Below are 52969 nucleotides of genomic sequence, written 5' to 3'. Positions count from 1 at the left end.
TTTCCGCTTACCATCCACACGGCCCGCCTCAAAATAATAGTACCAGGCATCTCCACGCTTTCTTACGCCACCTTGCATATCAACAAATCCCTTCATCTTCATTCATTAAAATAATTGTCTTAGTGTCGTCAGGCTCAAGTATTATCATATTAACAATATAAGACAATACACATTGTTTTCTTTCATTCGTCAACGCTGCGGAACAAGTTAGTATTCTAGTATGATTATCTATGCATGTAAGTATTGCATCGATTTCTTTATTAAGATTGAAATCGATAATCTGCATATTCAAGTTGCGAGATATTTCTATAATATCTGCTGAGCCAAACTCGCGAATCAAATCAACTAACTGTTTCATAATTTCCCACCGTTCCCGTTTATTTCTGTTTCTGATTGTTTAAAAAAGTGTATTTACGTGAATATCACCCCCAAAAAAAGCGTACGTATGTTCTATTTTAGGTACAAAGAAAAGCCCGGTTTGGGCGATTCTCCTTTATTTATTTAAGTTTATTTTAACTTTTTCAGTTCCCCATATTCCTGTTTGCGCTTCTAAACTCAAATCCGTAGCATTTGCTGTATCTTCAGTTACATCAAATACTACCTTGCCACTCAGTTCGACATCAGGATTAAGTTCTGACATGAAAAAAGAATCGGTTATTGTGCCGCTTTCATCTTGATTAGCAGAAAGAGAGGCACCGCTATCAGCTTCATATTTCTTATCGCCACGAAGTAGTGTGAAGAAAGAACTGTCTATAGTCACTTTTTCATTGCCATTATTCTTAACTTTCAAATTAATAATAAGAAAAGTATCTTTAGCTTCCGTTGGCAAAATAGACGGACCAACTTGCTTTGTCGTTTCTTTTGACTCTACAATATATTCCATATCTCCAACTTTAACAACATCACCAATTTTATATTCTTTCTCTTCGGTTTCTTTTTTTACATCTTGTTTAGCGGGTGTTTTTTTAGCAGTAGTGGCAGTGGTATTTTTTTCACTTGTTTTATCACTTTTAGCTTCATCTTCATTCCCCATATTCGCAGCTACCATCACGATGATAACGACAAGAACCCAAAACCACCATTTCTTAAAAATAGATTTTTTCTTTTTCCCAGTTTCCATTCCTTCTACCCCTTTTGTGTTTTATTATATGAACGCATAGCGTTTATACCTATCATCTTTGTTGCATTGTTATTTTCTATTCACACCATCGACAAAGGAGAGAATTTTATTCTTTTCTAAGTCGTTTAAACCGTTGTTAAAACGTAGCAGCATAACATCAACGTCAGTTTTGTTAGCGCGTCCGAACAGTTCTTCTATTGAAACGTTTAACGCATCTGCTACTTTTTCTATTTCAAAATGACGTAAAGCACGAGCGCCATTTTCTATTTTGCTCATTGTGCTGTCATCAACACCGATCATATCAGCTAATTCTTTTTGCGAAATTTCTTGACGCTTTCGAAACAATACAATGCGTTCGTGAATGTCCATGATTACCACCGTCCCTTTTGAAAGTACTAACATGAATCATTCTAATATAAAGAATCATAACTTCAAAATAGAAAGTAAGTAAAATTCTAAAAAAGAGAGCGTGGGGGATATTTAATTCTAAAACAGAGAATATTAAGTTACCTAGAATTTTTCACTTAGTATTTCTATTTATTAGTTTAGCAGTTCTAACAGCATTTTCAAAAGCTCCTCTTAAGCTTTCCTTAGCGTCCTCTGAAAGTTCTTCACCTTCAAGAATATAATTGCCGTTTTTTATGTCGGACATGAGTCTTTCAACTTCTTTTTGTATGTCTGTTTCTTCTTGTTCGGAAAATAAATCTGTAATCTTAGCATTGTACAAATCATCTATTGTAATGTTAAAGAAATCGGCAATCAATTTTATTGATGAAAGACGAGGCTCCTCCTTGCCATTTTCCCATTTAGACAATTTTCCTTTATTAAAATTGATAACTCCAGGGAATTTTTCGTTAAGAGCATCAGCTAGTTCTTCTAGTGTCATATTACTTTGCAGACGCCTTGCTTTTATACCTTCTCCAATACTCATTTGAACAACCTCCTGATTATATAATTATACATTTAAAGTTGTGTAATCGCAACATATATACGTCATTACGAAACATAAATTTAATAAAAACACACTAAAGTTGTTGACTTCGAAACTTTTTTAGGTTATTATGAATTTACATTAGTTGTTGTTTTCGAAACTAAAGAAAGGAGGAGGAGCGATGTTAGTTAAAAATGAATATGATGTACCATATTTCAAATTGAAAGGATTAATCGTTTCTAGCGGGCTTAAACAGTCAGAGGTAGCCGAAATGATAGATATGGATAGATCATTATTCAATTTGAAAGTGAATAGAAAAAAAGGAAGAGACTTCTATTTTGAAGAAGCTATAAAGATTGCAGAAGTATTAAATGTTAAAGTAGACGATTTTTTTTAAGAATCAGTTTCGAATTCGACAACTTATTAAGGAGGAAACAAAATGAACAATCTAAAAGTAATCGGTAAACAAAATCTAGGGCGTTTTACTTTCACCGGCATTGAAGGTGGATTTGGAGAAGGCAAGCGAGCGATGACGGTAAAGGATATTGCAATGATTCATAGCACAGATGTTAGAACCATTAACCAATCCATAAACAGGAACATTGAACGATTTAAAAATGATGTGGATATTATCGATTTAAAATCCGTTATCACACTGAGTGACCCAGAAAAAGTGGGCTATACACAAAATGCTTGGAACAGGAGTAAAAACGTTTATCTTCTATCTGAACGTGGCTATTCCAAACTACTAAAAATATTAGAAGATGAAACCGCTTGGGAAATCTACGATCAGTTAGTAGATAATTATTTCGATATGCGCGAACAGATACGAAATCCGCAAACAAATGAAAATCAAAAGATGGCATTCTACATCCCGCAAACACTAGCGGAAGCATTGCGGTTAGCGGCAGACCTAGAAGAAGATAACCAAAAATTGGAAATAGAGAATCAAACGCAAGCGAAACAAATTGCAGAATATGAGCCGAAAGCTACTTATTATGATGAAATACTAAAATCAAAAGGCTTGATGGCTGTAACGCAGATTGCAGCAGATTATGATTTAACCGCTCAGAAGCTAAACCTCATCTTAAAAGAAGAAGGCGTGCAACATAAAGTTGGAGGGCAATGGATTTTGTACAAGGATCACATGAACAATGGTTATACGGAATCTAAAACAATACCAATCACGCATAGCGATGGCAGACCAGGAACAATACTTCATACAAAATGGACGCAAAAAGGAAGATTTTTTATCCATGAAATACTGGTGCGACGTAACATTGAAGCCGCGGTTGATAAAGTGATAATGGAGGCGCAAAAATGACTGATACTGATTTGTTAAAAGAATTAGATAGTTTAAGTGATTTAATTCATGATGTTTTAGCAGGTAAACCACCCTATAAAGTTGTGGAAACATCGGGCGGAAAGAACGGAACTATAGTGTCTATAGAACGTAATATAAGTCGCGAAGAATACTTGCACCATAATTTGGAGGCATTGACAGGTGATTTATTAAGAATCCAAGAAAATATAATGGGATGTTAGCGAAAATTCTAAATGAATCACAAATATCGGAGGTTTTTAAAATGTATTTAGTCAAACAGACCAATGATTTTGAAATTGAAATTGAAGAACTTGTAGTAAGTGCTTTAGAAATTGGTGATTTAAAAGAAATTCTAAATACAACATTAAAACTATATATCAACAAAAAGAGAATTGATTCAGCGCTGTATTTAGAATTGACAACCAGTTCTTATGAAAAAATATTGAATTTCGCTTATAACGAGTTGGAACTAGTTGGAAAAGGAATACTCTTTATACCGGTGATAATGGCACTTTCGTTTCAATCGTTAAAACAAAGTGGAGAAACGCCATTCAACGAAGTGGAACTAGAAAATATGATCGATATCTTATCTGGAGGAGCGAAATAAAAATGGAACTGAAATATCTTTTGTTATACGGATTCGTTTATTTAATCTTTATAGTATGCTTGGCACAAGAAATATTCTTTGGACAGAAGTATATATTTAAAGAACATTATTTCAAGTTTGCTTGGTACGTTTTTTACGCAACTCTGGTATACGTAAGTTTAATATTTCTTCCAATTTAGATTGAGCAATATCTATACATTCAGAAAAAAGAACATGCTCTTTCTTGATTCCAAGCTGAGAGAAATCCAAAGTTTTTAAAGCATCATTTAATTGGTCTATTGTTGTTTGTTCAGGGTTAGAAAATCCAAAACTCTTTTTCATTTCATATCTGAATTTTTGGAATTTCTGACGCTCTCCTTTTGATAGGAACAAGAAGCAATTTAAACAAACAACATCGAATTTTATGATTTTTTCTTTTGTTATCTTATGCCCAATATCTGTGTTAATCATGATTTCTCCGCTTAATAAAACGAATTCTTGGAAACACTCTAGCATTATTTTGTAGTTAACTTCGGTTGCTTCGTGAAGCAAATCAAGTTTCTTTAGTCTCAATTCCATTTTTCGGCTGAAATAAGTAGTTAGTAAGGGGGAAAGTATTCCTGCAAAAGCTAATGCAAAAGAAAGAACATTAAACAGATCAATTTCCATACAATCACCTCGCTTTCTACCCAAATCATACCAAACAGGCGAGGCGAACATAAAGAGAACATGAAAACTGAATAATATACAAGGAGGAAATACATGATTGAATATAACGAATATCAATTTAATTATTCGGAATCAATGGACGGCGAACTTGTACGCGGATTAGCTCAAGTTATACGCAATGCGCTTGCAGAGCAACAACTAACAGTAGAACAAGCTGAATGCGTTTTACAGGTAGCCAAAGAAATGATTAACAGTAACGCTATTGTTACAAAGGTTTAAAATAACACTGACCGCCCGCCTACCACAACGGACGATCTATATAAAAGGGCTTGAAACAATCATAACAAAAAGGTGTGTTATGCGCCTATAAATTAAATAACAGAACGGAGAAAATAATGACAAACGCAATCAAAGAGTCAGCATACGCGGCGAAAGCTGTAAAGACTTTAACAGGAGAATATCAGCAAAAGGAAATAGCGCTAGACAATCATATAACACAAGCGCTAGTAAGCCAGCAAGCGAACGGCAAACGGAAAGTATCGAAGCAAGTGGCTAAATCATACATGGATAATTACAACAATGCCGAAGTGAGCTTTAGACTTTTGCGAGAATTTTCAGGCGGGTTATTGCCTTGCATACTAGAAAAAGTAGATAAACATCAAATGTCGTTGCTTCATCACTTCTCAAGAGAAGCTACAGAGGCGGTAGAGAGTGTTAAACAGTCATTAGATACGTTTGCTTCGCCTACCGCTAAAATCAGCACGGAGCAACGGCAAACCGTTGTAAATGTAATGCGAGAAATGTTAGACGCATCAGCGATTATCAACACAACATTAGCGATAATGAGCGAGGGTTACAATATCGATTTAAAAAGCCAAGTGTTGGAACGTGAAAAGTTTTGGGAGAAATCTGGCTGGATTTAATAAATAGAGAGGTGAGAATAATGCCTAAATTATTCAAAATGAACGAAGTTGCAAAAGAGCTTAAAACTAGTCGTGAATACGCATATAAATTAGTGAATAAAGGATTATTACCATCGTTGAAATTGCCACGTTTAAAAGTGCGAGAAGAAGCGTTAACGGAGTTTAAAGCAAAATACGAAGGTTACGATTTATCTGATATAGAAGCAATCAAAGAGATAGAATTAGACAGCATTGGAGTTGATGAAGATGCTTAACGGGATACTAGGCTTTATCGGAGGTTTCGCACTAGCAATGATGTATTTTAACCTTTTCTTAAGTGACAAAGCTAAGAGAAAGGCGGATGGATATGCGTATGACGAAGTGGAAAATGAGGACGTTTAGGCGCAAACGCAAGACAGGTGACAGCACCATTATTCTGAATTATGTAACTGGAACGGTTAAATTCAACGAGATATCAAGCGAAGTTCCGCTTATGGCAACCGGTTATCACACATTTCAAAAATACGTAGAGTACCTAGAATCGCAAGAATACGAGGAGGTAGAGCAATGTTTTCAGCACTAGTAAACTTTTTCTTTTGCGGACATGAGGACGAGAATGGGGACATTAAACTGGCGAAAGATACGAAAATATGGTTGCTAGTGATTGCGGCCATCGTGCTATCCGCCTTCGTTCTGATGGTAGGTGTAACGGTGATAAATAAATTGTGAGGTGAAACAGATGTACGCAGGATCAGTTGAGAATTTAATGGCAAATGAAGAGTACTGGGAGTTACGCAACCGCAACAGCCAAGCGTGGCATGACGAGTATATGGAAGATTTGAGAGGACGTGAAGAGAATGGACGAATTGAGAGTGAAACGGACGGACAAAGTGCATCGTAAAATAGCGGATATTTTAATAGAAAGATACGACGTTTCAGAAGATAAAGTAGCTATACAGCCATTTAAACGACACGATAAGCCATTTGAGGAGGTTATAAACATGGGTGAAATAACAGATATGCATTTAGATGGTACTTTGTGCGAGAGTTGCGGAGCAATGTTCGATGACATTTTAGAAGGGCAAGAACCACCTGGGCACACGAGAATTTGCTGGCATTGTGCTAAAGATAAACTATGTTGTCCAAGATGCAGGAATGAGGAAATAAAGTCGGACCATGCGTTTTGCACGATATGCGGATTAAAGTTTAACAACCATGGTTTTCTACGAGCAATAAAAAAAGCTCACTTTACAGAGTGAGCGAAACACATACAGGGAGTGCATGTATAAGAATAGATAACTTTATTATACATACTCCCGCATAAAAAAGCAATGGAGGCGATAGCAATGTGGTTCGAAGTGGAACATCACGGATTTAAGACGACGATTCACGAATACGAGGAAATCAGCACGGTTTACAACTGGCTTAAGCGACATCAGGAAGCGTTAGAAGGTTCATCGGTGTACAACGAAATGATCGATATATATTTTCAGCTTGATAAAAAATTCCAAGAAATGAGTGTGTCTAAATGAATGAATTAACGAATCAATTTAATAATCAAGGTAATAACGCGGCTACGGTAGTGGCAGCTAGTAGAGAAATGGAAGAGGTAAAAGGTCAGATATTTATGGCGCAGAACATGCCTCGCAATGTGTTCCAGTCAGAACAACGCATTATGGATGCTTGCAAACGGCTAACATTAGCAGAAACGGCTGTTTACTCTTATCCCCGTGGCGGTCAAAAAGTAGTTGGCCCATCGATTCGGTTAGCGGAGGTTTTGGCGCAAAACTGGGGAAATATCAGCTTTGGTGTGAAAGAGTTGGAACGTCGCGATGGTGAATCCACAGCGGTTGCATATGCCTGGGATATGGAAACGAATACGAGAACTCAAAAAGAATTTACGGTTCCGCACGTTAGATCAACTAAAAAAGGCATTCAAAAACTCACAGACGAGCGAGACATATACGAATTAGTTGCGAATATGGGGGCTAGAAGATTGCGTTCATGCCTGTTAGGTATTATACCAGGCGATATTGTAGATAAGGCAGTGGCGCAGTGTAATGAAACTGTACGAAGCGGTGGGGGCGATATCCCGCTGAAAGATAGGATTGGCAAGATGTTAGCTATGTTCAAAGAGAGCTATGGCGTCACACAAGAACAGATTGAAAATCGATTCGGTTATGGGACATCAACATTTACGGAATTCGATATGGTTCAAGCACGGAATATTTTTAACAGCATCAAAGACGGCCTAGCGAAAGTAGAGGATTATTTTGATAAATCAACCAAGAAAGATGCGCCTAGCAAGCTCAAAGAGGAGTTAGCGGCTAAGGAAGATGTTAAGGCAGATGTAGAAGAAGGTGCGGTAAATGAGCCAGAGAAAACTAACGAAGGATAACTATTACTCACCAGAAATGAACAAGGAATATATGTCGGTCTCACAATTCAAGTCTTTTATGAGTTGTGAGGCGCGGACATTAGCAGAAATCAACGGTTCGTGGACGCAGGAGGCGAAACAAGCGTTTTTAGTTGGCAATTACGTTCATAGTGCCTTTGAGTCAGAAGAGGTTCACAGCGAGTTTGTAGAAGCCAATAACGTCGTGATATTTAAAAAGAACGGTTCGAAATACTCGGATTTTGAAACAGCGGATCGGATGATTGAAACGGTTAAAAACGACCAGCTTTCCATGTTTGCGATGGATGGCGAGAAAGAGGTCATTATTGAAGCGGATTTATACGGCGCTAAATGGAAAGCCAAGATTGATGTGTTGAATAAAGACTATTCCAGATTCACGGACCTTAAGACGACGGCCGAGCTTTATAAACGGTTCTGGAGCGATAAATATAATGGTTGGGTTTCATTTATTCAGGCTTACGATTATGTGCTACAAATGGCTATCTACAAGCAGATGATAGAGAAACAATTCGGCGGTAACTTTTCCCCCTATATCGTTGCTGTCACGAAGCAGACGCCGTGCGATAAAGCGGTCATCGACTTTGACCCAACGAGGTTCGATTTTGAGTATTTGTATGTTGCGGAAGAGATGCCGCGAATCCTGAAATTAAAGGCTGGAGAGGTCGCCCCAACAAGGTGTAATAAGTGCGATTATTGCCGATTTTCAAAAGTATTGAATGATACAATAGAAGTTGGAGAACTACTAAAATAGGAGGCTGAAAAATGGCAGATGTAAATACAATTGTAGCTAGTGGGAATTTGACCGCTGATCCAGAATTAAGATATACGCAAAACGGGTTGGCTGTAGCTAATGCAACAATAGCATGTAACGGCATTCCAAGGGATGGAGTAACGCCAGTCATATTTTTAAAGATTGTCGCGTGGAAAGGTACCGCAGAATCTTTAGCGAACTTCGCAAGAAAAGGGCAAAACATTACGGTTACAGGTTCTCTAGTTGATGCAAGTTATACCGGGCAGGATGGCAACAAGGTGAATAAGGTAGAAGTGAATGTAATGTTTTTGAAACTGCCGCCTAAGAACTCACAGGAAGCCCCGCAACAGCAATCAAACGTGAATCAAAGCAATCATCAACCTAACCCGCAAAACAGCCGTCAGCAAGGCAATAGCGATCCATTCAGCACGGGAACGCCGATAGATATTAGTGACGATGACTTACCATTTTAACCGATTTTAAAAAGTAAGAGGTGTAACAAATGAAGGGCGCATTCCAGATGAGTCGAGAAGTATTTGAAAGTGATATATGGACAGACGTAGCAAAATTTCGATTATTCTTCTACATCGTCGGGAATGCTGTCTTTTCAGAAAAAGGAGTGCAAAAAGGCAGCGTTCACGTCGGGCGCGGACAATATTTGAGATCGTATCGAAATTTGAGAGAAGACTTAACATATTACGATAAAAACGCAGAGAAAAAATATGGATTAGCGACAATAACGCGCAAAGTTGACGAGTTAGTCAGCGAAGGAAGGCTCGAAATAAAACAGACGGAACACGGAACACTATTCACGGTGTGTAACTACACACTGTATCAGGATTTGAACAATTACAAGGGCGAAGGTCGGAACAGCAACGGAACAGCATCGGAACAGCATCGGAACAATAAGAAGAATGTTAATAATGCTAAGAATGATTTAAACAACATCATCAACAGCGAATCAGCACAGCAATTTTTCCAAGTCGAATTCCAAAGACCAATTCCAAGTCCGACAGAAGCAGATGCGATTGCTTACATGGTTCGCGATATGGGGGAGAACGGTCAAGACTTGGTAATTGCGGCTATGAAATTAGCTGTCATGAAAAATCAAAAACGATTGAGCTTTGTGGAAGGCGTATTGCGAAACTGGCGGAACGCAGGTGTTACGACGATAGAGCAGGCTAGAGCGCATGAACAAAACTTTAGGGATCAGCAACAAGGCAAACAACAATACGGACAGCGCAGAAATAACAACGGACGAAAAGAAGTATTGCCAGACTGGATAGACAAACCAGAGGTGCTACCACCGCAACAGGCAGAGCCGAAACAGAAGGAAACGCCAGAGGAAACGGCGCGGAAAGTAGCGGAAATGAAGCAGAAATTGAAGGAGGCGCGGGCATGAGTCAAACGATTAGCGAAACCACGATGGAAATCAATGAACTTGTAAAGCCAATGTTGAAAGGGCGAAAGATACCGCTAGGAGAATTGCAAGGATTGCTGAAAAAAATTGTAGACGAGATCAAGGATAAAACTAAGGTCAGCACTAAATGGGTGCGGGAAGAACAGTCGTTTTATAACGGCGAAGTCACTTTGCGAGCAAAAGGACGCGACATTTGCACTTACTGCATCAAATACGACCTAGAACAAAATCTATTCATCGCCACAGAAGTTTTATAGCGTAAATATCGACGGAGGCGGTCGAATTTCGAACGAAAACATATTTTATGAGTATTTACATGTCGGGAGAAAATAATCGCTTAAAAGGGCTTATAGGAGGTTTTTAAATGAAGTACGAACTTGGAGATAGAGTGAAGATTAAAAAACACTGGAAAAGAGAACCATTGCCTTATAACTTGGATGAAATGCTAGAAGAACAACATGATGAAATCGCAGGTTGTGGAATAAAATTCGATAAATACTTGAAAACTCAGTGCAATGAAGAAGGGTTTATATGCGGTGCTAGAAGTCTTAAAACATCTACCACGTTATCTTACGAATACCACGATGCAATTGATGTAGGTGTGGGAATGATTCCTGAAAAAGAAGGTGTCGAACAACTGGATTCCGAGCATGTAAATATTTATCTAGTAGCAACTAGAATGAATTGTCTCCGAAAAGTTAGTAAAGAGGATTTAGAATTCATTTCAGAGTGGGGAAAATAAAATTAACGAATAGTCAGAATAAGTTATAAATGGAATTAAAATAATTTAGCCGAAATTGGAGGAAATAGCAATGAAAACAATAACTATAAGAAGCGCAACAGTTTACTTGCCAACCCATGATTGCCAAACAAAAACATTCGCAGTCGGTCAGAATACGTATGACATTAGCGATTCGAAAAAACGCATTGCGTATAGAGTAAAGGCTATTTACGTTTATGAAGAAAGTAATTGTATCAGAATCGTAGCCGAAAACGGCATGTATATTGAATTTACAAACGTTCCATATTCTTTAAAAGGTGATTGTTAGGAGGAAATAGCAATGAAAACAAAATTTGATGATTTATATCATAGCATTGGTGAAGAGTTTGATGATATGGAAAGTGAACTAAGTTGGCTTGGAAGAGTAGTGAGCGCGGATGTTGAAATATTTGATGGGGATGAAATATCTGATAACGAGTCAACAAGTAGATTTGTTTATTTAGAGGACTATGAAGCATTGAAAGATAGTGTTAACGATGTTCTAGAGTATTTTGATATGCGAGGTGATGAATTATGAAAACAAGCGAGTTTAAGAAGGCTGTAGAGTCGTTAGGGTTGGTTACTGACGATGCATATAATGGATTTTGGATATGTGAGAATGAAACTAGGGATACAGTGGCGTTCACATCTGATAGAAGAATGTACAACATAAAAATATCAGAGACTGCCCATAAGTCGATTGGCTTCGGGGATTTGAAAGAGTTATTCGAACTACTAACAGCATACGCATCAACACCGCTAGACGAACGCGAACCGGAACGTAAGTGGTATTTGCGCGATCCCGTGATTAGTGATGAATCGTTTAATTACTTGAAAATTAATAGAAAAACTGGAACCCGAACATATGGTGAGAAATACGATTATGGCGACAATTGGCAAACATCTTACACCCGCGCAGAAATCGAAGCCTTTACGTTTCCGACGGAGCATTTGATTGAGGATGAGGTGAGCGAGTGATGGAATACGCTTTATACAAAGGCGACACACTGCTACAAATCGGCACAGTAGACGAATTAGCTGCGTTCAAGAACGTAAAGCGAGAAACGATATTATTCTACACTTCACGAGCTTACAGGCGACGGACGAGCGAGAAGAACGGGCTTAGGGTTATTAAAATTGATTAAGAAAGAGGTGGAAATCTGATGCCAATATTTAAGTTGAAATGGACGGAAAAAGTACTGATGACCGTCGAAATACAAGCCGAGTCAACCGAGGAAGCAGAAGCGAAATTTTACGCTGGTGACCGTGGAGAGCCTGATTGGCTGGACTCGAACATGTTGGACGACGATTTGGAAATTAAAGAATTGAAGGAGGAAGAATAATGCCTGAAAAAATGGAAAAAAGGGAGTATGAAGAGTATAAAAAACGTATAAGAGCCGCATATAACGCGATTGTAACACTGATTGATGTTGATGCAGGCGATAAAGATTACGGAGATAAACAGCTCGATTACATGGAAATGCATGACGAACTTTCAAATGCGTTAGACGGGCTATCAAATGCATCACTAAATCTAGCTGTTTTGAAGGAGGAACAAGCATGACACAAAAATTCCAAGTTGGTGATCGCGTGCAGGTGATTGCTGAAAGCAGGTTGTTAACAAAAAAGATTCTTGAAATAGATAAAGACGGCGAAATGTATCGCATAGGTACGAGCAGTGATAACCGTTGGATTCATATCTATGACCTAGCCCCAGCACCAGCGTTAGTTGTGGTGCCACAGTGGTTTGATACAATTTATAGGGATACGAAGCGCGTTTATCTTGAAGGGAAATATGACGCTTGCAACGTGGATATGATTCGTATGATATGTGCAGCCGAGTTTGGTTCTTCACATAACCAATTAATAGCTTTCACGGACAAACTTTCTACTGCGGCAACTGAATACGTTATAAAGCATAAACTAGACCTTATACGCGCAGTACTTGACGGCTACACAGTCGAAAAGGGGCCATTATATGAAATTGTAATTGTTGATGATGGTACGGACAGGCAACTATTTTTCGATTTGGGCGATGGCGATATCATTGTTCAATATGAAAGTAATAATGATGGATACTATAAGCAGTATTTTACAAAAGCTGAAATTTCAGCGATTGAAACGAGATACAATAAAAAATATAGCGATTTTGCCGTGCCGGTTGAGGAGGGCGAAGGATGATTGTAACTGTACTTGCTGTTGAAGGCGACCAAAAAACAATACGATTAAAGAACAGATTAGAGGCAGAAAAATATTTAAAGAGTGCAGGATTCGAATTAGATTACCCTGACGAAAATAATGGCGTAACTATGTATGACGAGGGAATGAATCGGCAAGGAATTGCATTCATAATAAGCGAAAGAAATGTGAAGTGGGTGGACGTAGAATGAACGAGCAAAAAGCGCCAATAAGTGAGTGTCCACATTGTCATTCAGACGAGGGTTATTACATTAAAAATCGATTTTCAGGTAGCGGGGAATGGCATCATAATTTTAACGGTCAGGAAAAAGATAATTCCTATTTTCACGATACATTGTTTACAAAGGAAAGTAAATACACGTACTGCATCAACTGTGACAAACGACTGTTCAAAGTTGAAGAAATTGGAGGGTGAAGCGCTTGAGGACTGAAACAATCACTACTCATGTAGAGTGCGATACTTGCAGAAGGAGCGAGGAAAACGGATTCCCAATAGCAAAGATGACTGTGGCAGTTTTAAATATCGGACATCTTGACGAGTACGGTAATTTCCATCGAAAATATGGCGGAAACATTGGGGTTAAACGCTTAGATTTATGCTCAACATGCGCAACTAAGGCGCTTGATAGAGTCGTAAAATCAAAATCACAAATGTTCACGGCAAATGTGTATTACTCATTTCAAGATATAGGAGAGGGTGAGGCGTGATGACAAATATTGATGAATTATATGAAGAAGCCGTGCAATTAGTAAGGAAGCATGGAGAAGTATCACAACATTTAATTCGAGTAAAATTCCGACTAGGCGAGAACAGTAGTCAAAAACTGTTAGATAAATTAGAAAGTGGCGAGGTAATTAAAAAAACGGGCGACGGAACTTGGGACGTAGTGAACGTTTTTAAAATCGAAGAACAAACGCAGCAAGTCGCAGTAAGAGACGGTGACGGGCATATCATCACAATTATTCCGCGATGGTCAGAGTATTCCGCGTTTATCTCATTTTTCACTAAAGCGTATGAAGGCGATCATTGGTCGATGATGAATACAGAAATCAATGAGCGTGTAAATAGCGGTGAGTGGGCGCTATTAGGAGAGGGTGAGGCGTGATGGAGTGCAAGTATTGCAAGAGTAATAAAGGCTATTTCGAAAAAGTGAAATTAGAGGAGCCTATTCGACATTACTATCACTTTGACGGGGAGGACATGACCGAAGACGAGGCGGAATATGTAGAACCTGATAACATCGTTCTTAAGCCAGCAAGCAAATTTATTTACTGTGCAGAATGTGAGCGGAAAATAGGCGAGATAAAGGATGCGCCACATAGAGGAGAGGAGCGCGAACATGAAACTAGTTGTGAATAGGTGTTATGGAGGGTATGGGCTATCTTCAAAAGCAATATTAAGAGTACTAGAGTTAAAAGGAGAAACAGTATTTGCGTATGTGCAAATGGATAAAAATCTTGAGCGTGAGGCAGAAAATTTAAAAGCCATAGACAAAGATTATAAAGAAGGTTTTTGGGATAATATTTACTATTTTAGAGAACCGCTTGATTTATGTGAAAATGGTGACATTAGTTTTGATGAACTACGATATAAGAATGAAATTGACGTAGATTTCGATAGAGAAGATAAAGACCTGGTTCAAATCGTTGAAGAGTTAGACGCAGAAGCTAGCACTAACTTGTCAGAGTTAGAAGTACTTGAAATACCTGATAATCACGAGTATTACATTGATGATTACGATGGAGTTGAACGAATTGTTTCAGGGCTGGAATTACATGTGGATGGCAAAAGAATTGTAGGAGGTGCCGAATGAGACCGATTGAGTTTAGAGCATATGACAAAACGAAAAAAAGATGGCTTAACGTTGACGATTTTGTGGTACGCAACGATGGCGCTGTGTTACTTGTAACGCACACCGAAGATGATTGTATCGTATTAAACAAAGCTGATGAAGAAATAGAACTGACGGAGTACACAGGACTACGTGACAAAAACGGCAACAAGATTTTTGAAGGGGATATCGGCTGGGACGATCATACCGAGTGTTGGGGCGTTGTTGTGTTCGACGAAGGGAAATTCTTATATCAGTGGGAAACGGTGTCAGATGATTTGTGGGAAGTCACGGATGATATTGGGATTAGAGGTAATATCCATAATAGTCCGGAATTGCTGGAAGGGTGTGCGGAGGAATGACGGATTTAGAAGTGATGAAGAATTTCTATACCGACGACTACAATTTCGAATCAGAGCATCGACCTAAAATAGCAAGTAAGGAGCGGTCAGCAAAAAATACGATAGATTTTTACTTATATACAATTGATTTGCACTTGATTATTGCGTTCACAAACTGGGCGCTTGAACAGGAGGTGGCGGAATGAATTTCGACAAAAAGCTAGAAAAGGCGATATTGGAAGATTTGGAAGCACGCAAAGCACGAGCGAGGTTTTACGATACGCCAGAGGAACATGCAAGCGTTGCGGAGTTAGAGAAAGAATTGACATTTTTCAAGGCTGGTTTTGTTAAACGTGTGCCGGCGGAGTGGATTGCACGATATTGCGAGGAGGATGCGGAATGAACGGATTGGAAAAGCTGGAACAAATCGATGAAAAACGAGAACTCAATTTTGTAGAGTTGACATCTTATCTTGAACAATACAACAATCTAGGCTATTGGTGTTTGGTAGATGTGGAACATGACGCTGAAAAAAGTTATGGGAGCGTTCGGGACTATTACAGCTACACCTTAAAGGTACTTAAAGAGAAAGAATAAAGGAGGCACAAGACGATGACGCAGAATGAGAAGGATAGGGAATTTTTAGATGAAGTATTTTATCAAATGCGAGACGGCGGAACGCAAATTATTAATGAAATAGGCACGGCTCAACTCGCAAAGCTATTTGACCTTGCACACAGACTCCTCACAGAGCGGGAGAACGCGGAGGTTGTTTACTATGATACCGATCCAGAGTTGCCAGCAAACATTGAATTCTGGTCGGAAGGTAGAATGCAAGGGTATGGGATGAGGCCGACATCTGATTTCAAAAAAGGCGTATGGATTTCTGATGGGGAGGCGGAGTAGGTGAAAAACGAATCGGATCGCAACTTTATGATTCAAGCGTTGAGTAAATCGGAAAATAAGCCAGTTACATTTTATGAGGACATGGGGGATGAAGAAATTGAGACAAAGTATGAAGCGATCGTCATCAACGAAGCGACCAGCTACGCGAAGTAAATACGGTAATAAGAAAACTACTGTAGACGGATTTACATTCGATAGCAAGGCGGAAGCGACGTATTACGGTCACCTGAAACTACTTAAGAAGGCGGGCGAGGTTGAGAGTTTTAAACTCCAACCTCGGTACCTGCTGCAAGAAGGATTCAGGAAAAACGGCAAGACTCATCAAAAAATAGAGTACGTCGCCGATTTCGAAGTTCTATACGCAGATGGACACACCGAAATTATCGACATCAAAGGCGTGAAAACCGAGGCGTTTAAGCTCAAACAAAAGCTTTTTGAACGGAAGTATATGGATTCGATAATTTGCCTTAAACACGAGGGCAGAGGGTTTGTGGAGGTGTGAATATATATAAAGACAATAAAAAGACAATCTCAATAATTGTAATGTTACTTCTTTTAATAGTCATAGCGTTTATATCAGCAATATCGTATAAAGCAAAGAAAGACGGCGGAAACTATGTATCAGTCTTAGATGTAGAAAAAGCAACTATACAAAGAGACGATAGGAATACTGTATATGTTTACAGGGAAAAGTTACTCGAAGTACACCCTACGGATTCTCAACCTGTTGTTACTTATAGGTACTACCGAGAAATTAAATACAAGGGAACGGACAGTATAAGCGTTGGAGAATATGACGAGTTTATTTCTGGTGGTATTCAAGACAAAGGAATACTTAAAACCACTATTAACTACTTCGGCGCTGGTCTTTTACAAAGACACCACGTTATAGATACGGAAACTGTAGATGGAGACGTCAGTCCAAACGAAGTTAATTATGAATAGGAGGAAAAAGAATGAAGAAAATAGAAGAAAAAATCGTGAATGTATTTGTTTTAATTCTGGTAACAATAGCTTTTATCGGAATAGCTGGTTTACTTGTAAAAGGCGTACTTTGGGCTTGGGGGTGGTGAATGTGGTAAAAAGATATCGAACAAATAATTTTTTAATGCAATACGTGATATATGACGGTGAAAGTTACCCAGCCGCTACGGTTGTAAGTCTTAAAAAGTCGATTATAGGAAAGTGCGACATTGAATATGTGCAAGAAACAATTAAAGAATTATACGCCGCAAAAACAAACACTAAACCCAACGAAGTAAGTGCAACAATAGTTAGCATTGCATCATTACGAGTAGGAGGAAAATAAAAAAACGAGGCTCGCGCCCCGCTAATTAATCCGCAAATTAATTATACCATAGGGGGCGCTTTTATTGAGTTTATTTGACCTACCACAAGCGAGCGATATTGATTATATCGGTACCGTTCGCGCTTTGAAAAAGTTTTTCGAGGATTACAAAATTCTTCGTTTGAAAGCAGGCGCGCTTATACTACCATCCGTGACAACAACGTACACTATTGCGCCTCCTTCGTTTTCAAACCAGTTCAACAGCAAGGTAGAAGATGCTGTTATACACAACATAGATAACATTCAAACCGCGCAAGATGCAGTAAAAAAATACGATGTGATTATAAACCAACTGGATCATATTCAGCGCAAAATCATCATCGAGTGCTTCATACATGATTCGCGGGATATCGATGTCATGATTGACATACCTTATGAAGAAGCGCAGTACAAACGCGAAAAGCGTAAGGGTGTCATACAGTTAGCCACGACACTCGGAATTGAAGTGCTAAAACAAAAATGATACTTTCTTGATACTTTTAGAGCGAAAAAGCGTTGTATAATTGTAGTATGAGAGAAGTGGGATAAACCAAAAATCGATAACTTCTTTTCCCGCTTCTCTCTTTTTTATCAAAGCGATCAATTCCAGAATCCGTCTGACGGGCTGGAATAATACATAGTCATCAAACGTGAAGGCTCTTATTAAATTAGTTTCCAGCGCTATGTATAGTATAGTGTATCCTCGCCTACGGGTAGAACGAATGGAAAGAGGAGAACAAAAAACAAGTCGTTGACGAACGGCACCGCAGAAGTTACCTGGTTTTATAACTGCGGATTTACATAACTGTCCTACGCTTACTGGACATTAAACACGCCGAGCAGGCACTACAACGCGTAGTGCTTTTTATTTTGGGTGAGGAGTTGATAATATGAAACAGTTTATTGTCATTTGTCATGATTCGAAAGATGTTAAAGATGAGATGGAGAGCTTTATTAAAGGCAAGGGAACGGTTATTACCAGCTACTTCGATCAATCAACCGTATTACTTGGTAATGAACGGTATTCTTTTTTGCGGGCCAATAGCGTCCTAAGTGGTTATCCAGTGAATGGATGGAAAATATCGCAGAAAGCAAGATTTTTCTTAGACAACCTTTCCAAACAAAGAATTGCAGAAGAGCTTAGAGCTAAGTTTGCCAGAGCGGTAGCGGCGAAATGAATCAATTCCTACACGATATGGTCCATATGACAGAAGGCGAGAAGCTTATACATTATTGGTGGTTATGGCTAGTTATTGGTTGTTTATGCGCGGTAGTAATCTATATAAGGAGTGGGAAGAATGGAAAATAACCAAGAATTCGAGGATAAAGTTCGTAAAGCGTTCGAGGAAATAGTTAAGTTTATCAAGAAAATTGCTGTAGCAATCGATGATTTTATCAAAAGCGCTAAAAAGTTTATTAATCGTGTATTGTCCAATCATCCTGAAACTAAAAAATACATGCAAATAGCAAACAACACGAACAACTCGCGGATTAAACGCAAAAATATCAAGAAATTGCGTTTATTTTTTAATGATAGGCGCAGTGCTTTTAAAAATGTGAATGGAGTTGGGAAGTATGTTTAAAAATAAGTTAGATAGAGTCACCGAGGAAGAAATACAACTGAAATTTGAACTTAATGGTCTTGGAGATGATTATGTCGGGCCTGTATATTTAAACGGACATCGCTACATCCGCGAAGATTTGATTGAGGATAAAACGGAAGAATCGCCTATGGCATATGACGGAAGCTACGTCCAAGTTATGCAAAACGAAGATACTACAACAATCATAACTAAAGATTTCACGCTTATTCGAGGAAAAGAAGGCCATATGTGGATTGTTGATAAAGAAGGCATTAGATTTTCTAAAAATGGCAGTTTAATAAATACCGAGTGTGCTGTTGACGAAAACGGAAGGCTGTTAAAATAATCAAAAACCTATTCTAATAAAGGGAGGCGTGGTGATATGTAGTGGGACTGACAGAGAAACAACAGCGTTTTGCAGATGAGTATATACGATGCGGTAACGCTGCGGAAGCGGCGCGTCTCGCTGGATATAGCAAAAAAACAGCTAGACAGATAGGGACAGAAAACCTTGCAAAACCTGACATTGAGGCGTATATAGAGGAAACGCTAGCTAAAATAGAATCAGAAAGAATTATGAATGCAACGGAAGCGTTAGAACTACTTACAAAAATAGCCAGAGGAGAGATTAAAGAAAAGGTTATCATTTCTTTTGCTGATAGTTACGAAATAGTGGAAAAAGAGCCAGATATAAATCATCGAAAAGATGCAGCTAAGGAGATACTTAAGCGCTACCCTTCGAGTTTGGCTATTCAAAGAAGATTAATAACGGCTCAAGCTGAAAAAATGGAAGCAGAGGCATCTATCCTTAAAAATAGAGCCAATAAAATCACGCAAAATCAAACAGCACGTATCCGCATTGACGATCTAATCGACTTAGGGACTGGTTTAGGAGTGGAAGAAGAAAAGGACCCGGAAAGCGAGGGTGATCCAGATGATGTTGTCTGAAAAGCAGAAAGAGAACGTATATGCAAACATCAAGGGCATCCGCTTAGAACTGAATGAAGGCACTATTCGTTCAGGTAAAACGATGTCAGACGCTTTAAAGATGGCTATCATCTACGCAGCTAGTCCAGACCCTCTACATCTAGTGTTAGCGTACAATCAGGAACAGGCTTACCGTATGTTTATGGATTGCGAGGGATTTGGTTTAGAACACATTTTCGCCGATTTCGGAGAGATACGACACGATGAACACGGGGACCACCTGTGGTTGAACCTGCCTACGGGAGAGAAACGCATCTATTACAAAGGTGGCGGTAAGGTTAATGCTGTTGGTTCGATAACGGGTATGTCATTCGGTACGGTCACATTCCTAGAGTTTAACCTGCTTAACAAAGCCGTGATTGAAGAAGCGTTTAGGCGTACAAAGGCATCTAAGTGTCGTTTTCACCTGGTAGAACAGAATCCGCCAGCGCCTAATCATCCTAACTTAGAAGCGCTAGAACCGTTTGTAAAGACTGGAACATATCGATTTAGACACTGGCGACCTCAAGATAACCCGATTTTAACAGGTTCGCGGTTGAAAGAATGGGAAGATGAATGTAAGACATCCGACTACCTCTATAAGCGTGATTGGTTAGGCGAAAGAGTTATGCCAGAGGGCGTAATATACAATAATTTCGACCCAGATAAGCACGAAAAGAGCGTCCTGCAAGGAAAAGTTGTAGAGGCGTTTTTTAGCGCGGATGGAGGGCAGTCAGACGCTACGACGTGCAGTTTTAATGTTGTAACTCAATTTCAAAGCGATAGCGGTAAGTATAGCTATCGCCTCTACCGCATGGCTAACTACTATCACAGCGGTAAGGAAACAGGCAGCATTAAAGCGATGTCCACATATGCAAAAGAAATCGTTAAATTCAAGGATTGGTGTTTCTCGAAATGGGGATACCATCATGATTACTTCTTTGTTGATCCGGCCTGTAAATCATTGCGAGAAGAATTGCATTTACTTGGTGTCGATACCGATAAAGCCGACAACAACAGTCGCGACACCATCGATGCAAACGGCCTGAAAATAGAAGTCGGCATTGAACGAGCTAAAAGTTGCATAGACAAAGGGCTTTTTTACCTCTACGAAGATAACAAACCTTATGATCACTATCATTTCATCAAAGAGGTTGGTCTATACGCGCGTAATGAACACGGAAAACCTGCGGACAAAGACAATCACGCGATGGATGAATTCAGATATAGCATAAATCATTTTTTCAAGGAATATATCAAGAGTTTCTAACCTACGTTTCTCCTGTTAGGCAGTCGAGGGTCAAAGGGGACGGTAAAAATGGCATTTGATAATGAGATTATGAACAATGGCGGATTTGGAGGCGGAGGCTTAGGTGGCTTAGGCGGAGGAGGTCTTTTAGGAGGTCTGTTGCTAGGAGCTTTGTTCGGCGGAAATGTACTTGGCAATAAGAATGCAGACGTTGCAACAAAAGATTTTGTACTAGATCAAGCGACTAATACATCTATTCAAAACCTAGCATCTAATCAAACTAACGGCTTCCAAGAAGTTACAGAAGCGATTACATCCGGTAATTACGCTACTAATTCAACATTAACACAAGGTTTCAACAGTATTGCTATGCAAGCAAATCAAAATACGCAGGCTATACTTGATTCAATCAAAGATGGTCAAATCAGTAACTTACAAACACAACTAGCTGAAGCTAACAGCAAAGCAACTGCCGCTGAATCTGCTGGATATATCACGAATCAAATCAACAACACGAATGCACAGTATCGTGAACAAGATACGCTAAGCGCTATCTTAGGAGCTGTTAAATGTGATAACGGATATGGTCGGGGTTATGGCGGTTATTGCGGTCCTCAATCTTATCCGCAACCTTATCCAGTTCCTTATCCTGTTGATTTCCACCACGGGCATCATGGACACCACGGTCATCAAGGGCAACAAAATGGTAGCAACGACTAATTAAAGCTTCAAGTTGTAATGATTAAAAAATAATACTCTCGACTGCCTAACAAGGGGAACGTAGGAGGTAAAGCAGATGATTAAAAAGCTAATCAATAAAATCAAAGGGGTGTTGTACAGAATGAGAATTATCAAAGGGATTGAATTGCAACAAAAAGTCGACATCCCTATAGATCAATCGTTTTACGATAATATCGCGAAGTGGCGGTGCTGGTATCAAGGTTTTTACAGTGAATATCATACGATTTGGTACTTTGTTCAAGGCGTCAAGAAACAGCGTAATATGATGACGATGGGCATGGGAAAACAGGTATCGCAAGAAATGGCTAACATGATATGCAATGAAAAAATGGAAGTTAGCTTTGATAATGAGGCGGTAGGAAACTTTGTTTCTCCTATTCTGGAAGCGAACGGATTCATCAAGAACACGCAGGATAATGCCGAGTTTATGATGGCGCTTGGCGGAATGGCTGCCGAAATTTATAAGAGCGATGGTGACATTAAAGTATCGTATGTTCCAGCAGAAAGTTTCATTCCTCTATCGTGGGATGTTAACAAAGAGATAGATCAGGCTATTATTGTTGTTGAGCAGAAAAAGGTCAAGGATTTCAATTATACGCTAATCAGATGGCACGAGAAACAAGACACTGGGTATGTCGTCAGAAACGAATTGTACAAGGCATCTATTAATGATACCTCGCTGGGAACACCTGTTGATTTAGCATTTCTTTATCCTGATTTAGAGGAAATAGTTGAGTTCCCAAAGGCGACACGACCGTTTTTCGCGTATTGCAAGCCGGCAGTAGCTAATAATGTTGATACAAATGTGCCGCTCGGGATTTCTATATTCGCAAATGCTATAGACACTTTGAAATCGATTGACAGGGTTTTCGACTCTTTAGAAAGAGAATTCAGAATAGGCGGCAAGAGGGCGATTGTTCCAGACGCGTGGATTAAAGGTAAAACAGATGTTGCGACTGGAACTGTAACAAAATATTTCGATACGGATGATGAAATATTTCAGGGGATGCGACAAGATGAAAATAATCAAAAATACTACGATGTGTCGCCGGAGCTACGTGTTAGTGAGCATATATCAGCATTAGATGCATATTTGAAAACACTATCTACGCAAACTGGTTTCTCTGCTGCAACGTTCGGTTTTGATGTAACTGGACTGAAAACAGCGACAGAGGTTGTTAGTGAGAACAGTAAGACGTTTAGGAGCAAGCAATCGCATGAGAATAATATCGAGGTTTTCGTTGCTAATGTCGTAGAGAGTATATTACTTATCGCGGATCACTTTGGAATAAATGGATATCCAACAGAGGAATACGAAGTTACTACTACCTTTGATGATTCTATTATAAATGACAAAGACGCGCGTATAAATCAACAAATAGCGTTAACTGGTTCAGGCTTACAGTCTAAAAAGCGGGCGATTATGGCCGCGCAGGATGTTGACGAGACGACAGCCGAGGAAATACTTGCAGAAATCGAAGCGGACGAACAAAGAGTGACGGCAGAAGTAGTTGACATGTTCGGAGTTGAATAATCATGCTATCACAGCAAATAATCGATATTTATTTGAAATTAGAGGGGCTTTTATTAGATTCGATTGGTAAGGCGGTAGGCAATGGCGCAGGAATCACGTTGGAAACTCTGGCACAATGGCGCGCAGATAAATTGCAGGATGCCAGTCGGTTGCAACGGCAACATTTGCAAACTGTCACGCAAGCGGCCAAATCGGCCAACCATAAAATGCGGAAGATGATACGAGAAACGGCGGCGGGTGAAGGTGTGAGAGTCGAAAGAGAAATACGCGATCGATTGCCCGATAAAAGCGTCGTGTCATATTCAGATAGTGCCAATATCGCTAAGGTTATCGCTACGCAGGACATTGAAGCGTTGACCCGTTTAGAACTTATGAACGCCACGATGCTCAAACAATCATCGTCCATCTACTTAGAAATCATAACGCAGGCCAGTGCTGAATTTGTTGGCGGTGGCATTACGTTAGATGAGGCATTGACGAAAACAGCGAAGAAATGGGCGGAGAATGGAATGCCTGCCCTTATCGACCGCAGAGGAGCGCGTTGGAGTACCGAAGCATATGTGAACATGGTTGTTAAGAATACACAAAAAAACGTCGGGAATAAGGTCCAAGAGGCTAGATTTGATGATTATGAGGTGGACCTTGTGGAAGTTTCCAGCCATGCAGGGAGCCGACCGACGCATCTAGAATTTCAAGGTAGGATATACAGCCGTAGCGGTAAAAGTAAAAAGTATCCGCCGTTATCTAGTACGACCTACGGAGAAATCGATGGTATTGTTACCGGTATAAATTGCGGGCATCGCCTCTATGTCTACATTGAAGGCGTATCGGTGCAACGGCATTTCCCTTATGACAAAAAGGCATCGATTGCAATATACAAGGAATCACAGCGACAACGGCTGTTAGAGCGGAACATCAGGAAGGCAAAACACCAGTTATCTATGTTGAAATCGATGGACGTTGCAGAAAAGGATTTGAAGGATGCGAGGCGCATTGTGTCGCATAGACAAGCGAAAATGAGGCGGTTTATCAATAAGACGGGACGGACCCGCCGTTACAACCGCGAAAAAATAGTCGAGACGTAGCTATATGCTAGGTCTTTTTATTATGACCTATATGACCTAAAAGGAGGAATTAGGATGAATTTTTATTCTGAAAACCAAAATCAAGCCGACGTGAAAGGGGGTGACGAATTGAAAAACACAAAGATGGTTAAGTTTGATATCCAGCATTTTGCAGAACCAGCAACCGAACCGACGGAACCGAATGCAGCAGGAAATGAACCGCCAGCAGAGCCAACGACACCGCCTACACCTCCAACCGAGCCACCCGCTACATTCAGCAAAGAGGACTTTTTGAAGGATTTAGGTGTGGATAGTGAGGACGCATTACAACAGCAACTGAAAGCATACAAAGACTTCCAAGACAGCCAGAAAACAGAAGCAGACAAACAGGCGGAAGCATTGCAAGCCGCGCAGGATGAAGCGAATCGAATTAGTAGCGAATCAGCAGCGAAAGATTGGCAAATCGCAGCGCTTAAAAACGGCGTAACGGATGATTCTTTATCTGACGTGATCGCTCTTGCCGAGAAGTTGGAGGAGAAGGACCCAGCGAAGGCTGTAAAAGCGGTTCTGGAAAAATACCCATTTTTCAGCAAAGAAGCACAGCCAACTAAAAATACCGGTAATGCTGCCAGACAGCAAAACTATACAACGACACCAGGGGAAGCGATGAAGTCCGCGTTTCAAGATATTTACAACTTACCTAAATAAAAAATAGAAAGAAGGAATAAAAATGGCAGCAATTTTAAACTTTGCAACAGACTACCAACGAGCGTTACAAGAACCATTCCGCCACATGCTACAATCTGCGGAACTATGGAACTCTCCATCGAATAGTATCATTCAATGGGTTGGACAAGATACCGTTAAACTTCCGTTGTTAACAGTTAACGAAGGATTGAGAGACCGCCCACGTCGTACTATTACAGGGTTCGAAGCTAACTATTCGAATGACTGGGAAACATATCAATTGAAAAACGAAAGATACTGGCAAACGCTTATCGACCCTAGCGATGTTGACGAAACGAATTTTACCACTACTATGGCTAATGTTACTCGTGTATTTAACGAAACGCATAAGATTCCAGAGAAAGACAAATACATGTTCTCGATGTTGTTCGCGCAAAAACAAGAGTTAGATCCAACGAAAGGAATCTACGAAATGGAACTAGACGAAGCTAATATCTTACGCCAGTTCGACGACATGATGCAACTGATGGATGAACAAGCGGTACCTATGAATCGTGTTTTATATGTAACTCCTGCTGTTAATAAAATTCTAAAACGCGCGGAAGGTTTAACGCGTAATTTTGATGTTCAGTCGAACAATCAAGTTATTGATCGTCGCATCTCCCGCCTTGATGAAGTTGATATTAGACAAGTAGCGCCTGACCGCTTCAAGACGCTATATAACTTCTCGGTTGGCGTTATTGATGATCCAGCAGCGAAACAAATTCAAATGATGCTTATTCATATTCCAGTAATGTGCGCGCCAGAAAAATATACTTTCGCTGGATTTGATTCGCCATCAGCTAAAACAGCAGGTAACTGGTTGTATTACGAGCAGTTCTACAATGATGTTATTTTATTCAAACAACGTAGCAACGGCATTCAATTCGTTGTCAAACCATAATAGAGAGGAGTTTTAGCATGATTACTGTAAAGAGATTCAATAAAGTGTTAAGTATCGACGAGACAGAAAAAAGCACTTATACCGCTCTTGGTTATGATGTTGTCGAACTAGACGAGAAGAAAAAGGAATACAAAGTTGTTGAGTATGCAGCAGGCAATGACAAGATTGATAAATCTAAGTATGAAAAATTAGAGAGTCAAATTAAGGAACATAAAGAAAAATATGCAGCTTTAGAAAAAGAACATCAAGAATTGCAAGGCGGATATAAAGAACTAAAAGAAGCGTATCAAAAAATAGCGAAATGAGTTGATTAAGATGGAATTCATTGACTCGGAATATTTCCTAGCGGAGTACGTAGGCGTTGAGATTTCCGCGGAGGAATTACAACGCCTTATTCCCCGTGCTAGTCGCGATATTGACCGATTTACTAGGTATGCAATCAGCAGAACAGGCTTCGACAATTTAGTTGAATTTCAGCGCGACCGCGTAATGGAGGCTACTGCTGCACAAGTAGAATTTTTATTCCTTAACGGTGAAACGGCTTCCGTTGTCGATAGTGGGGCCGGTAGTAGTGTGCGCATTGGGAATTACAGTGAAGGAGGCGGTAGCGGTGGTAATGCTTCAAACAGTGGCAAAGTTGTTCTATTCGCAAATAACATCTATGAAATTCTGGCGCCGACTGGCCTTTTATACGCTGGGGTTCCGTCACTTGCGCGGGGATGTGATTGCTGTTGATACAACGACGGTTATTGATTCACAATGTCGAGTATAAAGAGTATATCCCGAAAAGCGCATACGGCGAAGAATGGGAGGAACCTGTTCCTGTCAATCGTGTTCGGGTGCAACCTGTCAATCGTGTTGTTAAAACGTCAAACGGTGATGATATCCAATCTAGCACACTCATTTTTATTGATCGCATCAATTCTAGTCCAGCCTTTCGGCCGAGCGAGAAATCTATTTTCATTTTCGATAACCGTGAGTATAACGTTGTTTCCGTGGATGAGGTATACGCTGGAGGGAGTAACGTGCATCACTGGGAGGTGTATTGTAATTGAGGATTAAGGTTGAAGTGCAGGTTAATGCGAAGGATATCGAAAAGGATGTCTATAAGCGCATTGAAAGGGCTCAATTTGCGCTTGATAATCAGGTTTTGAAAGACTCGAATTACTTTGCACCATGGGATACACAGGCTACGATTGATAGCAGCTTTATACATTCTAAAATTGGTGAGGGAATGCTTATATGGGCGGTACCTTACGTTCGACGGATCTATTTTAACCCGCAATTTAATTTCAGCAAAGATAAAAATCCTCATGCGGGCGGACTATGGTTCGAAGTTGCAAAGTCGCAGTTTCTAAGTGACTGGGTAAAAGTAGCCAACAATGCGGCGGCAGGGGGGAGAAGATGAGAAAAGTATTTTTTGAGGCTGTCAAAATGCATCTAGAAACGAGATTGGATTTATTTAGTGCTGTTAGAATGAGCGTCTTAGACATTGACGAGGAGGACATTGTTTTTAGATTTACGCCTTCTTCCCCAGGTGTTCGCTACATGGACAGAACAGTTACTAAAAACATTGTCTTTCAAATCCTCGTCAAGCATCAAGACAGAGTTACAGCGATGAACACAATCGAACATATAGCGGAGGCGCTAGAACTATCAGATGGTGAACTATCACCCGAGGATGGTTCTTTTTCTTTTACACAATGCGAAATATACACAGAGCCTTCCGAAGTTGATATAACGGCCAAAAAATTATTCATATGGTCCGCCATGTTTCGGGCGGAAATTCATAAAAACAAGGAGGAATAAGCATGGAACAAGCATTTTTACTACAACATAACTTTCGGTTTTGGTGGAACCCGACAACTGGGGCAAAAATAGAAGATGCCGGATGGCTATGGATTGCTAGCGGAATTGAAAATATTGATCCTGAAAATAATGAAGAAGTAGACCAAACGCCATACTACGATCTAAATGGTGGTGTCGATTCTACCGTTATCGGTTTACAACCAACGTATACATTTGAAGGACATCGGCAGTACAATGATCCAGCGCAAAATTTCATTTTCGATGAAGCTCTTTTAGATATCGAGAAAAAGCGACGTGGTGAATTTTTAGTTATATCGCCTAAAAAGAAGGGATTAAAGGGTCCTGCATCTTTAGTTAATGTTAAGCCTCCAGGCGGAGCAGCTAATTCGAAAGGTGAAGTATCTTTTGAGATACATTATTCTGGTTTACCTGAAAAACTGGATGACGTAACAGAAGAACCGACACCGCCAGTTACGCCCTCGTAAGCCCGTTAACGTTTCTGTCACAGCATTTACCGACACAGCGATAACGTTAACGTGGGACCCAATAAGTAATGCAAGTCATTACTTACTACATATAGAAGGAGAGGCGCAAGCTCGCCGTTTCAACTCTAATGTAGCAGTAGTGACGGGACTCACGCAAAAAACGTATTATTCTGTAACTGTATCTGCTGTTGATAGAACGTTAGAGGGCGAACAGAGCGACAAAATAACACAAAGAACAAGAATATCAAAAATGGCTGTTAATAGATTTTTATACGGAGAAGGATATGTAAACGGACAGACTGTAAGTGCTGCTAACGTTACAAATTGCAGGCTTTATAGAAAAGGAGAAACATCAGCAATACTTACAGGAACTGTTGTTGACGGAGTTGCAAGAATATACGTTCTTAACAATCCTAACATAATAAAAGGGGAGCAATACGATGTTAGGGCGATTGAAGGCGTTCCGAATGCTCCTGATTCTATACTAGGAATGATTACAACGATAACAGCAGAAATAGCTAAAATAACGCTTAATCCAGTTGTTGCAAGCGTAGGAACTGTATCAGGAACAACAGAAAATAACGGGCAAGTCAGAATAAGTGTTGACGGTGTTAATAAAACAACATTTACAGCTAACGCAAACGGAGAATATAGCGGAGCTGTTTCGGGAATAAATGTAGGTTCTACCGTTAAAGCGGAAGCTAAAGTAGGCTCTATTTATCCGAGCTATGTGGAACAAATAGCGACATAAGGAGGGGATTCATTTGCGATATGATGATATAGATCAAGCATTCAGTCCGATACGTGAAAATATCACAACAAAACAATTACACATGTCAGGTGACTTTAATAATAACAGCAAAATTTATTTCTCTGTCAACGATGGTCCTCGCCTGTATGCCGAAACGGACATAGGCGGATTTTTTGAATATGATTTCGATGCTTTAAAAATTGGAGATGTTGTTAATTTTTACATTAAAGACAAGTCGAATTATACAGTGTTTTTCACAGAGAAAATTAGAGAATAGGAGTGTTTTAAATGACAGCAATTATTATTGAAACAAAGACATCGTTTGAAGAGGTTGAGATTTACGGAAAAAGTTACAAGGTTGAGTTTAGTGACGCGAAGATGGAAGAGTACGATAAGGCTCATGCGAAGATGGAAAAATGGGAGAAAGAAAAATCAACTAAAGATAAAAAAGATTTCAAAAAAGATATAGCAATTGTGAAAGATATGCTCGAGATGTTTTTTGGTAAAGAGGATGCAGACGTGATTTATAACGATTCAGGACAAAGCTCTATCGTTTGTTCGCACATTGGAATGCAACTGTTCAAAGTATTTAAAGATAAAATGGAAGATTTCGAGGACAAGAAGCTAGAGGAATATCTCGGTATCGAAGAAGATACAGAACAAAAAATAGATAGTGAGTGATTGCGATGCTTTCATTAACGGCTAAAAAAAGTAATCCTGATCGCATTCTTGTCTATAACGATTCCGAGATAAAGATTAGGATTACTTTTGATAAGGTGATTAAATCAATCAAATTGCAAGGAGATACGTATTTTGATGACAACGAAAAGTTAGATATTATGTATCGAATGTTTGTCGTTGATTATAAGCAATATAAACATAGCCCTGTTGATATTTACAACATCGTCACGCTTATTTACAAGGAATTAGACGGGGATGAAGAGGCTGAAAGCGAAGAGATATTTAATTTTTTTGAAGACGCAGACCGTATTATCGCGTCTTTTTTAATGGCTTATGAAATCGATTTAGAGGAGCAAATTGGGATAATGAGCTGGGGCAGATTCATGACTCTGTTTAATAATTTGCCCGAAGAAACACCGATTATGCAAGCGATTATGTACCGCACTTGTAAAGTTCCGTCAGGCAAAGAAAACGCCGACGAACGCAAGCGCATACTGAAATTAAAGAAACATTACGAGCTTTCCAGTCAGCGTAAAAAACGGGAACAAGCGGATTTAGAACGAATGATGAAAGCATTTATCTAATTCCGTTACATACATCAAGAAAGGAGGGAAATTATGGCAGGTTCAGATGGCAGTATTCATATTGACACTGAGATAGATAAAAGCGGCATTAAGTACGACGCTAAGGACATCGAGCGCGAAATGGAAAACATGGGCAAGCGTATTTCTAAGACATCAGAACGCTACAATAATCAAATGACTAAAAACTATGAGTATTATGGAAGGTCTGTTAGACGAGTTTATCGGGGGCAATCAGAAGAAGCTAGGCGGATGCACAGTGAAATGAGAAGCGCGTATATGGAGCAACGGCAATCTTTGTATAAGTACAAAGACGAGCTGATTGGTTCCAAATATGCGTTTTTTCAATTAGGAAAAGCCGCTAAAGATTACACTGGCACATCAAAACAGTTCATGGGACAGGTTGAAGCGCAAGGTCGAGTTCATAAGAAAGTAATGGACGAAATGATAAAGAACAATGAAATGATGAAAGTTCAACTTATTCAGAGTGTCGGTCAGATGATTACAAGGACGACGCAGGCGACGCGTATTATGGAGAATTTCGACAGGATGAAGAATCCTTTATACCAAGTAAATAAAGGCGCTTTGGCGGTTGCTAGTGGCTTAAATCAGATTGCTATGCGTGGACAGCCAGCAGCATTGGCATTAAAAATGCTGGGCCCTACTGCTAACATGAAACAACTTAAAGATATGACGATGATGATTAGTCAAGGTATCATGCGAATGACAATGGTGGCGCTAGTAGCTTCGGTTACGGCCGTGAAATTTTATTCGACACTGCATAAAGGTGCGATGGAATCGAATAAGGCTTATGCAAAAGCGTTCGCAGGTATGAAGAAGAGTGTTAGGCAGGCGTTTGAGCCATTATTTCAAGTCTTCGCCGCTGTCATGATTCCCGTATTTAATTTCATCAAGAAAATTGCAGATTTAACAACTGAATTTAATAAAGCGCATCCGAAAATAGCCAAGTTTGTTGCGGCTATTATTTTGTTAGTTCCAGCACTGATGCTTATACTAGCACCTTTAGCGGCTGGAATCGGATTGTTTGCAGGATTTCAGGCGGCGTTAGGCGCGGCTTGGATGCTTATAGGACCATTGATAACAGGATTAGCCGCAATGTCGGGAACCGTTTGGCTCGTAGCGGCAGCAATTGTCGCGCTTGTATCGGGTTTTATTTATCTGAAAAAAACAGGTCAATCCCTATCGGATGTCTTGTTGAAAATGGGAATAGATTTGAATGCGATTGGCAAGTACTTCGTTAATTTATACAATCAATTTACTAAAACACAAGCATTTTCGGTTATGGTTACAATTTTCGATAACTTAATTTCTAAATTTGTTGGTTTCGGTCAAGCGATACAAAACCTATTCAAAACTGGCGACTTCACTCCGTTGCTAGAACAATTAAAAAACTTCATTCCGGCCATTCTTGGTATTTTTGTCGGCGGGATTCCTAGGCTATTGCTTGCCGGCGCTCAAATCGTGCAATCTATAGCAAAAGGAATGGGAATAACTGTTCCGGAATTAATAACAAAGACAATGAATCTAATAACGGAGATGATTACAAAATTAGCTTCTCAAATGCCTAAGATTGTTAAAATTGGCGTAGAATTTATTACTAAAATGATTCAAGGTGTCGTTTCTGCTTTACCTCAAATTTTAGCAGTGATAACAAAGTTAATTGATTTATGGCTATCAACAGTAACAACGTTACTACCTATGATAATAGAATCAGGCGTTCAAATTTTGTTAGCTTTAATTCAAGGATTTTCTACTATGTTGCCAGCGATATTAACGGCTGCTATTCAAATAATTATGGCTTTAGTTGATGGCATAGTAAGCATGTTGCCGACTCTAATCGATTCAGCTATACAGATAATAATGCTATTAGTTGCTACTTTAGTTGAGAATCTCCCTAAAATTTTAGAAGCTGGGATTCAAATTTTAATGGCTCTAATAGATGGCATAATTGAAATATTGCCAGTATTACTAGAAGCGGGATTAAAAATAATCATGACACTTTTAAACCTCATAGTAGCTAATCTACCTAAGATATTAGATGCTGGCGTAAAAATATTGATGGCTCTCATTCAAGGTGTTATTAAAATATTGCCTAAGCTAATCGCGATGGCTTTGAAATTAATAATTACCTTAGCAGCAGAATTAATTAAAAACTTGCCTAAAATTCTTAAAGCAGGCGGTCAAATATTATGGGAGCTAGTGAAAGGTATAGGAGCGTTGATATGGGAATTGCTCAAATTAGGCGGAAAATTAATTTTAGAACTCATAAAAGGTATAAATGGAAAGTTTCAAGCAGCTAAAAACGCAGCAGGTAAAATAGCAAAAGGAATCAAAGACGAGGTAGTTAAAAAATGGAACGAACTCAAAGATAAAACAAAAGAAATATTTGAAAAAGTGGTTGGTTTTATCGAGAATCCGCTAAAGGGTATTGATTTATCAGAAATAGGTAAGAATATCATTCAAGGTTTAATAAGCGGAATAGACAGTATGGCTGAAAAAGTCAAGGAAAAAGTAGGCGAAGTTGTAAGCGGAATAAAAGACAAAATAACTGGAGCTTTGAAAATAAAATCTCCATCCCGCTGGATGAGAGATAATGTTGGTAAATTCATTCCGCAAGGTATAGCTGTAGGTATCGAAGCTGATTCAGGAGTTGCAATGAAAGCTGCGGATGGTTTAGCTAGAAGTGTGATGCCAGATATGAAAGGCTTTAAAATGCCAGACATGTCAAAAATAAGAATGCCTAATTTAGCTACTGCATTTTCAGGAATGACACCAGCGCCAGCGATGGCGTCACCTAGCGCTACTACAGTAGAACAGCCTATCAGCATAACGTTTACAGGGAATATTATCGTTAGAAATGATGATGATATACCGCGCATTGCGGAAGATTTAGGTTCAAAAATAAATCGAGACAGAAGGAGGTTAGACAGATGATTGAGAGAGTGCTGAAGGTACCTAATTATTTTCAGTTTGCAGGTAAAAAGTCAACAGATTTCGGAATGAGAATTCTCATTGATCGCGTCTTTCCTGTTCCTGAGCAAGACATAGAAAGGATTGAAACGCCTGGTATTAGCGGTGATAATTTTATAGATAACGATCGTTACAAAAATATCACGATGGATTATCCTGTTAATATTATCTCGTACAACGGACTAACAATTTACGAGATATACGCTGAAATTTCGAAATGGATTCGATTTAAAAGAGGCTATAACAAGCTGATAGACACGGTTGATAATCGCTATTACCGGCTTGCAAGGTGTTTTAATATGACGGAGATTCAAAACGTAAACAACAGCTTTGGCCGAACAACAATAAGCTTTGATTGTAAGCCTTTCAAGTACTCAATAATCGGATCGCAAGTATTCGATATTAAAAAAGGCGGACGGCTAAATAATGTTGAGATATTCCCATCCAATCCCGTTATCACGATTTTTGGTAACGGGGATATTGATTTTTTCGTGAATGATTACAAGGTTGTTTTAAAAGGCATTCAAGGTGAAATCACGCTAGATACTGGCTTACAGATTGCTTATAAAGCAGGCACTTTGCTTAATAATAAAGTTAACACGTATCCCTATCCGCAATTGGCAGTCGGTGAAAACCGATTCACATGGACGGGCAATGTAACAAAAGTAGAAGTAACGCCGAATTGGAGGACGATATGATGACAGCTTCTAGGACCTTAACGCCCCGCTTATATGATGCGAACACGACGGATTTCAATAACAACGGCATAGGTGTTCTAACGGATTCGTTCGACTGGATAGTTCGTCAAGAGGCGAACGGAACGTATGAACTAGAATTTAAATATGTTAAAGATGGCATGTATTTTGATGAGATCAAGAATCAAAATATTGTCAAGGCTAAGGCTGGGTTTAGGGAGCAAGAACAGTTGTTTACGATTTATGCCGTGTCTAAACCTATGAACGGGATCGTTACTGTCAAGGCGGAACACATCAGCTATCGACTGCACTACAACCCGCTCAAGGGCAAAATCACCGTTCAAAACGGAACGGCTGGTTATATGCTCAATCAAATTTTAAGCAATACCGTGTACCCTCACAGCTTCACAGGAACAAGCACGTCAACAACACAGGCGAGTACAACCATTGAACTAGCTTCTTCTCGAGAGGCTCTAGGCGGAAAGGAAGGCTCACTTTTAGATACGTTCAAAGGTGAGTTTATTTTTGATAATTTCAACATAAGGCATTACCCACGACAAGGAGCAGGCGTTGATAAAGGTGTTCTAGTCGCATACGGAAAGAACCTTACTGACGCAACACAAGACGAGGAGATAGGCGAAACATTCACATCTATTTATCCCTTCGCGCAGGTACAGGATGCAAACGGAAACGAAACAACAATACGATTGCCGGAAGTCGTTTTAGACTCGCAATACGTCTCCAATTTCGCTCAGCCTCGAGCGTTTATGGTTGATTTAACGGGTGATAACGTTACAAACGTTGCAACACTTCGAACGGCAGCGCAAGCATATCTAGTTAATAACGATGTTGGAAAACCGTCTGTTAATCTCAATATTTCCTTTGTGGATTTATCCCGTGAGGTGGACGACGAAGAACTGGCGAGCATTCTGGCGCTAGAAACGGTCAATCTTTGGGACACCGTAACCGTTAAATTTTTGCAACTTGGTATCGACGTGAAAGCTCGTGTCATTGCAACAACATTCGATCCGTTGCTCGATAAATACATTTCGGTTGAATTGGGAGATTTTAAAGCGAATATATCGCGTCAATTCAACGATATTCAAAAAGAAGTTGAAATTATAGCCGCTGAAAAAACATTTCTACAAGCGGGGATTGATGAACTAACAAACGTTATTAACAATCCTCCGGCCGGTAATGTCGTTTTATATCCATCGATGGCGGACCCGCAAGAAATTTTGATCATGGACACGAAAGACATCAACACGGCACGTAATATCTGGCGTTGGAACGCGGGTGGATTAGGATTTTCAAAAAACGGATATGCTGGTCCTTATGAAATCGGAATAACTTACGACGGCATGATAGTTGCAGACCGTATTTTGACAGGAACACTACGAGCAATTAACATCATCGGAGTTACAATAACCGGTTCTGCCGCTTATTTAGACACGCTTTACTCTAGTTTTATGCCTCCGTTGCCGTTGCCTCAATATCGCGAAATACTAAAAATAGGCGGCGGTAGTGGTTTTATTTTAGAGGCTAAACGCGATAATTATCCACACCCAGCAATGCGCGTAAGTCTAGATACAACGGGAAATATGGGATTAGCTATTGAAAAAATAAATGAAAGTACAGGTGTTGTCGATCCCGACAAAGTAATCCGATTATCTCCGTTCGCAGGGGGAGAGTTCCCACTTGTTTATTCGGTTGACTGGTGTTCTATAGGGGCGGGACCAGGTGGTAAAACAGCCAGCATTTTATATACATCGTGGGATACGCCAACTTTGATTTATGCGGATCACGTTTGTAAGTCGGTGATTCAAATGTCTAGTATTGGAATTAAACAAGACGTTGAAAAATTTATAGAATCAAGAATTGCCGAAAAATACAGCGGTAAAGATATGATTAAAACCGTTGAAGTATTCAGCTATCGTCTAAAACAAGATGTCGAATCTGCTTTTAACGAGAACGAAGATAATGAGGGTGCCTATGTTAGTTTTGATAAACGGCTAGGCTTCATTGCCGAATTGCTACCGCCTGAACTGAGAGCTGATGATATTATGGGAATGGATCATCAAAAAGCTATAATGTGGCTATGGCAAGGTGCGCGTGAAAATATCGAGGAAGTAGAGGAGCTAAGAAAAGAACTTTCAAACACAAACGAAACGCTAGAAACAGCTTTAGAAATTATAAGCGACTTAAAAGAACAAAACGAAGCGTTAAATAAAAGAGTTACAGATATTGAACAATTCATAGAAAGGAGGTTGCTAAGACGGTGAGTTTAAAACAATATCAATTTAGTTTAGATTTAGTTTCTGATAGTATAAGGCCTCTAATATTAGCCCGCGCAACTGAAAATAACGCCGTTACAACAATCGTTCAATTCACAAACAACGGCGCTGGAATACCAGATTTCGGTGATTATCGACCGATTTTTGAATGTCGATTACCAGGAGGATATTTTGTTCGCGATGACGGTTCTACGTACAATAACATGGATATAATTAATCCAGATAAAGGGATTATAAAATACACGATGGCAAAGGAAGTATTCGCACGTCAAGGTGAACTTAATCTTTGTTATTTTGTATTAGAAAAAGGTGGGTCAATTGGTTTTCAAATATTAGAAGAACTAGACTTAAGTGCAGATGTACGTGTTACAACACCGAATTTCACTATTTTAGTTCAGGAGGACGCTACACAAGGTAATATCGAGCAAAAGGATTTTATAAGCGATATTGCTGGCTTGAATAACTTTATTCGAGAATCTACCGCCGAGGCGATGGAATCGTTAAACACAGCTATCGCTCAATTAAATGAATCTACGGACACGGCGAACGAATTAATATCACTTATTAACTCTAATGATATTGTTCCGCGTTCGGAAACAACTAATTGGCAAAAGGCTAAATTAACTGCTGACACTGGAGCTGCTAAAGCTCCTCCGGATGTAACTACTCTAGCAGAAATCGTAGAACAGGGTAGTTTTTACATTAATTCAACAGCAGCAGCTAAAATAACTGATGCTCCTTTAACGGGAGGAGCTTCTCTAAGATTAGAAAATCACAAACTAATAACTGGAACAGGAATAGAACAACATGCGAGATATTTTAGCACTACTAACGCTGCTACAAATAGACATTTTTACAGGTACGTAGGCGCAACATCTTCTACAGCCTGGCGAGAATATGAAAATACGGTTGGATCACAAACAAAGGCAGATGCGGCTAAAACAGCTTCTATTGCATATGTAGATGCTAAATTTTTAGATTCTGGATGGCTCGACTTGCCGTTGAAAACTAATTATTCTGCTGGAACTGCGAAGCCTCAGTATAGAAAAATAGGAAATCGTGTTATATTACGAGGTTTAGTTAATCGTGTAGCAGGAACAACGGCAGGAGCTTTTTCAACATTGCCTGTAGGATTTCGATCAAGCACAACATATGTAAATGGTTACAAAGTGGCTCAGCAGTCAGGAGCTATAGGATCAAGCGCAACTGTTTACGCAAAGCCAAGTGGAGATTTAGAGGTACTAGCTATTGCAGTAGATGCTAGCGGATTCTGGTTAGACGGAATAGAGTTTATGATTGATTAGCAACTATGTTGTACAAAATAATGGGGTGAGGTGATCCCGATGGATCAACATGTGAAAATTACAAATGAAGAATGGGCAAAAATAAAACAAGTTGCTGAAACGGGTAAGTCTTTAGCGGGAGAAAACAAGAAACGATTAGACAAGCACAACGAAAGGCTAGACGCGATAGAAGATTGGAAAATAGCATTGCCTATAGACATCGAAGAAGCGGTAAGAAATGGTCTTGCTCCTTTGCTAGATAAGGTAATGACATACGAAAAGAAATTCATGGAAATAGAAATAACGAAAGAACGCGAACGCGCCGATAGAGCAGAGCAATTGGTAATAGAAGAAAAGGGACGAAAGCAATTTATAAGACGTACGATTATCGCTTCGGCTATTACATCAGTAGTAGGAGGAGGACTAGGTATTATAATCACTGCATTTATGGCCAACTTACTAAATTAAAGGAGGTGATAAAGATGTCACTTATTGGAAGCGGTTTATGCAAACTAGGAGTTCATCGATGGGTAAACGGAAGATGCGCACGTTGTAAAAAGAAAAAATAGCTAGAATAAAAGAGCGGAGGCATAAAAATGAAAAAAATAAATTGGGGAGTGCGTTTTCATAATAAGACGTGGGTAGTTGCGATGATTGCAGCTACCTTTTTTGTTGTTCAAGCAATTTTATACGTATTTAATGTGACATGGGACTATAACGAGATATTGCAACGTGTAATTACAGTTATAACAGGGTTGTTCGCACTCTGGGGTCTGATTATAGACCCGACTACAGCAGGCGGGGCCGACTCTGAACAGGCTAAAAAGTATAAGACGCCTCGAAAGGATGTTGAAGAATGAAGAAAAAAGTATTTATTGATATTGGACACGGCGGCACTGATCCAGGAGCAGTAGCAAACGGATTAGTAGAGAAAGAAATGGCGCGAGTAACAGCGTATGCTGTAAAATATGAGCTTGAAAAATACGGCATTGAAACTTATTTATCACGTACGGGAGACTCATACCCTTCACTTAGTGAACGCTCTAATTCAGCGAATAAATGGGGCGCTGATTTGTTTGTATCGGTACATTACAACGCAGGCGGCGGAGACCGTGCCGAGGTAATTCATAGTATCGCGGGCGGTACAAGCAAAGTTCTAGCTCAACATATTATCGACGCGATTAAGGATGAAATGAAGCAAAACGTCGGCAGCATCCCGACATACTCGAAAAAAGGAAGCGACGGAAAGGATTATCATGCCGTTATTAGACAAACTAAAATGCCGGCGGTTATTGTGGAACCGGCTTTTATTGATTCTAATGATCGTTTTATTGTCGATACTGTACCGGAACAACAAGAAATGGGCCGCGCTATCGCACACGGGATTTTAAAAACATTAGGCATCGAATATAAAACAGCGGCAGAGAAACCGGAAACGCCTAGCAAAACAGAACCGAAGCCAACCGCGCCTAATCCTTACGCTGGGAAGAAACTTGTTTCTAAAACCAACGACCTACGTTTCTATGCTAAACCATCATGGGCAGATAAGGATGTTGTAGGTACCGTAAATAAAGGCCTTGGATTCCCTACTGTACTCGATAAAGTGAATGTGAATGGCAGCCTGCAATATAAAGTTCAAAATTCAAAAGGTAAGACGTTTTATATTACCGCGGCAGACAAGTACACAGAACTAAAAAATAAATAAGGAGGCTTATAGTTAATGAAGAAAATAGTTATAGCAACACTAGTGATTGTATTAATTTTTATGATACCAGTAACAGCACAGGCGACGATAATGAAAGAAGTTGTTACACAAAAACAAAATGTTTACAGTAAACAGAATGCTCGCGGGGAAATCGTCGGATACGTTTATCGCGGTTCTGTTGTAAAATACGACACGACGACTAAAAAAGTAATTTATCGTAATGTTAAAGGGTATTTGAATACAACGTACTATTTAGCACCAGCGAAAATAAATACATGGTGCGCCGCCGTAGTAACATCAGGAGCGCTAAACTTACGAGCTCAACCGAATACAAGCGGGAAAGTCATTACAACGCTAGCTAATAACGAAGTAATCCGCGTAAATACCGGAGCGATGAAAAACGGCTGGTATCCGGTAGCATATAATCGCGCAGGATATTGGAATTGGGAAGGCTGGATAAATTCAAAATATGTTGTGCGTGTTGACGGCTTTGGGTACGATTCGTTAGCTCAATTTTCAACACTATAAACGAAAGAAAGCCCTCGAATTAATTTTCGGGGGCTTTCTTTATTTCAATCGATAATGATATAATAGCATTGTGCTCATCCCGAGCATGAGACAAAAAGACACCAGAGTGCTAGCTGGTGTTTAACGGTGGCAAGTGATGAAATTCCACCCGCTTGCCACCGCTGTACAAAATACAAAAAAAGATAAAACAGAACGATTTAAGATTAAAACGAAAAATTAAACCTACATACTTATAGTAGAAACTCGGTAAAAAAGATAAAACAGAACGATTTAAAACGTAATAGAACAGCTTGGGCACAAACGACACATGTGGAGTGTGTGACGGTGCTACAAAGACAAATATAGAATAAAGGCACTGAGTATAGTTTATTCAGTGTCTTTTTGGTGGAAGAAAAAGCCCTCTAAGCTATTTAACTAACTCAAAGAAGCTCTCGTTTGAAATCAAATAAACTGGCAATACGTTACTTCCAATGTATAATAGAGTATAGAGCGTCATAAGATAATTGGAGGGTTAGCATGTCAATCTGTATGCTAAAAATCATGATAGGAGGCTTTGCATAGTGAATAAACAAGCTATTGCTGAATCATTCTCAATGGGACGCTTCGAGGAGATATATCCATATTTATCTGATTCCATTGAATGGCATATTATTGGTGAAGGTACGATCACAGGAATAGAAAACGTGATTGGTAAATGCGAGGAGACAAGTGCTTACTTTAAATCCGTGACTACAAAATGTGACATCAAAAATATAATTACACAAAACAATCAGGTTGTCATAAGCGGCCTGGCGTTTTTTGGGGAAAAGGATGAAATATCTTGTATCAATGCATGTGACATATATACATTTGATGACAGTGGTTTTATTCGGGAAATGGAGTCTTATTGTATCCCTATAAAATAAGGAAGAGGTGTTTAGATGACAAAAATTGCATTTATCTGTATTCATAATTCTTGTCGCTCGCAAATGGCAGAAGCATGGGGAAAAGTAGTACTAGGTGATATTTCAGAAGTGTATTCCGCTGGTACCGAAGAATATCCAGAAGTAAAACCGTTAGCAGTTGTTGCTATGAATGAAGTTGGGATAGATACTTCTGAGCAACATCCAAAACTATTGAAGGATATTCCTCAAAAACTTGATATTTTAATTACGATGGGTTGCGGAGTAGAGTGTCCTTATGTACCAGCCAAGTACCGTGAGGATTGGGGTTTAGATGATCCTAGCGGTGGAACAATAGAAGATTTTCGTGTTACCCGTGATTTAATTGAAACAAGAGTCAACACATTAAGAGATAGGATATTGAATGGAGATATTAAGGACAAACTTATGGATTAAATCCTGTTTATATTAAGGGAAGTGTACGGCAACCTAAAAGATAGAACAGTAATCTTGATTTGAGCTAAACTTTTCAGCCAAATTTGCAAGTCCTCCTAAATTAAGTTAAAATAACACGTGATACAGTATAGAATTTTAGAGTGAGGTGTTCTTTGATGGCAGCAGGTGAAATGACGCCTAAAGTGGATGAGTACTTGGGTAAAGCGAAGAGGTATAAGGACGAATTTGCAGAATTGAGAAGAATGGCGCTGGAATGTGGTGTAACGGAAGATATTAAATGGAAAAATATTTGTTTCATGTCTGAGGGCAAGAATGTTTTTTTGATACATGGTTTTAAGGAGTATTTTGCGATTTTATTTATGAAGGGTGTGCTGTTTAAGGATCCGAATGGTATTTTAATTCAGCAAACGCCGAATGTGCAGTCGGCGCGCCAGATTCGGTTCACGAGTTTGGAGCAGGTTGTGGAGATGGAGCCAATTATTAAGGCTTACATGGAGGAAGCGATTGCCGTTGAGAAATCGGGGGCGGAAGTGGAATTTAAACAGCAGGAGGAAGTTGGAATTCCAGAAGAGTTGCAGCGGAAATTCGATGAAATGCCGGCTTTTAGAGAGGCTTTTGAGGGATTGACTCCGGGGCGTCAGCGGGCGTATATTTTATTTTTTGCGGCGCCGAAACAAGCGAAAACACGGGAGTCGCGGATTGATAAGAATGTTGACCGGATTATGGATGGTATTGGGTTGAACGATCGCTTTTAATAGAGACTTGAGGAGGCTATAAAAATGAAAAAATTATTCGATGAAACGCATGAATCGGAGGCTCGCTATTATCGCACGGTTTGGTATGGTTATGTCGAAGGGGATCTAGACGCGGCGCTGCAAGAAGCCATCGTGTCGACGGTGCAAACGGATCTGGCGCAAAAATCAGAGAATGCACCAACTGCGACGCATTGGGTGTTTTATGGTGGCGCTACGAGCAAGGATGCGATTGGTGACACGGTTCGTCCAACGCTAATGATTCGCTATCGTGATGGCGAATTTGTGAGCAATTATAGCATGAGTGATTTTGATTTTGTGATTGCTTTTGATATGATTATGGCTTTTAAAGAGAAGTTAGATAGACAACTAAACGCATAGGGGTGCGGATTTTGTGATTACGGTTAGCCAATTGTTTTGGTTTGTACTCGTGGCTTTAGCCTCGCATGTCTTTGATTTCATACCGAAAAATAAAGGACGGGCGTGGATTACGATGCTTGTTCTGGCGCTGCGGATTTACTGGGCGATTTTTTGGCTCGGAATGGGTGTGCAGGCGACGGTTATCTTGGTTGCTTTTGAGATGATTACGGTGTTTATTGCCGCGATTTATACGGCTTTGACCAAGGATGAGCGAGTGGGTTATAAAGTGAGCGGGTACTTTTCAAAAAAATAAGGAATGTGACACTGTACGAAATTTTGTATGGTGTTTTTTTGTATGGTGTTTTTTTGTTTGGCGTGTTCATTTTTGTGGTAAAAGGCTTATATACCTATAATTAGCGAGGGGTGATGGTACTATGCGGGAACTTCATTTTCAAGAAAAGATGGATGGTTTTCAGATTCGATTAGTGTCCGAGAGTACGAAGATGTATACGCACATTACAATCATTGCTAGAAATGATGAGGGGGAAGGTTTTCGGCACAGCACGAAATACATGACGTTCTTTTTGCATCCGGAGGTCATGTTGGGGCGGGCTACAAAGACGTTTAATCGTAAAAATCCTTATGGTATCACGTTTGATTGGACAAGGAAAGCAGATATTATATTGGAATAGGCAGGTGTGCGGAAGCTTCTCATTTTTGGGAAGCTTTTTTGATTAGTCGATAAAGCGATTCTCCAGTGTGGTTTCTAAAATCATGGTGCTCGTGACATCGGAAAAGGTCATCCATTCGGCAATTAGGAGTTTCATTTCGCTGGTATCTTTGACGGAAGCTTTGATTAGGTAGTTTGATTTGCCGAGTACAATATGGATTTCGGTGATGTTTGGATATTTTTTTAGCTCGGCTTCGATTTGTGGGGCGGGCCATTTAATGTTGCTAATTTCACTGAAAAAGGAGATCTGATGCCCCATTTTTTGCTGGGATGGGAGTATTGTAAAGTTCTTGATGACGCCTTGTTCGACGAGTTTATCGATACGTTCTTTGACACTTGGGCGGCTGAGACACACTTTTTGTGAGAGTTCGACAATTGAGATGCGAGCGTTTTCATGAAGTAGTTTGAGTAATTGGTGGTCGATTTGATCCATCTGGTATTCCTCCTCATTATATGGCTATGCTTCTTTATTATATAGGAAGGTTGGCGGATTTTCTATTATTTTTTAGGATGGGGTCTAGGGAATATGAAACTATTTCACATACTCAGGAAGGTTGAGATAAAATGAAAGTGAGTGATATCAGTCTTGTTGGATGTTTTTTTGAAAAGGTGCCTCCACATTGTGAAATATAGGAGGATATTCTTTCGATTTGTACGAGATATACGTGAAAACGCTTCATATTTACATATACATTTTTTGGAGGGGAAGGCTATAATGGAGGTGTCTTAAGATAACGTGAAAAAACACAGGCCAGTGTGAAAAATGAATGATAACGCTTACTTACGAAGGAATGGGGACGCTTATGTTAAAAAGCAGATGGAGCAAGTTTGCTGTTTTATATTTTGGGGCGGTGGCGGTTTCGCTTAGCCAGCTTAAGGTCGTACCAGTGATGAAGCAACTAGCGACGGAGACGGGGATGCCGGTTTCCGATATTTCATGGTTGATGTCGATTTTCACGATTTCTGGAATTTTCCTCGCGATTCCTGGGGCGACGTTGTTGACGAAATTTGGCGCGAAGCAGTTGGCGGTTGTTTTGATGGGGTGTTTGGCGCTTGGCAATGTAATGGGGGCGTTGACTTCTAATTTTACACTGCTTTTGATTAGTCGGGCGGTGGAAGGTGTCGCTTTTTCGATGATTATTATGGTTGGAATTGTGTTGATTAATTATTGGTTTCCTGAGGAGAAAGCGGGGACGCCGATTGGGGCGTTTGGCATTTTTTCTGCGGTGGGGTCGTTGATTGGTATGAATGTGACATTGCCGATTGTGGAGCAGCTGGGATTGAAGAGTGTCTGGTGGATTCTGGCGGGGATTGCGTTGTTGGCGGTTGTGTTGTTTCAGTTGTTGCTGGATGGGCCGCCGAAAGAGAGTGCAGCGGCGAGGAAGGCTGGGAATGTGTCGCTTATGGAGGCGCTTCGAAATGGCCGGACGTGGTTATTGGCGCTGGCGCAGGGTTGTATGGCGTTTGTTCTATTTACGTTTATTACGATTTATCCGCAGTTGTTTACTGATTTCTATGGGTTATCGACGGAAAGTGCGAATTTTTATGCGAGTTTGTTTGGGCTTTTTGGGATTCCTTTTGGTGTGATGGCTGGATATTTGGTGGATCGGACGGGGAAACCGGAGTTGTTGACGTTTGTGTCGTATATTTTGTTAACGCTTTCGTGTATTACCACGACGTTTTTAAACAGTGGATGGTACGTGGTGCAACTGTTTGTCTTGTCGGGAAGTGTCGGGTTGGTTTCGTGTATCATCATGATTATGGCTTCGAGGTTCGTGAAACGCAAGGCGCTGATTGGCTATAGTGTGTCGTTTATTAACATGATTTATTATATCGGCATCGTTGTCGGAGCACCACTTGTGCTGAAAATAATTGAAAAATCGGGTTGGCAAGCGGGGATGAACCTGTTGTCGATTGCTGCGGGAATTGGAACGGTATCCATTTTTGTGTTGTTATTGATGCGGCAACCTGAGCGGGCAAGTCAGAAATTAATGGAAGGGGAAAAATGATGATGAGAAATTTTGAGGATAGTTTAGAATTTGCTAGAAAAAAAGATGAGGAAGATGTGCTGAATGGGATGCGCGAACGGTTTTGCATTCAGCCTGGAGAGCTTTATATGGATGGGAATTCGCTTGGTATGGCCTCGAAGGACGCGAAGGAATCGTTGTACCATGTGATTGATCTTTGGGAAAAGCATGGAATTAATATTTGGGAAGTGGAGAATAGTAAGTATTTTCTTTATCAAAATTTCCTCGGGGATCGTGTGGCGAAGTTGATTGGTGCGAAGGCGGATGAAGTCACGATTATGACGAATACCACGATTAATATTCATAAGGGGATTAGTACGTTTTACCATCCAACGAAGGAGCGGTATAAGATTCTGGTGGATGATTTGAATTTCCCAACGGATCGGTATGCGATTGATTCGCAGGTAAAATTGAAGGGCTATGATCCGAAAGATGCAGTGAAAGTTGTGAAAAGCGTGGATGGGCGATTGATTGATGAGGATGCGATTATTGAAGCGATGACGGAGGATGTTCTGATTTGTTTCTTGCCGGCAGTATTGTACCGAAGCGCGCAATTACTTGATATGGAACGTGTGACGGCGGAAGCGCATAAGCGTGGCATCATTATTGGCTGGGATTTGTGTCACTCGATTGGGTCAGTTCCGCATGATTTTGCTGCGATAGATCCGGATTTTGCGGTTTGGTGTAGCTACAAGTATTTGTCGGCGGGGCCGGGCGCGATTGCTGGATTTTATTTGAACTCGCGTCATTTTGATAAGGAGCCTGGGCTTACGGGTTGGTTTGGAAATAAGAATGAGACGCAGTTTCAGTTGCGCCATGAGTTTGATAAGGATCCGACGGCGCATGGTTGGCAAACGGGGACGCAGCCGCTGTTTTCGATGGCTCCGATGGAAGGTATCCTGAATATTTATGAGGAGGCTGGGATGGATCGGATTAGGGCGAAGTCGCTAGATATTACGGCGTACTTGATGTATTTGATTGAGGAAAAACTCAGTCCGTACGGTTATTCGATTGGGAATCCGCGGGAGGATAGTAAGCGTGGCGGGCATGTTTGTTTAGAGCATGAGGAGGCGTATCGGATTTGTAAGGCGCTAAAAGATAATCACGTTATTCCTGATTTTCGTGAGCCGAATGTGATAAGGCTGGCACCTGTTGCGCTCTATATTTCTTATGAGGAAGTCTACAATCTGATTGGTATTTTAGCGGATATTGTGGAAACGAAAGCGTATGAAAAAATGAGCCACGAACGGTCATTGGTCGTATAATTTAAAAATGGGAGGAATGGGTTATGCGGATAGGTGTGCCAAAAGAGATTAAGAACAATGAGAATCGGGTCGCGATGACGCCGGCTGGTGTTTTTAATTTAGTAAAGCAAGGACATGAAATCGTGGTGGAATGCGGTGCGGGCGTCGGATCTAGTTTTCCAGATGAGGAATATGTTGCGGCAGGAGCGTTGATGGAGGCGGATGTGGCGCAGGTTTGGCGTTCGGATATGGTGATGAAGGTGAAGGAGCCGTTGCTTGAGGAGTACGAACGTTTTAGTGAAGGCCTGATATTATTTACGTACTTGCATTTGGCGGCAGAACCGGAATTAACGGCGGCTTTACTTGAAAAAGGCGTGACGGCTGTGGCGTATGAAACGATGGTTGGCGCGGATGGTTCGTTGCCGCTGTTGACACCAATGAGTGAGGTTGCGGGACGGATGGCAGCACAAGTTGGGGCGCAGTTTTTGGAGAAACCACGGTCTGGGAAAGGTATTTTGCTTTCGGGTGTACCGGGCGTGGAACGTGGCAAGGTCGCGATAATTGGCGGCGGTGTGGCGGGTGCGAATGCGGCTAAAATTGCGATCGGACTGGGTGCCAATGTGACGATTTTGGATATTAGTGCGAAACGTTTGGCGCAATTGGACGATATTTTTGGGAATGCGATTCAGACGTTGGTTTCCTCGCCATATACTATTGCGGAGGTTGTGAAGGAGGCAGATTTAGTGATTGGAGCTGTGCTGATTCCAGGAGCGAAGGCACCGAAATTGGTTACCGAAGCGATGGTGAAAACGATGAAACCTGGCGCCGTGCTTGTGGATATCGCGGTGGATCAGGGCGGGATTTTTGCTACAACGGATAAAGTGACGACGCATGATGATCCCGTTTATGCGAAATTTGGCGTGGTGCACTATGCCGTGGCAAACATGCCTGGTGCGGTTCCGCGAACGTCTACGCTGGCGCTGACGAATGTGACAATCCCTTACGCGGCGCAAATTGCGAATCTTGGTATCGAGGCGGCGGCGCTTGCGAATCCTACTATTTTGACAGGGATTAATACGTATCGGAAACAAATCACGATGGAGGCGGTTGCGAAGGGTCAGTCGCAAAGCTACACGCCGATTTCAGAAGTGATTGCATAGAATGATAAGCTAGACATGGATGTGCGTATTCTGTGTCTAGTTTTTATGTTCGCAATTGTCAAAAATCTACATTGACAAACGGCGAATTTAGCTATAAGATAGATGCATTCAAGTGGAGAGGGTGACATAGAAATGGTACAGATAATTAAAAAAGGTGCGCCGATTTATGCGATGGACAAAGCGAATCAAGCAATCGCAACGGCAAAAGATGGCGACCGGCTTATTTTTGAAGCGTATGACTGTTTTGAGGACCAAATTACTGACGAACATGGCGCATTCGAAAAGTTGGATTGGAATCGGATTAATCCTGCGACTGGACCGGTTTATGTGGAAGGCGCAGAGATTGGTGATATTCTCGCGGTGACGATTGAGAAATTGGATATTGGTGACACGGCGACGCTATTTACGGGACCTGATTCGGGCGTGATGGGTGATGAGTTGACGGAGAACACGATTCGCCGACTTCCGATTGAAAACGGCGCGATTAAGTTTTCAGAAAAGATAGATATACCGCTGAATACGATGATTGGTGTGATTGGAACGGCGCCAGCTGGGAATGCGGTCTCGTGTGGAACGCCGGACGCGCACGGTGGGAACATGGATTGTAAGGAGATTGGCGAAGGAACGACGCTATTTTTACCGGTAAATGTGGCGGGTGCTTTGCTTGCGATGGGTGATTGCCATGCCGCGATGGGAGACGGTGAAGTTTCGGTTTGCGGAGCGGAAGTGCCTTGTGATATCACGGTGACGGTGAACGTTATCAAAAATAAGGATTGGCCGACGCCATTTTTGATTCGTGATGGGAAGTTAGCGACGATTGCTTCTGCGAAAACGTTAGACGAGGCAAGCGTGATGGCAACGAAACAGATGGTTCATTTTGTGGAGCAGTACACGGATTTGTCCAAAGGGAACGCGACACATTTGTTATCTCTTGCGGCTGATTTGCGGGTTTGCCAAGTTGTTGATCCAAATAAAACGGCGCGAATGGAATTACCACTTACGTATCTTACAAAATGGAGCACAGAGGAGCTGAACTAAGATGGCACAACCAGAAAAAGGGAGTTTGGAGTCATTTGGCTACAAGCAGGAATTAAAGAGAACGTTAACATTGAAAGATTTAGTTATTTACGGCCTGATTTTTATGGTCCCGATAGCACCGTTCGGAATTTACGGGGAAGTAGTAACAGCATCGAAGGGAATGATCGTACTTACATATATGATTGGTATGGTTGCGATGTTGTTCACGGCGCTTAGTTACGGCTCGATGTCGCGAGCTTTTCCAATCGCTGGTTCGGTGTACGCCTATGCGCAGCGTGGTATTAACAAAACAGTCGGATTTCTCGCTGGCTGGATGATTTTGCTGGATTATGTTTTTGTACCGGCGCTACTCTATGTAGTTTCGGCGAATTCGTTAAAAGCGATTGTCCCTGATGTGCCGGTTTGGATTTGGCTGGTAATCTTTATTTTGGTGAACAGTTGGATTAATATTCGTGGTATTGCATTTACGGCGCGGGCGAACATTATTTTCCTTGTCGGCGAATTGATTGTACTCGCGATTTTCATTGCGGTTGGCGTGGTTGCGATTTCAAATGGTGCGGGTGATGGCGTGACGATGAAGCCGATTTATAATGCCGCTGATTTTAACTTGCCGTTTGTGATGACTGCGGTTTCGGTCGCGGTGCTTAGTTTCCTAGGTTTTGATGGCATTAGTACGCTTGCCGAGGAGACGAAAGGTGGCAATAAGACGGTCGGAAAAGCGATTTTGTGGGCGCTGATGTTGGTCGGATTCTTATTCATCATTCAGACGTACATTGCGGCGCTGATTCATCCGGATTATCTCAATTTTGATAATATTGACACGGCTTTTTACCAAATTGCAGGAGAAGCTGGCGGGCCGTTCTTGAAAAATGTAACGATTATCGCGACGATTCTTTCCTGGGGCTTCGCAAACGCACTCGCAGCACAGGCCGCTATTTCACGGATTCTATTCGGAATGGCGCGCGATCAGAATTTACCGAAATTCCTCGCAAAAGTGCATCCTCGTTTCCAGACGCCATATTTGAGCACGCTCATGGTTGGTTTTGTATCGCTGGTTGTCGGACTTATCTTTGTAAATGATATCGGTATACTATCATCAATCGTTAATTGTGGGGCGTTGACAGCGTTTCTGGTGATTCACGTTTCGGTGGTTTACCATTACATCATCAAAATGAAATCGAAAAACTACCTGCTACACTTGGTGGTGCCAGTAATTGGCTTCTTGATTATTCTATATGTGATGATTAATCTGGATAACTTGGCCAAAATCATCGGTGTTTCATGGCTTGCTGCCGGGGTTGTGTACTACACGATTCTACGCTTGACGAAAAAGAAAACGACGATTGATATGGATTAAAGACAAAAACGCAGACAGCTTTTTAAGCCATCTGCGTTTTTTTGCGTGTTAGTAAGCTCACGATTAGCGTTACGACAATGTTTGCGACTAGAGGCAGGAAGCCAATGTTGATATCGCTAATCGCGGTTGGCACGCCAGGAAGTAGCGTCGCGAGTGTCATACTGTAGTTACTGATGAAAATGGTAATCAAGATACCGACGATAATGCCAGCGAGCGCGCCTTGCTTTGTCACGGGGTTACGCTTCATTAGACTGGCAAATAGCGACGGACAAAGCTGTACAATCAAGCTATAGCCGACTTGCAGAATCGCAGCTAACGCATTTCCACCTTGAAAAACGAATAGACAGGAAATAATCGCGAGGACTGGGACGCAAAACTTGGATAAGCTCGCAATTTTTGCGTCGGGTGTATCGGGTTTATAGCTGTAAATGATGTTTTTTGTTAGCAGAGTCGCCGCGCTCATGAGGAGCATCGAGCCTGGAACGAGGGCGGTGAGCATGCCTGCCGCGCCAATGATACCAACGAACCACGGATCAAATGTCTTCATCGCGAGTTGTAATAAGGCAAGATCGCTCGCGTCACCTTCAAGTCCTGGAACCTGCAAAACAGCGGTAAGTCCGATAAAAATAACAAATAAGAGCATTAATGTATAGATGGGACTAATAATCGCGTTTTTACGGAAGGTTCGGGCGTTTTTGGCAGTGAATGTCGACGCAAAAACTTGTGGCCACATGTAGAAACCAAGCACGTAAAATAGGACGGTCGAGATGAACCAAGTCACGGTGTATGTCGTATGCGGAAACGTGAGTAGTTCGGGTTTTACTGCCGCAATTTGGTCGAACATTTGGCCGATACCGCCGTAATAATGAATTGGTAAATAGATGCCCATGAAGACGATAACCGCCAGAATCATGAAGTCTTTTAGAACCGCAATCCAAGCGATGCCGCGAATACCGGAGATGACGGAATAAATGATGATCGCGATGGTTCCGACGACAACAGCAACTTTCATTGGAATCGCGCCGTAAGATGTCAGGGAAACGATGATGCCGAGTCCTTTTAATTGGATGACCACAATCGGAATAATCGCGATGACACCAACGACTGCAACAACCACGCCGAGCAGATTACTGTTGTATTTTTTCGCGAAAAAGTCGGATTGGGAGACGAGTCGATGCTTGTGTGCGTATTTCCAAATGAGCGGTAATAAAAAGTAGGACGTGACGTAAGATAGGGCGATATAAACCATGACGTAGACTGCGGAAATCCCTTTGGAGTAGGCCCAGCCGCTTCCGCCGAGAAAGGAAAACGTGGTGTAAACTTCGCCTGCGGTGAGTAGAAATACAAAGACGGTGTTGAAACTGCGTCCGCCGACTGCCCAGTTTTCGAGGTTCATTTTCTGCTTTTGGCGTGCCCTGATTCCGATGACTAAGGTAAGTAGGAAAAAAGCCGTTAAAATGAGGAGTGCGGTCATTGTTCTTCCCCCTTATTTTGTTTATCGAAATGGTAGACGATGCCTAGAATGCAGGTGGAGAGTAGGATTCCCGCGGCAACCCAGAATAGATTGAACGGCATGCCAAGCACCATCGGCTGAATTCGGTTGGCAAATGGCATTCCGACTAGTATAAAAATAAATGGAATAATGAGCAGTAACTTAACCATGATAATCCCTCTTTCCCTAATTGAAAACTGCTTTCATCTTACAATACTGGGCAGTTTTTTTCAATGGTGGGATGGCTTTTGTTTTCGGGCTGGCTTTGGTAGAATAAGATTGTATAAAGAATCACAAATAAAGCGTGAAGAGGAGACGAATAGAATGGCAATTGACATGTATTTTGATGATTCGGAAGTTGGGCCAGACCGCAAGACGAGTCATCCGCATTTTGTGGCGCATTTTAAATCGGATTTTTATTTCGATTGTGGGGACGAGGAAGCGCCATTTGGCAGTGATGAGGGCGCTGATGTACTGGTCGCATTGGAGGAATTTTTTCAGGATAAGGAAGTGGAGGGGATTAGTTTATCCGATTTTCCACGGCATATTGTAGAGGATCAGTGGGGCATGACGTATTTTGCTCCGAAAGATATGGATGAAGGGTCGCTTGCTAAATTGGTTGCGGCGAACGAGCAGGATGTTTGGCAGTCGAATCGAGTTGTTTTGGCAACAGCGTTTGGACAAATTAAAATCACGGGGTATATTATCCCAGCGCTCAAAGACATGGCGCACGATGCTCTTGGACGAATGAAAGCGATGAACGACTTGTTGGGGCATGAGGATGAATTCGGTTACTATGACAAAATGTTGTATGATTTGATGACATTTGATAAGACATACGTATCCGTGTTGCCAGATCTTTGGTGTAAGAGATGTCAGATATAAGCGGGGAATGACATGATTTCTGGGGGAGCTTCTTTAGTATAGTTAGGAAACATAAAAAATTGACTTACCCTATTAAGTAGGGTATACTAAAAGAAAGCGAGACGAAGAATATGCATCTAACCAGAGAATTTGTTTACGTTGATGAGTTTGATAGTAGCACCAAGAAGTTAGGATTTACGAGCGAAGATTACTATAATCTCGAGCAAATACTGCTGTCTGAACCTAAGAAAGGCGTTGTTTTGAAGGATACGAATGGACTTAGGAAATTTCGTTATTCTAAGATAGACGCTAAAGGTGGCAAGAGTGGTGGATTTCGGATTTTTTATGTGGATATCGAGAGCCATCATTTGATTCTGCTGATTACGATGATAAATAAGCGCGAGGCAGATAACCTTACCGACGCACAGCGCAAGCAACTCGGCAAGTTTGTGTCGCAATTGAAGGAATTATATCTCGAATGAGTCTAGTGGTAGTAAGTCAAGTGAAAAGGAGTAGTTATTCGAGTAAAAACTTCGTTTTAAGACCGAACAAAA

At 40.7% G+C, this 52969-nt stretch carries 88 protein-coding genes and 1 pseudogene (1 of these 89 cut by a window edge); 80 read left to right on the top strand and 9 right to left on the bottom strand.

The features are described 5' to 3' along the window. The 5 genes from EP58_RS03300 to EP58_RS16880 all read right to left on the bottom strand — a co-directional run. A protein-coding gene (locus EP58_RS03300) for a tyrosine-type recombinase/integrase (protein WP_036090011.1) crosses the window boundary here: on the bottom strand, positions 1-78 show its 5' portion. It extends 1065 nt beyond the left edge of the window; only the first 78 of its 1143 coding nucleotides appear in the window; its start codon is at positions 76-78; the stop codon falls past the left edge of the window. A gap of 1 nt (position 79) precedes the next feature. After that, entirely contained in the window at positions 80-358 is a 279-nt protein-coding gene (locus EP58_RS03295) for a hypothetical protein (protein WP_036090007.1), read from the bottom strand. Positions 359-493: 135 nt separating this feature from the next. Continuing rightward, on the bottom strand, positions 494-1120 hold the full coding sequence (locus tag EP58_RS03290) for a DUF4352 domain-containing protein (protein ID WP_036090005.1): 627 nt from the start codon (positions 1118-1120) through the stop codon (positions 494-496). Positions 1121-1189: 69 nt separating this feature from the next. Then, positions 1190-1489 carry a helix-turn-helix domain-containing protein gene (locus EP58_RS16885; RefSeq protein WP_052164832.1) on the bottom strand — a complete coding sequence of 100 codons (300 nt, stop codon included), beginning with the start codon at positions 1487-1489 and terminating at the stop codon, positions 1190-1192. Between the two features lie 151 nt (positions 1490-1640). Beyond that, positions 1641-2051 carry a helix-turn-helix domain-containing protein gene (locus EP58_RS16880; RefSeq protein WP_052171334.1) on the bottom strand — a complete coding sequence of 137 codons (411 nt, stop codon included), beginning with the start codon at positions 2049-2051 and terminating at the stop codon, positions 1641-1643. 181 nt (positions 2052-2232) lie between these two features. Here EP58_RS16880 and EP58_RS03275 point away from each other — a divergent pair, with 181 nt between their 5' ends. Genes EP58_RS03275 through EP58_RS03255 form a run of 4 tightly spaced genes read left to right on the top strand, consistent with a single transcriptional unit; the run spans position 2233 to position 3982 of the window. Then, positions 2233-2448, top strand: a complete 216-nt coding sequence (locus EP58_RS03275) for a helix-turn-helix domain-containing protein (protein WP_036090003.1) — start codon at positions 2233-2235, stop codon at positions 2446-2448. Between the two features lie 42 nt (positions 2449-2490). Further along, positions 2491-3375 carry a phage antirepressor KilAC domain-containing protein gene (locus EP58_RS17645; RefSeq protein ID WP_052171333.1) on the top strand — a complete coding sequence of 295 codons (885 nt, stop codon included), beginning with the start codon at positions 2491-2493 and terminating at the stop codon, positions 3373-3375. Next, positions 3372-3596, top strand: coding sequence for a hypothetical protein (locus EP58_RS03260; RefSeq protein ID WP_036089999.1), 225 nt, complete (start codon positions 3372-3374; stop codon positions 3594-3596). The genes EP58_RS17645 and EP58_RS03260 overlap by 4 nt, the downstream gene beginning before the upstream one ends. Positions 3597-3637: 41 nt before the next feature. Continuing rightward, positions 3638-3982 carry a hypothetical protein gene (locus EP58_RS03255; protein WP_036089996.1) on the top strand — a complete coding sequence of 115 codons (345 nt, stop codon included), beginning with the start codon at positions 3638-3640 and terminating at the stop codon, positions 3980-3982. A gap of 111 nt (positions 3983-4093) precedes the next feature. Here EP58_RS03255 and EP58_RS03250 read toward each other — a convergent pair whose 3' ends face one another. Further along, the gene (locus tag EP58_RS03250; protein ID WP_036089994.1) at positions 4094-4630 is read right to left on the bottom strand and encodes a hypothetical protein; all 537 of its coding nucleotides are present in this window, start codon (positions 4628-4630) and stop codon (positions 4094-4096) included. A 93-nt stretch (positions 4631-4723) separates the two neighbouring features. Here EP58_RS03250 and EP58_RS03245 point away from each other — a divergent pair, with 93 nt between their 5' ends. From EP58_RS03245 to EP58_RS02920, 69 genes and pseudogenes are all read left to right on the top strand, one after another. Then, complete coding sequence (locus tag EP58_RS03245; RefSeq protein WP_036089993.1) at positions 4724-4909, top strand: hypothetical protein; 186 nt, start codon at positions 4724-4726, stop codon at positions 4907-4909. A 116-nt stretch (positions 4910-5025) separates the two neighbouring features. Further along, entirely contained in the window at positions 5026-5553 is a 528-nt protein-coding gene (locus EP58_RS03240; protein WP_036089991.1) for a hypothetical protein, read from the top strand. Positions 5554-5573: 20 nt separating this feature from the next. Beyond that, on the top strand, positions 5574-5807 hold the full coding sequence (locus EP58_RS03235) for a helix-turn-helix domain-containing protein (RefSeq protein ID WP_036089989.1): 234 nt from the start codon (positions 5574-5576) through the stop codon (positions 5805-5807). Then, the gene (locus EP58_RS17775) at positions 5800-5934 is read left to right on the top strand and encodes a hypothetical protein (RefSeq protein ID WP_255309554.1); all 135 of its coding nucleotides are present in this window, start codon (positions 5800-5802) and stop codon (positions 5932-5934) included. The genes EP58_RS03235 and EP58_RS17775 overlap by 8 nt, the downstream gene beginning before the upstream one ends. Before the next feature lie 165 nt (positions 5935-6099). Then, positions 6100-6261: a hypothetical protein gene (locus tag EP58_RS17430; RefSeq protein WP_156110579.1), complete on the top strand. Its 162-nt coding sequence runs from the start codon at positions 6100-6102 to the stop codon at positions 6259-6261. Between the two features lie 10 nt (positions 6262-6271). After that, the gene (locus EP58_RS17425; RefSeq protein WP_156110580.1) at positions 6272-6433 is read left to right on the top strand and encodes a hypothetical protein; all 162 of its coding nucleotides are present in this window, start codon (positions 6272-6274) and stop codon (positions 6431-6433) included. 445 nt (positions 6434-6878) lie between these two features. Continuing rightward, positions 6879-7064, top strand: coding sequence for a hypothetical protein (locus EP58_RS03225; RefSeq protein ID WP_036089986.1), 186 nt, complete (start codon positions 6879-6881; stop codon positions 7062-7064). Continuing rightward, positions 7061-7930, top strand: a complete 870-nt coding sequence (locus EP58_RS03220) for a hypothetical protein (RefSeq protein ID WP_036089984.1) — start codon at positions 7061-7063, stop codon at positions 7928-7930. Before EP58_RS03225 ends, EP58_RS03220 begins: the two co-directional genes overlap by 4 nt. Further along, on the top strand, positions 7902-8699 hold the full coding sequence (locus tag EP58_RS03215) for a PD-(D/E)XK nuclease-like domain-containing protein (protein ID WP_036089980.1): 798 nt from the start codon (positions 7902-7904) through the stop codon (positions 8697-8699). The genes EP58_RS03220 and EP58_RS03215 overlap by 29 nt, the downstream gene beginning before the upstream one ends. An 11-nt stretch (positions 8700-8710) precedes the next feature. Beyond that, entirely contained in the window at positions 8711-9172 is a 462-nt protein-coding gene (ssb, locus tag EP58_RS03210; RefSeq protein WP_036089977.1) for a single-stranded DNA-binding protein, read from the top strand. A 47-nt stretch (positions 9173-9219) separates the two neighbouring features. After that, positions 9220-10101, top strand: a complete 882-nt coding sequence (locus tag EP58_RS03205; RefSeq protein ID WP_241480997.1) for a DnaD domain protein — start codon at positions 9220-9222, stop codon at positions 10099-10101. Further along, positions 10098-10376: a hypothetical protein gene (locus EP58_RS03200; RefSeq protein WP_036089972.1), complete on the top strand. Its 279-nt coding sequence runs from the start codon at positions 10098-10100 to the stop codon at positions 10374-10376. The genes EP58_RS03205 and EP58_RS03200 overlap by 4 nt, the downstream gene beginning before the upstream one ends. Positions 10377-10483: 107 nt before the next feature. Next, on the top strand, positions 10484-10861 hold the full coding sequence (locus EP58_RS03195) for a hypothetical protein (protein WP_036089969.1): 378 nt from the start codon (positions 10484-10486) through the stop codon (positions 10859-10861). Positions 10862-10931: 70 nt separating this feature from the next. After that, entirely contained in the window at positions 10932-11168 is a 237-nt protein-coding gene (locus EP58_RS03190) for a hypothetical protein (RefSeq protein ID WP_036089966.1), read from the top strand. A gap of 12 nt (positions 11169-11180) precedes the next feature. After that, on the top strand, positions 11181-11417 hold the full coding sequence (locus EP58_RS03185) for a hypothetical protein (RefSeq protein ID WP_036089962.1): 237 nt from the start codon (positions 11181-11183) through the stop codon (positions 11415-11417). After that, complete coding sequence (locus tag EP58_RS03180; protein ID WP_036089960.1) at positions 11414-11857, top strand: hypothetical protein; 444 nt, start codon at positions 11414-11416, stop codon at positions 11855-11857. Before EP58_RS03185 ends, EP58_RS03180 begins: the two co-directional genes overlap by 4 nt. Beyond that, positions 11857-12024, top strand: a complete 168-nt coding sequence (locus tag EP58_RS17580) for a hypothetical protein (protein ID WP_167333276.1) — start codon at positions 11857-11859, stop codon at positions 12022-12024. The genes EP58_RS03180 and EP58_RS17580 overlap by 1 nt, the downstream gene beginning before the upstream one ends. An 18-nt stretch (positions 12025-12042) precedes the next feature. After that, complete coding sequence (locus EP58_RS03175; RefSeq protein ID WP_036089957.1) at positions 12043-12222, top strand: hypothetical protein; 180 nt, start codon at positions 12043-12045, stop codon at positions 12220-12222. Continuing rightward, positions 12222-12443: a hypothetical protein gene (locus EP58_RS03170; RefSeq protein WP_036089953.1), complete on the top strand. Its 222-nt coding sequence runs from the start codon at positions 12222-12224 to the stop codon at positions 12441-12443. Before EP58_RS03175 ends, EP58_RS03170 begins: the two co-directional genes overlap by 1 nt. Continuing rightward, positions 12440-13060 carry a DUF1642 domain-containing protein gene (locus EP58_RS03165; RefSeq protein ID WP_036089951.1) on the top strand — a complete coding sequence of 207 codons (621 nt, stop codon included), beginning with the start codon at positions 12440-12442 and terminating at the stop codon, positions 13058-13060. Before EP58_RS03170 ends, EP58_RS03165 begins: the two co-directional genes overlap by 4 nt. Continuing rightward, positions 13057-13269 carry a hypothetical protein gene (locus EP58_RS03160; RefSeq protein ID WP_036089948.1) on the top strand — a complete coding sequence of 71 codons (213 nt, stop codon included), beginning with the start codon at positions 13057-13059 and terminating at the stop codon, positions 13267-13269. The genes EP58_RS03165 and EP58_RS03160 overlap by 4 nt, the downstream gene beginning before the upstream one ends. Beyond that, entirely contained in the window at positions 13266-13493 is a 228-nt protein-coding gene (locus EP58_RS03155; RefSeq protein WP_036089945.1) for a hypothetical protein, read from the top strand. The genes EP58_RS03160 and EP58_RS03155 overlap by 4 nt, the downstream gene beginning before the upstream one ends. Before the next feature lie 292 nt (positions 13494-13785). Continuing rightward, complete coding sequence (locus EP58_RS03145; RefSeq protein ID WP_036089939.1) at positions 13786-14184, top strand: DNA translocase FtsK; 399 nt, start codon at positions 13786-13788, stop codon at positions 14182-14184. After that, positions 14181-14438, top strand: a complete 258-nt coding sequence (locus EP58_RS03140; protein WP_141087976.1) for a hypothetical protein — start codon at positions 14181-14183, stop codon at positions 14436-14438. The genes EP58_RS03145 and EP58_RS03140 overlap by 4 nt, the downstream gene beginning before the upstream one ends. Then, entirely contained in the window at positions 14419-14892 is a 474-nt protein-coding gene (locus tag EP58_RS03135) for a hypothetical protein (protein ID WP_036089936.1), read from the top strand. The genes EP58_RS03140 and EP58_RS03135 overlap by 20 nt, the downstream gene beginning before the upstream one ends. Continuing rightward, complete coding sequence (locus EP58_RS03130; RefSeq protein WP_036089933.1) at positions 14889-15272, top strand: YopX family protein; 384 nt, start codon at positions 14889-14891, stop codon at positions 15270-15272. Before EP58_RS03135 ends, EP58_RS03130 begins: the two co-directional genes overlap by 4 nt. Beyond that, positions 15269-15457 carry a hypothetical protein gene (locus EP58_RS03125; protein ID WP_036089930.1) on the top strand — a complete coding sequence of 63 codons (189 nt, stop codon included), beginning with the start codon at positions 15269-15271 and terminating at the stop codon, positions 15455-15457. Before EP58_RS03130 ends, EP58_RS03125 begins: the two co-directional genes overlap by 4 nt. After that, the gene (locus EP58_RS03120) at positions 15454-15654 is read left to right on the top strand and encodes a hypothetical protein (protein WP_036089928.1); all 201 of its coding nucleotides are present in this window, start codon (positions 15454-15456) and stop codon (positions 15652-15654) included. Before EP58_RS03125 ends, EP58_RS03120 begins: the two co-directional genes overlap by 4 nt. Then, positions 15651-15848 carry a hypothetical protein gene (locus tag EP58_RS03115; protein WP_036089925.1) on the top strand — a complete coding sequence of 66 codons (198 nt, stop codon included), beginning with the start codon at positions 15651-15653 and terminating at the stop codon, positions 15846-15848. Before EP58_RS03120 ends, EP58_RS03115 begins: the two co-directional genes overlap by 4 nt. A 15-nt stretch (positions 15849-15863) precedes the next feature. Then, positions 15864-16157 (top strand): hypothetical protein, encoded by a 294-nt coding sequence (locus EP58_RS03110; RefSeq protein ID WP_036089923.1) that lies wholly within the window; start codon positions 15864-15866, stop codon positions 16155-16157. Continuing rightward, the gene (locus EP58_RS17420; protein WP_159106206.1) at positions 16158-16310 is read left to right on the top strand and encodes a hypothetical protein; all 153 of its coding nucleotides are present in this window, start codon (positions 16158-16160) and stop codon (positions 16308-16310) included. It begins immediately after the preceding gene. Further along, positions 16246-16659 carry a DUF1064 domain-containing protein gene (locus EP58_RS03105; protein WP_420912085.1) on the top strand — a complete coding sequence of 138 codons (414 nt, stop codon included), beginning with the start codon at positions 16246-16248 and terminating at the stop codon, positions 16657-16659. Before EP58_RS17420 ends, EP58_RS03105 begins: the two co-directional genes overlap by 65 nt. Continuing rightward, positions 16656-17102, top strand: coding sequence for a hypothetical protein (locus EP58_RS03100; RefSeq protein ID WP_036089921.1), 447 nt, complete (start codon positions 16656-16658; stop codon positions 17100-17102). The genes EP58_RS03105 and EP58_RS03100 overlap by 4 nt, the downstream gene beginning before the upstream one ends. A 130-nt stretch (positions 17103-17232) precedes the next feature. Further along, the gene (locus tag EP58_RS03095; protein ID WP_036089919.1) at positions 17233-17466 is read left to right on the top strand and encodes a hypothetical protein; all 234 of its coding nucleotides are present in this window, start codon (positions 17233-17235) and stop codon (positions 17464-17466) included. 64 nt (positions 17467-17530) lie between these two features. Beyond that, on the top strand, positions 17531-17968 hold the full coding sequence (locus EP58_RS03090) for an ArpU family phage packaging/lysis transcriptional regulator (RefSeq protein ID WP_036089918.1): 438 nt from the start codon (positions 17531-17533) through the stop codon (positions 17966-17968). A 406-nt stretch (positions 17969-18374) separates the two neighbouring features. Beyond that, positions 18375-18662, top strand: coding sequence for a hypothetical protein (locus EP58_RS03085; protein ID WP_036089915.1), 288 nt, complete (start codon positions 18375-18377; stop codon positions 18660-18662). A gap of 120 nt (positions 18663-18782) precedes the next feature. Then, on the top strand, positions 18783-19067 hold the full coding sequence (locus EP58_RS03080; protein ID WP_036089913.1) for a hypothetical protein: 285 nt from the start codon (positions 18783-18785) through the stop codon (positions 19065-19067). Next, positions 19060-19413 (top strand): hypothetical protein, encoded by a 354-nt coding sequence (locus EP58_RS03075; RefSeq protein ID WP_036089911.1) that lies wholly within the window; start codon positions 19060-19062, stop codon positions 19411-19413. The genes EP58_RS03080 and EP58_RS03075 overlap by 8 nt, the downstream gene beginning before the upstream one ends. A 41-nt stretch (positions 19414-19454) precedes the next feature. Next, complete coding sequence (locus EP58_RS03070; RefSeq protein ID WP_036089909.1) at positions 19455-20015, top strand: terminase small subunit; 561 nt, start codon at positions 19455-19457, stop codon at positions 20013-20015. Beyond that, positions 20002-21303 (top strand): PBSX family phage terminase large subunit, encoded by a 1302-nt coding sequence (locus EP58_RS03065; protein WP_174207504.1) that lies wholly within the window; start codon positions 20002-20004, stop codon positions 21301-21303. The genes EP58_RS03070 and EP58_RS03065 overlap by 14 nt, the downstream gene beginning before the upstream one ends. Positions 21304-21351: 48 nt before the next feature. Then, a complete protein-coding gene (locus tag EP58_RS03060) occupies positions 21352-22002 on the top strand; it encodes a hypothetical protein (protein ID WP_036089904.1) in 651 nt (216 codons plus the stop codon). Positions 22003-22078: 76 nt separating this feature from the next. Then, entirely contained in the window at positions 22079-23557 is a 1479-nt protein-coding gene (locus tag EP58_RS03055; RefSeq protein ID WP_036089902.1) for a phage portal protein, read from the top strand. Positions 23558-23559: 2 nt separating this feature from the next. Then, the gene (locus tag EP58_RS03050; protein ID WP_036089897.1) at positions 23560-24642 is read left to right on the top strand and encodes a phage minor capsid protein; all 1083 of its coding nucleotides are present in this window, start codon (positions 23560-23562) and stop codon (positions 24640-24642) included. 54 nt (positions 24643-24696) lie between these two features. Beyond that, entirely contained in the window at positions 24697-25329 is a 633-nt protein-coding gene (locus tag EP58_RS16875; RefSeq protein WP_052171332.1) for a hypothetical protein, read from the top strand. A 22-nt stretch (positions 25330-25351) separates the two neighbouring features. Continuing rightward, positions 25352-26251, top strand: a complete 900-nt coding sequence (locus EP58_RS03040; protein WP_036089895.1) for a hypothetical protein — start codon at positions 25352-25354, stop codon at positions 26249-26251. Between the two features lie 17 nt (positions 26252-26268). Further along, the gene (locus EP58_RS03035; protein WP_036089892.1) at positions 26269-26556 is read left to right on the top strand and encodes a hypothetical protein; all 288 of its coding nucleotides are present in this window, start codon (positions 26269-26271) and stop codon (positions 26554-26556) included. Between the two features lie 10 nt (positions 26557-26566). Continuing rightward, positions 26567-26986, top strand: coding sequence for a head-tail connector protein (locus EP58_RS03030; protein WP_036089890.1), 420 nt, complete (start codon positions 26567-26569; stop codon positions 26984-26986). Continuing rightward, the gene (locus tag EP58_RS03025; RefSeq protein WP_052171331.1) at positions 26983-27306 is read left to right on the top strand and encodes a putative minor capsid protein; all 324 of its coding nucleotides are present in this window, start codon (positions 26983-26985) and stop codon (positions 27304-27306) included. Before EP58_RS03030 ends, EP58_RS03025 begins: the two co-directional genes overlap by 4 nt. Beyond that, positions 27303-27659 carry a minor capsid protein gene (locus EP58_RS03020; RefSeq protein ID WP_052171330.1) on the top strand — a complete coding sequence of 119 codons (357 nt, stop codon included), beginning with the start codon at positions 27303-27305 and terminating at the stop codon, positions 27657-27659. The genes EP58_RS03025 and EP58_RS03020 overlap by 4 nt, the downstream gene beginning before the upstream one ends. Continuing rightward, complete coding sequence (locus EP58_RS03015) at positions 27656-28060, top strand: phage tail terminator protein (RefSeq protein ID WP_036089884.1); 405 nt, start codon at positions 27656-27658, stop codon at positions 28058-28060. The genes EP58_RS03020 and EP58_RS03015 overlap by 4 nt, the downstream gene beginning before the upstream one ends. Positions 28061-28062: 2 nt before the next feature. Then, positions 28063-28545: a phage tail tube protein gene (locus tag EP58_RS03010; RefSeq protein WP_036089882.1), complete on the top strand. Its 483-nt coding sequence runs from the start codon at positions 28063-28065 to the stop codon at positions 28543-28545. Between the two features lie 10 nt (positions 28546-28555). Continuing rightward, a pseudogene (locus EP58_RS03005) lies at positions 28556-29296 on the top strand (fibronectin type III domain-containing protein); the annotation flags it as partial. A gap of 13 nt (positions 29297-29309) precedes the next feature. Further along, on the top strand, positions 29310-29573 hold the full coding sequence (locus EP58_RS03000; RefSeq protein ID WP_036089876.1) for a hypothetical protein: 264 nt from the start codon (positions 29310-29312) through the stop codon (positions 29571-29573). A gap of 11 nt (positions 29574-29584) precedes the next feature. Next, positions 29585-29977 carry a hypothetical protein gene (locus EP58_RS02995; protein WP_036089874.1) on the top strand — a complete coding sequence of 131 codons (393 nt, stop codon included), beginning with the start codon at positions 29585-29587 and terminating at the stop codon, positions 29975-29977. Positions 29978-29982: 5 nt separating this feature from the next. After that, entirely contained in the window at positions 29983-30561 is a 579-nt protein-coding gene (locus EP58_RS16870; protein ID WP_052171329.1) for a Gp15 family bacteriophage protein, read from the top strand. A gap of 33 nt (positions 30562-30594) precedes the next feature. Next, the gene (locus tag EP58_RS02985; protein WP_036089871.1) at positions 30595-33513 is read left to right on the top strand and encodes a phage tail protein; all 2919 of its coding nucleotides are present in this window, start codon (positions 30595-30597) and stop codon (positions 33511-33513) included. After that, positions 33510-34247 carry a phage tail domain-containing protein gene (locus tag EP58_RS02980; RefSeq protein ID WP_036089869.1) on the top strand — a complete coding sequence of 246 codons (738 nt, stop codon included), beginning with the start codon at positions 33510-33512 and terminating at the stop codon, positions 34245-34247. The genes EP58_RS02985 and EP58_RS02980 overlap by 4 nt, the downstream gene beginning before the upstream one ends. Then, entirely contained in the window at positions 34247-36526 is a 2280-nt protein-coding gene (locus EP58_RS16865; protein WP_052171328.1) for a phage tail spike protein, read from the top strand. The genes EP58_RS02980 and EP58_RS16865 overlap by 1 nt, the downstream gene beginning before the upstream one ends. Beyond that, positions 36523-37842 (top strand): BppU family phage baseplate upper protein, encoded by a 1320-nt coding sequence (locus EP58_RS02970; RefSeq protein ID WP_036089866.1) that lies wholly within the window; start codon positions 36523-36525, stop codon positions 37840-37842. Before EP58_RS16865 ends, EP58_RS02970 begins: the two co-directional genes overlap by 4 nt. A 39-nt stretch (positions 37843-37881) precedes the next feature. Further along, positions 37882-38289 (top strand): hypothetical protein, encoded by a 408-nt coding sequence (locus EP58_RS02965; RefSeq protein ID WP_036089863.1) that lies wholly within the window; start codon positions 37882-37884, stop codon positions 38287-38289. Between the two features lie 128 nt (positions 38290-38417). Continuing rightward, complete coding sequence (locus tag EP58_RS02960) at positions 38418-38681, top strand: phage holin (RefSeq protein WP_036089860.1); 264 nt, start codon at positions 38418-38420, stop codon at positions 38679-38681. Continuing rightward, positions 38678-39526: an N-acetylmuramoyl-L-alanine amidase gene (locus EP58_RS17770; protein WP_036089857.1), complete on the top strand. Its 849-nt coding sequence runs from the start codon at positions 38678-38680 to the stop codon at positions 39524-39526. Before EP58_RS02960 ends, EP58_RS17770 begins: the two co-directional genes overlap by 4 nt. Before the next feature lie 15 nt (positions 39527-39541). Further along, complete coding sequence (locus EP58_RS02950) at positions 39542-40054, top strand: SH3 domain-containing protein (RefSeq protein ID WP_036089856.1); 513 nt, start codon at positions 39542-39544, stop codon at positions 40052-40054. 560 nt (positions 40055-40614) lie between these two features. Then, complete coding sequence (locus EP58_RS02945) at positions 40615-40959, top strand: hypothetical protein (protein ID WP_036089853.1); 345 nt, start codon at positions 40615-40617, stop codon at positions 40957-40959. A 15-nt stretch (positions 40960-40974) separates the two neighbouring features. Next, positions 40975-41391 (top strand): arsenate reductase ArsC, encoded by a 417-nt coding sequence (locus EP58_RS02940; RefSeq protein WP_036089850.1) that lies wholly within the window; start codon positions 40975-40977, stop codon positions 41389-41391. A 155-nt stretch (positions 41392-41546) separates the two neighbouring features. After that, positions 41547-42146 (top strand): YdeI/OmpD-associated family protein, encoded by a 600-nt coding sequence (locus EP58_RS02935; protein WP_036089847.1) that lies wholly within the window; start codon positions 41547-41549, stop codon positions 42144-42146. A gap of 24 nt (positions 42147-42170) precedes the next feature. Next, positions 42171-42524 (top strand): hypothetical protein, encoded by a 354-nt coding sequence (locus EP58_RS02930; protein ID WP_036089844.1) that lies wholly within the window; start codon positions 42171-42173, stop codon positions 42522-42524. Positions 42525-42537: 13 nt separating this feature from the next. Further along, positions 42538-42816 carry a hypothetical protein gene (locus EP58_RS02925; RefSeq protein ID WP_036089841.1) on the top strand — a complete coding sequence of 93 codons (279 nt, stop codon included), beginning with the start codon at positions 42538-42540 and terminating at the stop codon, positions 42814-42816. A gap of 121 nt (positions 42817-42937) precedes the next feature. Next, positions 42938-43195, top strand: coding sequence for a hypothetical protein (locus tag EP58_RS02920; RefSeq protein ID WP_036089839.1), 258 nt, complete (start codon positions 42938-42940; stop codon positions 43193-43195). Positions 43196-43237: 42 nt separating this feature from the next. Here the strand turns inward: EP58_RS02920 and EP58_RS02915 are convergent, their stop codons facing one another. Further along, a complete protein-coding gene (locus EP58_RS02915; RefSeq protein ID WP_036089836.1) occupies positions 43238-43666 on the bottom strand; it encodes an Lrp/AsnC family transcriptional regulator in 429 nt (142 codons plus the stop codon). 370 nt (positions 43667-44036) lie between these two features. Between EP58_RS02915 and EP58_RS02910 the strand changes: the two genes are divergently transcribed. The 5 genes from EP58_RS02910 (at position 44037) to EP58_RS02890 (ending at position 50059) form a co-directional block, all read left to right on the top strand. Then, complete coding sequence (locus EP58_RS02910; RefSeq protein ID WP_077917803.1) at positions 44037-45242, top strand: MFS transporter; 1206 nt, start codon at positions 44037-44039, stop codon at positions 45240-45242. Further along, a complete protein-coding gene (gene kynU / locus EP58_RS02905; protein ID WP_036089834.1) occupies positions 45239-46525 on the top strand; it encodes a kynureninase in 1287 nt (428 codons plus the stop codon). Before EP58_RS02910 ends, kynU begins: the two co-directional genes overlap by 4 nt. Positions 46526-46548: 23 nt before the next feature. Further along, positions 46549-47664, top strand: a complete 1116-nt coding sequence (ald, locus tag EP58_RS02900) for an alanine dehydrogenase (RefSeq protein WP_036089830.1) — start codon at positions 46549-46551, stop codon at positions 47662-47664. A 132-nt stretch (positions 47665-47796) separates the two neighbouring features. Then, positions 47797-48702 (top strand): acetamidase/formamidase family protein, encoded by a 906-nt coding sequence (locus EP58_RS02895; RefSeq protein WP_036089827.1) that lies wholly within the window; start codon positions 47797-47799, stop codon positions 48700-48702. A gap of 1 nt (position 48703) precedes the next feature. Then, positions 48704-50059 carry an APC family permease gene (locus EP58_RS02890; RefSeq protein ID WP_036089826.1) on the top strand — a complete coding sequence of 452 codons (1356 nt, stop codon included), beginning with the start codon at positions 48704-48706 and terminating at the stop codon, positions 50057-50059. Between the two features lie 22 nt (positions 50060-50081). Here the strand turns inward: EP58_RS02890 and EP58_RS02885 are convergent, their stop codons facing one another. Together EP58_RS02885 and EP58_RS02880 are read right to left on the bottom strand one after the other, a co-directional pair. Then, on the bottom strand, positions 50082-51533 hold the full coding sequence (locus tag EP58_RS02885; protein WP_036089824.1) for a sodium:solute symporter family protein: 1452 nt from the start codon (positions 51531-51533) through the stop codon (positions 50082-50084). Further along, entirely contained in the window at positions 51530-51721 is a 192-nt protein-coding gene (locus EP58_RS02880) for a DUF3311 domain-containing protein (RefSeq protein ID WP_036089821.1), read from the bottom strand. Before EP58_RS02880 ends, EP58_RS02885 begins: the two co-directional genes overlap by 4 nt. Before the next feature lie 154 nt (positions 51722-51875). Here EP58_RS02880 and EP58_RS02875 point away from each other — a divergent pair, with 154 nt between their 5' ends. Further along, positions 51876-52436 carry a hypothetical protein gene (locus EP58_RS02875; protein ID WP_036089819.1) on the top strand — a complete coding sequence of 187 codons (561 nt, stop codon included), beginning with the start codon at positions 51876-51878 and terminating at the stop codon, positions 52434-52436. Between the two features lie 110 nt (positions 52437-52546). After that, positions 52547-52897, top strand: a complete 351-nt coding sequence (locus EP58_RS02870) for a hypothetical protein (RefSeq protein ID WP_036089816.1) — start codon at positions 52547-52549, stop codon at positions 52895-52897. Positions 52898-52969: the final 72 nt, after the last annotated feature.

This window comes from Paenilisteria newyorkensis (assembly GCF_000766145.1).
In the GTDB taxonomy this organism is placed as follows: domain Bacteria; phylum Bacillota; class Bacilli; order Lactobacillales; family Listeriaceae; genus Listeria_A; species Listeria_A newyorkensis.
This window is presented reverse-complemented; position numbering and strand designations above follow the sequence as displayed.

Coding starts and splice junctions, on each gene's coding strand:
- EP58_RS02870 (WP_036089816.1), top strand. CDS start 52,547: ATGCATCTAACCAGAGAATTTGTTTACGTTGATGAGTTTGATAGTAGC.
- EP58_RS03185 (WP_036089962.1), top strand. CDS start 11,181: ATGAAAACAAAATTTGATGATTTATATCATAGCATTGGTGAAGAGTTT.
- EP58_RS03060 (WP_036089904.1), top strand. CDS start 21,352: ATGGCATTTGATAATGAGATTATGAACAATGGCGGATTTGGAGGCGGA.
- EP58_RS03085 (WP_036089915.1), top strand. CDS start 18,375: ATGAAACAGTTTATTGTCATTTGTCATGATTCGAAAGATGTTAAAGAT.
- EP58_RS02890 (WP_036089826.1), top strand. CDS start 48,704: ATGGCACAACCAGAAAAAGGGAGTTTGGAGTCATTTGGCTACAAGCAG.
- EP58_RS17775 (WP_255309554.1), top strand. CDS start 5,800: ATGCTTAACGGGATACTAGGCTTTATCGGAGGTTTCGCACTAGCAATG.
- EP58_RS03010 (WP_036089882.1), top strand. CDS start 28,063: ATGGAACAAGCATTTTTACTACAACATAACTTTCGGTTTTGGTGGAAC.
- EP58_RS03295 (WP_036090007.1), bottom strand. CDS start 358: ATGAAACAGTTAGTTGATTTGATTCGCGAGTTTGGCTCAGCAGATATT.
- EP58_RS03260 (WP_036089999.1), top strand. CDS start 3,372: ATGACTGATACTGATTTGTTAAAAGAATTAGATAGTTTAAGTGATTTA.
- EP58_RS03050 (WP_036089897.1), top strand. CDS start 23,560: ATGCTATCACAGCAAATAATCGATATTTATTTGAAATTAGAGGGGCTT.
- EP58_RS02985 (WP_036089871.1), top strand. CDS start 30,595: ATGGCAGGTTCAGATGGCAGTATTCATATTGACACTGAGATAGATAAA.
- EP58_RS02935 (WP_036089847.1), top strand. CDS start 41,547: ATGGCAGCAGGTGAAATGACGCCTAAAGTGGATGAGTACTTGGGTAAA.
- EP58_RS16880 (WP_052171334.1), bottom strand. CDS start 2,051: ATGAGTATTGGAGAAGGTATAAAAGCAAGGCGTCTGCAAAGTAATATG.
- EP58_RS03015 (WP_036089884.1), top strand. CDS start 27,656: ATGAGAAAAGTATTTTTTGAGGCTGTCAAAATGCATCTAGAAACGAGA.
- EP58_RS03195 (WP_036089969.1), top strand. CDS start 10,484: ATGAAGTACGAACTTGGAGATAGAGTGAAGATTAAAAAACACTGGAAA.
- EP58_RS03165 (WP_036089951.1), top strand. CDS start 12,440: ATGACACAAAAATTCCAAGTTGGTGATCGCGTGCAGGTGATTGCTGAA.
- EP58_RS02915 (WP_036089836.1), bottom strand. CDS start 43,666: ATGGATCAAATCGACCACCAATTACTCAAACTACTTCATGAAAACGCT.
- EP58_RS03055 (WP_036089902.1), top strand. CDS start 22,079: ATGATTAAAAAGCTAATCAATAAAATCAAAGGGGTGTTGTACAGAATG.
- EP58_RS17770 (WP_036089857.1), top strand. CDS start 38,678: ATGAAGAAAAAAGTATTTATTGATATTGGACACGGCGGCACTGATCCA.
- EP58_RS03240 (WP_036089991.1), top strand. CDS start 5,026: ATGACAAACGCAATCAAAGAGTCAGCATACGCGGCGAAAGCTGTAAAG.
- EP58_RS03030 (WP_036089890.1), top strand. CDS start 26,567: ATGGAATTCATTGACTCGGAATATTTCCTAGCGGAGTACGTAGGCGTT.
- EP58_RS03065 (WP_174207504.1), top strand. CDS start 20,002: ATGATGTTGTCTGAAAAGCAGAAAGAGAACGTATATGCAAACATCAAG.
- EP58_RS02910 (WP_077917803.1), top strand. CDS start 44,037: ATGTTAAAAAGCAGATGGAGCAAGTTTGCTGTTTTATATTTTGGGGCG.
- EP58_RS03180 (WP_036089960.1), top strand. CDS start 11,414: ATGAAAACAAGCGAGTTTAAGAAGGCTGTAGAGTCGTTAGGGTTGGTT.
- EP58_RS03220 (WP_036089984.1), top strand. CDS start 7,061: ATGAATGAATTAACGAATCAATTTAATAATCAAGGTAATAACGCGGCT.
- EP58_RS02980 (WP_036089869.1), top strand. CDS start 33,510: ATGATTGAGAGAGTGCTGAAGGTACCTAATTATTTTCAGTTTGCAGGT.
- EP58_RS16885 (WP_052164832.1), bottom strand. CDS start 1,489: ATGGACATTCACGAACGCATTGTATTGTTTCGAAAGCGTCAAGAAATT.
- EP58_RS03125 (WP_036089930.1), top strand. CDS start 15,269: ATGACGGATTTAGAAGTGATGAAGAATTTCTATACCGACGACTACAAT.
- EP58_RS02885 (WP_036089824.1), bottom strand. CDS start 51,533: ATGACCGCACTCCTCATTTTAACGGCTTTTTTCCTACTTACCTTAGTC.
- EP58_RS03235 (WP_036089989.1), top strand. CDS start 5,574: ATGCCTAAATTATTCAAAATGAACGAAGTTGCAAAAGAGCTTAAAACT.
- EP58_RS03200 (WP_036089972.1), top strand. CDS start 10,098: ATGAGTCAAACGATTAGCGAAACCACGATGGAAATCAATGAACTTGTA.
- ald (WP_036089830.1), top strand. CDS start 46,549: ATGCGGATAGGTGTGCCAAAAGAGATTAAGAACAATGAGAATCGGGTC.
- EP58_RS02995 (WP_036089874.1), top strand. CDS start 29,585: ATGACAGCAATTATTATTGAAACAAAGACATCGTTTGAAGAGGTTGAG.
- EP58_RS02880 (WP_036089821.1), bottom strand. CDS start 51,721: ATGGTTAAGTTACTGCTCATTATTCCATTTATTTTTATACTAGTCGGA.
- EP58_RS02930 (WP_036089844.1), top strand. CDS start 42,171: ATGAAAAAATTATTCGATGAAACGCATGAATCGGAGGCTCGCTATTAT.
- EP58_RS03245 (WP_036089993.1), top strand. CDS start 4,724: ATGATTGAATATAACGAATATCAATTTAATTATTCGGAATCAATGGAC.
- EP58_RS03255 (WP_036089996.1), top strand. CDS start 3,638: ATGTATTTAGTCAAACAGACCAATGATTTTGAAATTGAAATTGAAGAA.
- EP58_RS03160 (WP_036089948.1), top strand. CDS start 13,057: ATGATTGTAACTGTACTTGCTGTTGAAGGCGACCAAAAAACAATACGA.
- EP58_RS03145 (WP_036089939.1), top strand. CDS start 13,786: ATGACAAATATTGATGAATTATATGAAGAAGCCGTGCAATTAGTAAGG.
- EP58_RS03275 (WP_036090003.1), top strand. CDS start 2,233: ATGTTAGTTAAAAATGAATATGATGTACCATATTTCAAATTGAAAGGA.
- EP58_RS17645 (WP_052171333.1), top strand. CDS start 2,491: ATGAACAATCTAAAAGTAATCGGTAAACAAAATCTAGGGCGTTTTACT.
- EP58_RS17580 (WP_167333276.1), top strand. CDS start 11,857: ATGGAATACGCTTTATACAAAGGCGACACACTGCTACAAATCGGCACA.
- EP58_RS03175 (WP_036089957.1), top strand. CDS start 12,043: ATGCCAATATTTAAGTTGAAATGGACGGAAAAAGTACTGATGACCGTC.
- EP58_RS03215 (WP_036089980.1), top strand. CDS start 7,902: ATGAGCCAGAGAAAACTAACGAAGGATAACTATTACTCACCAGAAATG.
- ssb (WP_036089977.1), top strand. CDS start 8,711: ATGGCAGATGTAAATACAATTGTAGCTAGTGGGAATTTGACCGCTGAT.
- EP58_RS02895 (WP_036089827.1), top strand. CDS start 47,797: ATGGTACAGATAATTAAAAAAGGTGCGCCGATTTATGCGATGGACAAA.
- EP58_RS03290 (WP_036090005.1), bottom strand. CDS start 1,120: ATGGAAACTGGGAAAAAGAAAAAATCTATTTTTAAGAAATGGTGGTTT.
- EP58_RS02950 (WP_036089856.1), top strand. CDS start 39,542: ATGAAGAAAATAGTTATAGCAACACTAGTGATTGTATTAATTTTTATG.
- EP58_RS02920 (WP_036089839.1), top strand. CDS start 42,938: ATGCGGGAACTTCATTTTCAAGAAAAGATGGATGGTTTTCAGATTCGA.
- EP58_RS03115 (WP_036089925.1), top strand. CDS start 15,651: ATGAACGGATTGGAAAAGCTGGAACAAATCGATGAAAAACGAGAACTC.
- EP58_RS03130 (WP_036089933.1), top strand. CDS start 14,889: ATGAGACCGATTGAGTTTAGAGCATATGACAAAACGAAAAAAAGATGG.
- EP58_RS03105 (WP_420912085.1), top strand. CDS start 16,246: ATGAAGAAATTGAGACAAAGTATGAAGCGATCGTCATCAACGAAGCGA.
- EP58_RS03035 (WP_036089892.1), top strand. CDS start 26,269: ATGATTACTGTAAAGAGATTCAATAAAGTGTTAAGTATCGACGAGACA.
- EP58_RS03110 (WP_036089923.1), top strand. CDS start 15,864: ATGACGCAGAATGAGAAGGATAGGGAATTTTTAGATGAAGTATTTTAT.
- EP58_RS02960 (WP_036089860.1), top strand. CDS start 38,418: ATGAAAAAAATAAATTGGGGAGTGCGTTTTCATAATAAGACGTGGGTA.
- EP58_RS03155 (WP_036089945.1), top strand. CDS start 13,266: ATGAACGAGCAAAAAGCGCCAATAAGTGAGTGTCCACATTGTCATTCA.
- EP58_RS16870 (WP_052171329.1), top strand. CDS start 29,983: ATGCTTTCATTAACGGCTAAAAAAAGTAATCCTGATCGCATTCTTGTC.
- EP58_RS03040 (WP_036089895.1), top strand. CDS start 25,352: ATGGCAGCAATTTTAAACTTTGCAACAGACTACCAACGAGCGTTACAA.
- EP58_RS03135 (WP_036089936.1), top strand. CDS start 14,419: ATGAAACTAGTTGTGAATAGGTGTTATGGAGGGTATGGGCTATCTTCA.
- EP58_RS03205 (WP_241480997.1), top strand. CDS start 9,220: ATGAGTCGAGAAGTATTTGAAAGTGATATATGGACAGACGTAGCAAAA.
- EP58_RS02875 (WP_036089819.1), top strand. CDS start 51,876: ATGGCAATTGACATGTATTTTGATGATTCGGAAGTTGGGCCAGACCGC.
- EP58_RS03250 (WP_036089994.1), bottom strand. CDS start 4,630: ATGGAAATTGATCTGTTTAATGTTCTTTCTTTTGCATTAGCTTTTGCA.
- EP58_RS03120 (WP_036089928.1), top strand. CDS start 15,454: ATGAATTTCGACAAAAAGCTAGAAAAGGCGATATTGGAAGATTTGGAA.
- EP58_RS02965 (WP_036089863.1), top strand. CDS start 37,882: ATGGATCAACATGTGAAAATTACAAATGAAGAATGGGCAAAAATAAAA.
- EP58_RS03225 (WP_036089986.1), top strand. CDS start 6,879: ATGTGGTTCGAAGTGGAACATCACGGATTTAAGACGACGATTCACGAA.
- EP58_RS03190 (WP_036089966.1), top strand. CDS start 10,932: ATGAAAACAATAACTATAAGAAGCGCAACAGTTTACTTGCCAACCCAT.
- EP58_RS16865 (WP_052171328.1), top strand. CDS start 34,247: ATGACAGCTTCTAGGACCTTAACGCCCCGCTTATATGATGCGAACACG.
- kynU (WP_036089834.1), top strand. CDS start 45,239: ATGATGATGAGAAATTTTGAGGATAGTTTAGAATTTGCTAGAAAAAAA.
- EP58_RS03170 (WP_036089953.1), top strand. CDS start 12,222: ATGCCTGAAAAAATGGAAAAAAGGGAGTATGAAGAGTATAAAAAACGT.
- EP58_RS03075 (WP_036089911.1), top strand. CDS start 19,060: ATGTTTAAAAATAAGTTAGATAGAGTCACCGAGGAAGAAATACAACTG.
- EP58_RS03080 (WP_036089913.1), top strand. CDS start 18,783: ATGGAAAATAACCAAGAATTCGAGGATAAAGTTCGTAAAGCGTTCGAG.
- EP58_RS17430 (WP_156110579.1), top strand. CDS start 6,100: ATGTTTTCAGCACTAGTAAACTTTTTCTTTTGCGGACATGAGGACGAG.
- EP58_RS16875 (WP_052171332.1), top strand. CDS start 24,697: ATGAATTTTTATTCTGAAAACCAAAATCAAGCCGACGTGAAAGGGGGT.
- EP58_RS02940 (WP_036089850.1), top strand. CDS start 40,975: ATGACAAAAATTGCATTTATCTGTATTCATAATTCTTGTCGCTCGCAA.
- EP58_RS17425 (WP_156110580.1), top strand. CDS start 6,272: ATGTACGCAGGATCAGTTGAGAATTTAATGGCAAATGAAGAGTACTGG.